The organism is Shewanella gaetbuli (assembly GCF_023284065.1).
Classification (GTDB): Bacteria; Pseudomonadota; Gammaproteobacteria; order Enterobacterales; family Shewanellaceae; genus Shewanella; species Shewanella gaetbuli.
In genome coordinates this window covers 57,672-115,342 of sequence record NZ_JAKIKP010000004.1, presented here as the reverse complement: position 1 = coordinate 115,342, position 57,671 = coordinate 57,672, and the positions used below count along the sequence as shown (strand labels likewise).

The following is a 57,671-nucleotide window of genomic DNA, read 5'->3' as shown; positions in this document are numbered from 1 at the left end:
CATCTGTTGGTGCAATCCAACTACCACCAATACAGTCAACATTACCTAGCGCTAAATATTCTTTATAAGATTTAGGGCCAATGCCACCGGTTGGACAAAAACGAATACCGCTTAACGGACCCGAAAATGATTTAAGTGCGTTAACACCACCAGAGGCTTCAGCAGGAAAGAACTTAAAATGAGTGTAACCTAATTCCATACCCACCATAACTTCAGAAATACTTGCTACGCCTGGGATAAGCGGCACATTGCCCGCTTTAGCCGCTTTAAGTAAATCAACAGTAGCACCTGGAGTGATGATAAATTGCGAGCCCGCCTCAACAGCTTGCTTTAGCTGCTGTTCATTTAAAATTGTACCCGCACCGACTAACGCTTCAGGTACTTCTTTAGCAATTTTAGCTATAGCTTCTAAAGCGCAAGGAGTACGCAATGTCACTTCTAATACACTAATACCACCTGCAACTAATGCTTTGGCTAGTGGTACAGCGTGTTCAATTTTATTAATGACCATCACAGGCACAATCGGACTACGCTTAAACACATCTTGTGGTTGAAGTGACCAGTTATTCTCACTCATTAGTTGCTTTCCCTTTAATTAATAAATTTCGTCAATTGCGTTTGTGCTTCTGGCACCGGTTTCAGGACTACTTAAACTACGGCGTAAAGAACCAAATAACTCACGTCCCATGCCATAGGCAGAATGATGAAGATCAACTTGAGATGCTTCTCTTGCTTGATAAGTTGCTTCCTCAACTAACAAGCTCAGTTCACCTGTTTCAGCATTAACGCGAATCAGATCGCCATCTTGTACTTTGGCTATCAAACCACCGTCTAGTGCCTCTGGTGTTAAGTGAATAGCTGCAGGAACTTTACCTGAAGCGCCCGACATACGACCGTCTGTAACCAATGCAACACTAAAGCCTTTATCCTGTAAGCTACCCAAATAAGGGGTTAACTTATGAAGCTCTGGCATACCATTGGCTTTTGGCCCTTGACCTTTAACCACAACAACGCAATCACGATCTAGTTCACCGGCTTGGAATAGCGCATCAAGTTTATTTTGGTCATCAATGACAATGGCTGGAGCCTCAACAATACGATTTTTCTCAGGTACGGCAGACACTTTAATCACTGCGCGACCTAAATTACCTTTGAGGAGTTTTAAGCCACCGTTATTTTGAAATGGCGTATCTAAATGAGTTAACACTTCTTTGTCTAATGAAGCGCTTGGCCCCTCTACCCAACGTAATTCACCGTCTATTAATCTTGGCTCTTGGGTATATTTGCGTAAGCCAAATCCTGCGACAGTTTGTACATCTTCATGTAATAAACCACCATCCAATAATTCTTTGACTAATAACGCCATGCCGCCTGCTGCATGGAAGTGGTTAATATCCGCATGACCATTAGGATAAACACGCGCTAATAGAGGCACTGCATCAGACAGCTCTGAGAAGTCATCCCAGTTCACAATGATACCTGCAGCACGGGCAGCAGCAACGATATGCATGGTTAAGTTAGTTGAACCGCCAGTAGCTAACAAAGCAACAATGCCATTAACCACTGATTTTTCACATACTACTTCACCAATTGGCGTATATTGAGTCCCCATTTCGGTTAAGCGACATACCTGCTTGGCAGCCATGTTATTGAGTGCTTCACGTAATGGATCATCTGGATTAACAAATGATGAACCCGGCAGTTGTAGCCCCATCACTTCTAGCATCAGTTGATTCGAGTTTGCCGTTCCGTAGAAGGTACACGTACCCGCACTGTGATAAGACGCAGATTCAGCAGCAAGTAACTCATCACGACCAATTAATCCTTGAGCAAACTTTTGACGAACACGCGCTTTTTCTTTATTTGGAATACCAGACTTCATTGGGCCAGCAGGAACAAATAACATCGGTAAATGACCAAAGCTTAAAGCACCAATTAAAAGCCCTGGGACAATTTTGTCACAAATACCCAGCAATAAAGCGCCATCAAACATATTGTGAGAAAGTCCGACAGCGGTAGACATTGCAATGACTTCACGGCTAAGTAAGCTCAATTCCATGCCTGGTTGACCTTGAGTCACACCATCACACATAGCAGGTACACCCGCCGCAACTTGAGCAACACTGCCGACTTCTTCACAGGCAGCCTTTAACAGTTTTGGATAGTCTTCATACGGTTGATGTGCAGACAACATATCGTTGAATGACGTCACGATACCAATGTTGGCTTTAGTAAACTGACGTAATGAATCTTTTTCAGCGGGTTTACATGCTGCAAAGCCATGGGCTAAGTTGCCACAGCTTAATGCACTACGATGTACACCTTTTGCTTTTGCGTCATTAAGTGCTGACAAATAAGCTTTACGTGATTTTTGGCTACGAGCGATTATTCGGTCAGTAACGGTCTGTACTACTGAATGCATGTGACTACTCCTTTATGCGCTGTAGAACACATCAACGGGCGTTTTACGCTGCGCTAATACGGCTCTAATCGGCATTTCAGTTACATCGTCATTCTCAAGAGCTTGACGATAAACGGTTAATTTTGATTCACCCACAAGATGCAAATAAATTTGACGGCTATTCAGAATCGCATCTTTAGACAAAGTGATTCGTGCATGTGGTGCAGTGGTTGGATTAACTGCCACACACACTTCTTTGGTGCTTAACGCATTATTAAGTTCGCTGCTGCATGGGAACCATGAACATGTATGTCCATCTGTACCCATTCCAAGCACAACCACATCAAAAGGACGTGGGAAATTCGCCAAAGACTCACCAGACATTGCCGCTCCAGCTTCTGGAGTCGCAAACATATTTTTTAAGCCTCTGAACTTTGCGCTAGCGGCGCGGTTTTGTAACAGATGCTCTCTTACCAATCTTTCATTTGAATCTTTTTCATCAGACTCAACCCAGCGCTCATCAGCTAAAGTAATATAAACTTCCGCCCACTCAATTGGTTTTTTACTTAATAGCTGAAATAATTTCAATGGTGTTGAGCCACCAGAAACAATCAGACTTGCTTTACCACGACTATCAATAGCATCTTGCAATTGAGTCGCAATTTTATCAGCTAATGTCGATTCTAAATTTGCTGGTGTTTCAAATGATTTAAATACAGATTCTTTAATCATAATGATTTCCTTATTCGTCCCAAGAGCGACCGTCTTTGGTGATCAGCGCAACTGATGCCACCGGCCCCCATGTACCCGCTGGGTAAGATTTTGGACGTTCTCCACTTTGCTCCCATGCTTGAATAATACCGTCAACCCATGTCCATGCTTGCTCTACTTCATCACGGCGCACAAATAATGCTTGGTTACCTAGCATCGCTTCAAGTAGTAAACGTTCGTAAGCATCAGCAATACGTTCGTTGGCAAAGGTATCTGAGAAACTCAAATCCAATTTAGTGGTTTGTAAACGTTGCTTTTGTTCCAGACCAGGAACTTTATTCATCATTTGAATTTCAACCCCTTCATGAGGTTGCAAACGAATGGTCAGTTTATTAGGCGGAAGATTACGGTAGTTAGAGCGATATAGATTATGTGGAGGGTTTTTGAAATAAACCACAATCTCACTGCTCTTGAATGGCATACGCTTACCACTGCGTAAGTAGAAAGGAACACCCGCCCAACGCCAGTTATCAATATCAACTCTTAACGCAACGAAAGTTTCAGTATTTGACTTCTTGTTAGCACCCTCTTCTTCTAAGTAACCCGGAACTGGAGAACCTTTTAAGAAGCCAGCACTATACTGTCCACGTACAGTATTTTCATGCACGTTATCTTGATTAATTGGACGAAGAGACTTAAGTACTTTTACTTTTTCATCACGAATATTGTCTGCATCTAATGTTACCGGCGGGTCCATAGCCACTAAGCTAAGTACCTGTAATAAGTGATTTTGAATCATATCGCGCATTTGGCCTGCGCCATCAAAATAACCCCAACGGCCTTCAATTCCCACTTCTTCTGCGACAGTAATTTGCACATGGTCAATAGTACGGTTGTCCCATTTTGATGCAAATAATGAATTAGCAAAACGAAGTGCAATCAAGTTTTGAACCGTCTCTTTACCTAAGTAATGGTCAATACGGTAAACTTGATTCTCGTTAAAGAACTTAGCCACTTGATCATTAATCACATGAGATGACTCTAAATCTGTTCCAATTGGCTTCTCTAAAACCACACGGGTGTCAGAGTGAATCAATTTTTGCTCATGTAAACAACGACAAATAGCACCAAAAATAGAAGGTGGCGTCGCAAAATAATTAACCATTACACGTTTCTTTGGCTCTAGTAAGTCGTGGAATGCTTTGTACCCTTCTGGCTCAGTGAAGTTGGTACCAATATAATGACAACGTGAAAGGAATCGTTCTAAAGTCGTTTGGCAAATTTCATCCTTAACGAATGTGTTCAATGCCTTTGTAACAATCTCTATAAACTCTTCTTGTGTAAAAGCATCTTTAGCAACACCAATAACTTTAGTGTCTTTATCTAAAAGCTCTGCTTTATCTAATTGGTAGAGTGAAGGTAAAAGTTTACGTCTTGCTAAGTCCCCTTTGGTTCCAAACAACACAAAATCGCACGCTTTTGCACCTGATGATTTACCCATTACTGACAACTCTCCTTTATTATTTCGTGTTTATTTTGTTATCTACTGATGATCAAAAACACACTTTTGTTGTAATATAACAACAGAATTTGAATTATGCATCTAAATTTTGCAAATAATCCCTTGTTTACCCTGTAGTCATTTTGGTACGTTATCTGCTATGATTTTCAACAAACACAGATAATAACAATAGTTATGTAGTTAAACGTCTGCTTGAAAATTTACTACAGTTTACTTACATAGGTAAAAAAAATACCACCACCCTGTGTTTTTTTGAACTTAGATTACAAGAACATTACCTCTTTATTTGCGGATGCATGATTATGAATACATTAGAAAAGGTCCAAAAAAACCTAGCACAATTTAGTAAGTCAGAACGTAAAGTCGCTGAAGTTATTTTGGCCTCACCGCAAACTGCAATTCATTCTAGTATTGCTACCTTAGCAAAAATGGCTGACGTTAGTGAGCCAACCGTTAATCGTTTTTGTCGTCGTTTAGATACTAAGGGTTTTCCTGATTTTAAGTTACATTTAGCCCAAAGTCTTGCTAATGGTACGCCATATGTTAGTCGACATGTAGAAGAAGACGATAGCCCAGACTCTTATACAACAAAAATCTTTGAATCATCAATGGCATCCCTCGATACAGCAAGGCAAAGCCTAGATACCGCGGCCATTAATAAAGCGGTAGATATCTTAACTCAAGCGAAGACTATTTCGTTTTTTGGCCTTGGAGCTTCATCTTCTGTCGCTCACGATGCGCAAAATAAATTCTTTAGATTTAATGTACCCGTCATTTGTTTCGATGATGTATTAATGCAAAGAATGAGCTGCATTAACTGTAATGAAGGCGATGTAGTAGTATTGATATCTCATACTGGCCGCACAAAGTCTCTGATTGAGATTGCCAGAATTGCCCGTGAAAATGGTGCGGCGGTTATTGGTATTACCGCACGTAATTCCCCTCTTTCTTTAGAATGTACTCTCCCAGTTACCATGGAAGTACCTGAAGATACTGACCTATATTTACCAATGGCATCACGTTTAGCTCAACTAGTTACTGTTGACGTTTTAGCTACTGGGTTCACTTTACGACGCGGCCCACGTTTTCGTGACAACCTAAAACGCGTAAAAGAAGTACTAAAAGAATCCCGTGTAAACAAAGACTTGACTATTTAATCTACAAATTTTTTTGTTTTGAATTGTAATTACGACATAGTTACTATTAAGTAATTACTAATTAATAGATTATTTATTCAACTGAGAAGGCTACTGCATCAATGCTTTAGCCTTTTTTTTATGAAAAACGTTTTCTCTGTCACAAAAAATACACATCAAATAAGGCTTTTTTGTTTGTAACTTTACTACATTTTTTGTGAATGTCTGTTACTATACATACATCATTTTTAGTACCAATATTAAAGAGTACTTTTAATAACCATTTTTAATCTTTCATCTTATATTTAACGGAGTATGTTATGTTCCGCAGAACAAAAATTGTTACTACTTTAGGCCCTGCAACTGATCGTGATGATAATTTACGTAAAATTATTGCGGCGGGTGCAAACGTTGTTCGTATGAACTTCTCTCATGGCACACCTGAAGATCACAAAAAGCGTGCTGATGATGTTCGCACCATTGCTAAAGAGCTAGGTAAACATGTTGCTATTTTAGGTGATTTACAAGGCCCTAAAATTCGTGTTTCAACGTTCAAAGACAACAAGAAAATTCAACTTAACCTTGGTGACGAGTTCATCTTAGATGCTGACCTAGCAAAAGGTGAAGGTGATGAGAAGCAAGTTGGTATCGACTATAAAGAATTACCACGTGATGTAGTCATCGGTGATATCTTAATGCTTGATGATGGCCGTGTTCAATTACGCGTTGAGCGTGTTGAAGGTAATAAAGTATTCACTTCAGTAACAGTTGCAGGTCCTTTATCAAATAATAAAGGTATCAACAAACAAGGTGGCGGCTTAACGGCCCCTGCATTAACTGAAAAAGACATGGCAGATATTAAAACTGCTGCGTTAATTGACGTTGACTACTTAGCTGTTTCTTTCCCTCGCACAGGTGCTGATTTAGATTTAGCGCGTAAACTTGCTGAAGAAGCTGGAAGCAAAGCACTTATCGTTGCCAAAGTTGAGCGTGCAGAAGCCGTAGCAACTGATGAGGCAATGGATGATGTTATTAAAGCATGTGATGTTGTTATGGTTGCCCGTGGTGACCTAGGTGTAGAAATTGGTGATGCTGCACTTGTTGCTGTTCAAAAGCGTTTAATTTTACGCTCACGTCAGTTAAACAAAGCTGTAATTACTGCAACGCAAATGATGGAATCTATGATTTCAAGCCCAATGCCAACACGTGCTGAGGTTATGGACGTTGCTAACGCTGTTTTAGATGGAACGGATGCAGTAATGTTATCAGCGGAAACTGCTGCTGGTGATTTCCCTGAAGAAACCGTTAAAGCAATGGCTAACGTTTGTGTTGGTGCTGAATCTCACCCAAGTGTAAAACAGTCAAAGCACCGTTTAACGCAAAACTTTACTTCAGTTGAAGAAACTATCGCGTTATCAACTATGTATGCAGCTAACCACCTAGAAGGTGTTAAAGCCATTATTTCGCTTACAGAGTCTGGAGCAACGGCTAAATTAATGTCTCGTATTAGCTCTGCACTGCCTATCTTTGCGTTATCTCGTCATGCAAAAACATTAGCAACGACAGCGTTATATCGCGGTGTTCAACCAATGTATTTTGATTCAACCGTATTCAGTGCTGATGAGTTAGCAAAAGAAGCATTAAACACTATGGTTAAAGCTGGTTACCTTAAATCTGGTGACATGGTATTAATGACTAAAGGTGACGCAATGGAAACCATCGGCGGCACAAACACTTGTAAGGTTTTAGTTGTTGCCTAATGCATAACTAACTTTTACTACTAAAAACGCCAATCAATTTGATTGGCGTTTTTTTGTGGCTGAAGACATAGACCCTCGATAAAAGATGTCGAGGGTGACGGTGTCTCTATCATTTCAGCGTCGCTTTCCCGCCGTCATTTCAGCAATGCTTTTGGGCTGAAATCTGCTTTTTATATTCTATAACCAATAAAAAGCGCCGAAACTTTTCAGGTTCGGCGCTTTACTCAATATACGCTTTATTAAAACTTATAGCTTTTCAAAGTCATTCACATTAATTGCGGCTAAACGTTTTTCATCCGCTTCAAGTAATTGTTTATACTCAGCTTCAGTAATAATGTTTTTTTCTAAAGCTGCTGCAAATAAATCATGCATTGGAAGTTTCGCTTTTAAATCTCCACTACGCTGCGCTTTCTTAAGTTTCTTATACAGATCCTTTGCAGCATATTTAGCTAAAAATGCTGCTTCAACCTCAGCTATACCACTTTTATCACCGTCAAACTCACCACATAAGAAAGTAATTCTATCGCGTGCCGCGCTGGGCTTAAGCATGCCTTTAACTAACTCGACAGCTGATTTATCTGCAGGAGCATTAAAGTGATTCCCTAATGGGAAAATTAATACTTTAAGTAATACACCAGCCACTTTATTAGGGAAGTTACGTATCGCTTCCTCTAAAGCTTTAGCTGCAAAATGCAGACGTTGAGTCATAACATAATGAACAATCGGTAAATCATCATGTTGACGGCCGTTGTCTTCATAAAATTTCAAGGTTGCAGAGGCAAGGTATAATTGACTTAATACATCCCCCATCCGTGCTGAAATCATTTCTTTGCGCTTTAAATCGCCTCCCATGATCAACATAGATAAGTCAGTCATAATTGCTAATGCTGAAGAAATACGTTTCATATCTTGGTAGTACTTCTTAGTTTCACCGCTTACTGGTGATGCAGCAAACTTGCTTCCTGTTAATGCATTAGCAAAAGCACTTAAAGCATTACCCGTAGCGTAACCGATATGGCCTAATAATAAGGTATCAAAACGGTCAACGGCATCTGATTCATTCTCAATGCCAGCGGCTTCCATTTCTGCCAACACATATGGATGACAACGTGTAGCTCCCTGCCCAAAAATCATTAACGAGCGAGTTAAAATGTTAGCGCCTTCAACGGTAATTGAAATTGGGTTAGCCATAAATGCATGACCTAAATAGTTTTTAGGTCCTAATTGAATACCCTTACCAGATTGAATATCCATTGCATCTTCTAATACATCTCTACCAAGCTCGGTCATATGATATTTAGCAATTGCGGTAACAACTGAAGGCTTAACCTTGGCATCAATACCGGTGGTTGTTAAACGACGGGCAGCTTCAAGCTGGTAGGTATTAGCAATGATTCTGGCCAGCGCTTCTTGGACACCTTCAAAATTACCAATTGGCATACCAAATTGTTGGCGTACATAACTGTAAGCTGTTGTGGTTTTAGTCGTCACATGGCCTGAGGCGGTTGCTAATGCAGGTAATGAAATACCGCGACCAGCAGATAAACACTCAACTAGCATTCTCCAGCCTTTACCCGCATATTGAGGACCACCGATAATCCAATCAAGTGGAATAAATACATCTTCGCCACTTGTTGTACCGTTCATGAACGCCATCATTAATGGGTTATGACGACGGCCAATTTCAACACCTGGGTGGTCAGTTGGGATCAATGCACAAGTAATCCCTAAGTTTTTCTTATCACCAAGTAATTTGTCAGGGTCACGCATTTGGAACGCTAGTCCTAATACTGTAGCAACAGGGGCAAGGGTAATGTAGCGCTTATTCCAAGTTAAACTGATACCTAGAGTTTCTTCACCTTCAAATTCTTGACGGCACACAATCCCCACATCAGGAATTGCACCAGCATCACTGCCTGCCTCTGGCCCTGTTAACGCAAAACATGGGATATCTTTACCCACAGATAATGAAGGTAACCAACGATCTTTTTGTTCTTGAGTTCCATAGTGGGTTAACAATTCCCCTGGGCCTAATGAGTTAGGCACCATTACAGTAACGGCTGCACTTACACTACGCGTGGCAATTTTAGCCACAATAGTTGAATTGGCATAGGCAGAAAATTCTCTACCGCCGTACTTTTTAGGAATAATTAACGCAAAAAAACCTTCTTTTTTAAAGTATTCCCATAACTCAGGCGGAAGATCTTTACGATTATGAACAATATCAAAATCATCAATCATGGTTAATGCAGTTTGAACTTGGTTATCTAAAAACGCTTGTTCTTCTGCTGTTAATGTTGGTTTATCGTAACCGTGTAATTTGTTCCAGTTAGGGTTGCCTTTAAACAACTCTCCTTCCCACCATACATCGCCGGCTTCCATCGCTTCTTTTTCTGTACTTGAAAGCGGTGGTAATACTTTTTTAAAAAATGCAAAAGCAGGTCGCGTGATGACTTGCATCCTGACATTACGTACTCCAAAGAGCACGATGATTGCAATAATTAGCAATATGATGATACTCATGATTAACCTTCTTTGTTTGTCTAGTTAGTGGTAACGGGTACAGCAACACCTGCTGCCATATAAGGAATAACTTTACGTATAATCGCTTCAGTGTCGTTATGTTCGTCATAATCCGCCGCTGCAATTTCGTTTAAAGCATCTGCTGATGCCATGGTGAAAACTATAGTGCCTAAGGTAAAATGTAATCGCCAAAACATTTCAGCGGCAGGAATATGTGGCGCACTTGCTGAAACTGCTTGAACAAAAGTAGAAAGGTACTCTCCGTAATGTGTGGTGATGAACCAGCGAAGATGACCTTGGCTTTCAATATAGCCCCTTCCTAACAGTTGCAAAAAGATAATGGTCCCGCCTTGTCGCACTTTATTCAGCTCTAATAATGGTTTGATTAAAGACGAGAAAATCTCATTTAACGATGCTTGTTCTGGTGCGTTATGTAACCGCTTAATTTCACCAGCCGCACTAGGCATAAATACGTCTAGGTATCTGGCCAATACGGCTCTAATTAATTCTTTTTTCGAGCCAAAGTGATAATTAACTGAGGCTAAATTAACTTCTGCCTTACTGGTAATTAACCGCAATGACGTTTCTGAAAATCCCCGCTCTGCAAACAGCTTTTCTGCTGCATCTAGAATTCTTGTCTTCGTATCAGTACGACCTGCCATTCTTTAATCTACCCTCAATTTAAACACTCGTTTAAATTAATCATTGGGCGAACAGATGTCAATTTAAATTTGGCTTATTTTGTTAACAGGTCCACGTCAAACGGCTTGCTTTATGAATATCTTGTAACTTGTATGCAATATTCAATCGTTTTATGTACAATACTGGCAAAAAATAAACAGGGATATGTAAATGATAAAGCCTTTAAAACACCCGTCTAAAATTGCGCTTTTGGTCGCACTATCATTAGGGGTATCAGCATGCGTTAGTGATGATAAACAAACATCACCAACAACCTCTCAACAAGCGGAATTAGCATCAGATTCAATTGATGTACCAACACCCCAAGCGGCAATCGACTTCATTAATCACGCTGAAGCAGAATTGGCGAGCTTGTCCATTGAAGCGGGTCGAGCAGAATGGATATACTCCAATTTTATTACTGAAGATACTGCTGCATTATCGGCTGCAATGGGCGAGAAAGTGACCGCTACAAGTGTCAAATTTGCTACTGAAGCGGCAAAGTATGCTGATGTTGAATTAGATCCAGTTAACAAACGTAAGTTAAATAGCCTAAGAAGTAGCTTGGTGTTACCTGCGCCACTTGATGCTGCTAAAAACGCTGAACTTGCGCAAATAAGCTCTGAATTAAATGGTATGTATGGCAAAGGCAAATATTGTTTTGCTGACGGCACATGTATGACGCAACCTGAACTGTCTAACGTGATGGCCACATCAAATGATCCCGCATTATTACTAGAAGCTTGGACTGGCTGGCGTGAAATTGCCAAGCCTATGCGTCCTTTATTTGAACGTGAAATTGAATTGGCAAACGAAGGTGCTCGTGATCTAGGTTTTAGTGACTTATCTGAATTATGGCGTAGCCAATATGATATGAAACCAGACGATTTTTCTGCTGAACTGGATCGCTTATGGGGCCAAATAAAGCCTCTATATGATTCCCTGCATTGTTATGTTCGTGGTGAACTTAACCAAAAATACGGTGATGATGTTGCACCAGCACAAGGCGCCATTCCAGCACATCTATTAGGTAATATGTGGGCCCAACAGTGGGGAACTATCTATAATAGTGTAGCCCCAGACAATGCCGATCCAGGATATGATGTCACGGAGTTATTAGCACAAAATAATTACGATGAAATCAAGATGGTTGAACAAGCCGAAAGTTTTTTTACTTCGCTTGGTTTTGATGAATTACCAAGTACCTTTTGGACTCGTTCGTTGTTTGTACAACCAAAAGATCGAGATGTTGTTTGTCATGCTTCAGCATGGGATCTGGATAACCTAGATGATATTCGCATCAAAATGTGTATTCAAAAAACGGCTGAAGACTTTACCGTTATTCATCACGAGCTTGGACATAACTTCTACCAACGCGCATATAAACATCAACCTTTTATCTTCAAAAATTCAGCCAATGATGGGTTTCATGAAGCCATTGGTGATACAGTTGCCCTGTCTATTACCCCTAAATACCTGCAAAAAATTGGCTTACTTGACCAAGTACCCGATGCTTCTAAGGATATTGGCCTATTACTCAAACAAGCTTTAGATAAAGTGGCGTTTATGCCATTTGGATTGATGATCGATCAATGGCGCTGGCAAGTTTTCAACGGTACGATTAAGCCAGAGCAATATAATCAGGCATGGTGGGATTTACGTGAAAAATACCAGGGAGTTAAAGCACCTGTAGCAAGAACAGAAGCAGACTTTGACCCCGGTGCAAAGTATCACGTGCCGGGAAATGTGCCTTATACGCGTTATTTCTTAGCCCATGTTCTGCAATTCCAATTCCATAAGTCTTTATGTGAAATTGCAGGCGATACTGGACCCGTTCATCGCTGTAGTATTTATGGCAGCAAACAGGCTGGCGAAAAACTTAATCAAATGTTAGAAATGGGCGCGTCTATGCCTTGGCCTGAAGCGCTGAATATTGTGACCGGAACGAAAGAAATGGATGCACAAGCAGTTCTGGATTATTTTGCTCCACTACAAGTTTGGTTGAATGAGAAAAACAGCCAAGCTAACCGTCAATGTGGTTGGTAATATGACTAAAATGTTAAGTTAATTATTTACATTAAAAACGCCAACATTATGTTGGCGTTTTTATAAATACTATTTCTACCTAAAGCCACGTCCTTTGCGGTTCAGCTCACTATTTTCGATGCGTTTTTGAGCAGATTTTTTTAACATTACAAAAACCGCACCAGAACCACCCTGCTCTGTTGTTGCACTGTGAAAAGCGGCAACATATTCAATTCGTTTCAGCCAGTCACACACGGCGCTTTTTAATAGCGCAGGATAAGGTTTACTTTTATAGCCTTTACCATGAATAACTAAAATATTTCTTTCGCCACGTTCATAGGCTGCCAAAATACAATTAATTAAGCTTATCCTAGCTTGATCAATTCGGTATTCATGAACATCAAGCACCGTTTTTATTTGGTACTTCCCTAGCCTTAATTGTTTAAATACAGCATCTTGCATACCATCATGACGATGATAAATTGTTTCATCACAACCAACAGGTTCAAAGTCAATTGGGTTAATCGACAAGAGTTCTAGTAACTCATGTTCATTTAATTGTGCTTGCCGTAAGCGTTGCCCCTCTGTTGGGATATTTGGACTAAAGGTAATGACGTTTTGTGTCTTCTGGCAAACTTTTAACGGAGTGACATCTGCCATCTCTTGAAAAAATAACTCGTTTTCATCTAGATGCACACTAACCTCCTACACACTTTGTAAAGATTCTATTCTATTTAGAAACGACAGAATAATTTATAGTACACCCAATCCTAGATAAAAGATCAATCTAATGAGAACACTATCCGCATGAGTTTACAAAAATCAGCCACTTTTTTGATACTGCTTTGGTTATCTCTATTATTGGTAATGACCCCTTGTTTTGCGCAAAATAAGCAAGAGCATCAGCAACTCAATCTTAATTACCAGCGTTTAAAAGCAAGTTTTCAGCACCTTAACATCGATACATTAGAACAAATTTATGTTGACGATGCGGTTTATATTTCAGAGAGCCAAGATAAAGACATTATCATTGGCAAACAAAACGTTATTAATCTTTATCAAACTTTTTTTAAAAAAATTCGCCATAAAAAAGCCCGAATCGATATTGATTTTAGAGTGGTTGCGAGACAAATTTCATCAAATCAAGCAACTGATGTTGGCTATTATTTAATGAGGTTTCATCCTGACGCTGAATCTGGTGATACGGTAAGTGAGTTTGCAGGTAAATTTGTTTCTGTGCTCACTCGCTCATCTGATGGCCATTGGCAAATCAATATTGATTCCAATACTCGCTCAAAACCTGAGTATTATTACAGTGCTAAACCCGTACCTAATTGGTACTATGGCCAACAATTTATGGCGACAACTCAATCAGCTAATCAATGAATCCAATCAGCCCTAATGCCTTATGCCCATGTAACAGTCAACTAAGTTATGCTGACTGTTGTCAAACTTTGCATTCAAGCAGTAACATGGCGACTACTGCCGAACAATTAATGAGGTCACGTTACTGTGCTTTTGTGGTTGAAGATTATCGCTACTTAATCGACACCCATTATAAAGATTTTTTGCACGGTTTAACCCAAGCACAACTGGCACAAAATAATCCTCAATGGTTAAGTTTAGAAGTGATTGAACATCAGCTTTTATCGGCTAACCCTACGGTAAAAAACCGCATTGCATTTAATCATAATTACCCAGATTTACCCCAAGCTATGGTTATCTTTAAGGCCTGGTATAAAACAGATAAAAGTGTTGATGTCATTTATGAGGCATCGCATTTTGTGTTCGAAAGTAACCGCTGGTTTTATACTTATGGTGAACAAATGGATTGTCCACTACCGACCAGAAATGAAGCGTGTATTTGCCTTAGTGGCAAGAAGTTTAAACAATGCTGTGGGCGTTAACATTTATTATCGTTAGTGCTTTGCCATTGAGCTTATCATTAACGTATTGAAGTCATTTACTCTTACCGCAGGGCTATATAAGAAACCTTGCGCATGGTCGCAGATCATGCCAGCCAAGAACTGTTCTTGCTCAACAGTTTCAACGCCCTCAGCAGTGATCGAAATATTCAATGCTTTTGCCATAGCGATAATCGCACTGACAATTTCTTGGCTTTCTTTACTTGAGCCAATATCCATAATGAACGAGCGATCAATTTTTAACTTATTGATTGGAAATTGTTTCAGATATTTCATCGAACTATAACCCGTACCAAAGTCATCAATAGCAATGCCTACACCTAAATCTGCAAGCTCTTGGCATAAATGTGAAGCATAATGAATGTCACCCATTAATTCTGTTTCGGTAATTTCTAAAATTAAACTGCGAGGTTTAATTCTATAACGGTTTAACAGTTGCCAAACTTGCTCGAACAAGGTTCCACTAAAGAACTGCCTTGCTGCGACATTAACATGCATAGTGATATTGACATTTTTATGCTGCCATAAGTGCAACTGCTTACAGGCATTTTCAAGCACCCATTCACCCAACGAATTTATCATGCCACACTGTTCAGCTATTTCGATAAACGCCCCAGGATATAACACTCCCTTTTTGGGGTGATTCCAACGAATTAATGCCTCTGCACCTATAAATTGATGTTGCTGTAGATCCATTAATGGTTGGTAATACAACTCAAACTGACGCCCGTTAATGGCAGATTTTAGATCATTTTCAATATCGGCATTATTTATGAATTGAGCTAATATCTGTTGATTGAAAAATTGGTAATGTTCAAATGACTGTTTTTTGGCATGTTGTAGCGTAATGTCAGCACAAGAAAGTGGTGAGAATTTATCTTTTACCGTCGCAATGTCTACAATCGCAATAGCGGGTTTAGGCTCTACTTTTTGTCTATTAATTAGCGCAAATGCCGATAAGTTAGTCATCAGTTTATTAACGATATTTTCTAATTCATACTCACAATATTGACTGGCAAGTAAAATACAAAATTCATCACTTCCAACTCTGGCAACATCAATTGCATGATGATTTGCAGCAAAATGTTTTAATCGTCTGGCGACTTCAATCAACAATAAATCGCCACTTTCATGACCATTAGTATCATTAAATCTTTTAAAGCCCATTAAATCGATAAGTAATAGCACACCGTCTTTTGCTTGATCTATTTTAGGCGTAAAGAAGGCTCGATTATGTAAACCCGTTAAACGGCAATGCCAAGCCAACTTTTCCAGTTCAGCTTTATGTTCAAACTCTGAAGAAATGTCTTGGCTTGACACCAAGGCGTAATCGTTCCCCTGCTCTGTGGTAAACTTTGTTATATGGTAATGTAGCCAATATTCAGTGCCATCTTTGCGATTAATTTTAATATCCCCAATCACACTCTTTTGTTGTTCTAATTGAGTAGTAAAGACACTGAGCATATCAGGGTGATTTCTCAGTACGTCAAGGTTCATCACACTGTGATGTTCAATTTCAGAGCGTAATAAGCCGGTCACTTTTTGATGAGCATCATTAACGTAGTCAACCTTCAATGTGTCTAAATTCACAATCATAACCACTTGGTCTGAATGTTCTGCAGCATTTCGCAATAGCGTAATCTGCTCTGACTTATCATATGAATATCGGGTCGCTAACGTTAACGCAAGTTGATCAGCACATTGAATAACTAATTGAATTTCTTCATGTGTCCAAGGGGCTGGGCTTGTTGAGTCTAATGCTAACACTCCTTCAATATGGCCATTAATACGAATGGCCACATTCAAGGTATTTTGTACATTATTTTGTACATAAAATTCATGTTCAAGAATTTGGTATTCTGGCTTAACATGAGGGTTTTCAGAAAGATAACGATGCTGTTTTAACTGTTTAAAAAAGTCGAACGTTATTGACCAGTTTTGTTCATTTCTAGACAGATGAGTATGTGTAACATTGGCTGAGAAATATGAGGATATGGGGCGTTTAGAGCAAAAAACAAACTGCTCTTCATTAGGTTCGACGCTATTCTGGTTATCAAATTCTTCATCAAACAACCAAACAGAGACTGCGCAGACATCAAATTGCTGTAACAGTAATTTGCAAACCAATTCAGAGGTTTTAGCAAAATTACCCTGCTGTTTAGCACTAGAGTTTACAATTAACTCTAACAGGTGCCGATATTGTTCTTGAGTCATTCTTTTCCCGAGTAGACATCATGTATTTTTATCTGCAGTTTTTAGAATTGGTACTATGCAGTCTATCAATACAACTTTTGGGAGCTTAAAATAAGCTGTTAATTAACTTCGGCAGATTATACCGTAAGTTAACCAGCAGCCACTATATTTTATAAACCATTTTCGAGTTGAAATAGCATTTTTTCTACGGTAACAGAGAAGGTTAAGTTAAGTTCAACTTTATCTTGTTGCTCATTAATATTCACTTCAACATGAGAAAACCGTTGACGAGCTTTTTCTGCAATCTGTTGTGCTTTCTCGTTCGCATCGTCACCTTCAATCGATAAACTTAATAAAGTATCATGTTCATCAATCACCGCACCTATGTCGACAAAGCTGCCGCAATCTGTACAGGTATCGTTAACATTATCTTGTTGCTCGACAATCTTTTTAATCATAATTTTATTCCAATGGATGAATAACTCATTGCATCTTATTCTAACCAGCCCAGGTTTTCTTTTGCCTTGTTCACATTCAGCCAATTTTTATTAGCCTATATCTGCGGTGTTAAGCGGCAAGAATGGTTTGACACAGTTGCCTTTGCCTTGCTAATTGATCCACAAAATGCATTTCATCAATGTCTGAATATAATTGGGGGATGGGCAGTGTTGATTGTTCAAATTTTGCTTTTGTCACAGGGTCAGTGTTAGCCAGAGCCATTGCAACCCCGTCATCATGTCGCCCTCGTGTGATAAGTGCTTCTGGTGTTAATGCTTGTTGTAATCGAAAACCATCAAATCCATGCTGGTTAAAACATTCGCCATTATTTATCGGGGAATTATTTTCAGATAAATCGGCAACTAAAGTGATGGGTTTTGGCAATTCAAATTGTTTATAGAGTTTCTCATCCAGTGTTAACGCTTTATCAAGTTGAAATTGTGCCATATCAGTCGAGTCTGCTGACAACATTGCTAACAGCAAGCCAAATTCGCCTCGTCTTTGGTTCTCTACAGCGTTATTTAAACGACTGCCCAACTGAAGCTCATTTACTAAAATTGACTCTATTTGCATATAAAAACAGCACCATAACGACTAGATGCTATTTTATCGACCAAACACACCATTTCTTTAGGTTTTTTTTCATTTTATGACTTTACATATTATACGTTTCTGACTACTATGGCGGCCGCAATTGAGGAGGGGTTCCCGAGTGGCCAAAGGGATCAGACTGTAAATCTGACGGCTCAGCCTTCGAAGGTTCGAATCCTTCTCCCTCCACCATTTGCGTAAAAATTTAGTTAGTAAGAAAAGAAATTCGTGGAGGGGTTCCCGAGTGGCCAAAGGGATCAGACTGTAAATCTGACGGCTCAGCCTTCGAAGGTTCGAATCCTTCTCCCTCCACCATCTTTCTTATCTTTATAACTATCACAGTGGAGGGGTTCCCGAGTGGCCAAAGGGATCAGACTGTAAATCTGACGGCTCAGCCTTCGAAGGTTCGAATCCTTCTCCCTCCACCATTTTTACTTCCTGCAAGCTTTTCAATTCTTAGTTTATTCTCAGCACATTTTCATTAAGTTTTAACCATATAAACCGACTTTCATTGCTCATTTTGTTTATTGCTATTAGCATATTAGCCCTAATGACAGTTCAAACGAGAAAATGATTATGTCTAACCATTGGGTTAACCAAGCTATTGCTTTAATTGATGCTGATTTTCAACGTTCTGCTGATACCCATTTAATTAAGCTCGACCTTCCTCAACTCTCAAACATTGATATATATTTAAAAGATGAAAGTACTCACCCAACGGGAAGTTTAAAACATCGTCTTGCGCGCTCTTTATTTCTTTATGCGCTTTGTAATGGTTGGGTAAAGCAAGATACCACTATTATTGAGTCATCTTCTGGTAGCACTGCTGTTTCTGAAGCTTATTTTGCTCGACTTATTGGCTTGCCATTTATTGCAGTTATGCCAAAAAGTACGGCTAAACGAAAAATTCAACAAATTGAATTTTATGGCGGCAAGTGTCATTTTGTTGAACAGAGCAGTGAGATTTATGCCGAGTCGGAACGTTTAGCCACCGAGTTAAACGGTCATTATATGGATCAATTTACCTATGCTGAGCGAGCCACCGACTGGCGAGGTAATAACAATATTGCTGACTCTATTTTTCATCAAATGCAACGCGAGCCATATCCCACTCCCGCTTGGATTGTTATGAGCCCTGGCACAGGAGGAACGTCTGCCACTATTGGTCGTTACATTCGTTATCAACAACTTGCTACACAGCTTTATGTGGTTGACCCCGAAAATTCGGTTTTCTTTGACTATTTCAATACTGGCGATAAAACATTAACAGGTACTCTTGGCAGTAAAATAGAAGGTATTGGCCGCCCACGTGTTGAACCTTCTTTTATTGCTGGCGTGGTTGATGAGATGCAAAAGGTGGCTGATGGAGCTTCTATTGCAACGATTCAATGGTTAGAAAAGTTGATTGGACGGAAAACCGGCGCCTCGACTGGCACTAATTTATATGGTGCTTTAACGCTTGCGACACGCATGCAACAGCAAGGACAAACAGGATCTATTGTGACGTTAATTTGTGATGCTGGTGAGCGTTATTTAGACACCTATTATAATCAGCAATGGATTAACGATAATATTGGTTGTCTAAAACCATTCCAAAATCAGATCAATAATTTTGATCAAACGGGGCGATTATCCCCCATTGCGGAGTAATATCGTCATCAAGTTGACTCGCAAGTGCTAACAATGAATTTTTGGCAGACACTTCCAGTTAGTTGTATATTGAGGCGTTAAATAATGACGTCTCATTGCCCATTTTTGCTCTATTCCTTGAGCAGCCATAAATAATGTACTACGGCCATAGCGCCCATTAATGCTGTCTAGAGCACGCATTAACTCTGGATTAGATGTTTGAGTGTTGAACAAATCTAACTGAGTAAAATGGCAGGAAACTAAATCAATCAGCCCGACTCCTATCTTGTAGTACCTTACACCTTGGCGGAACAATTTAGGTGCAGCTTCACTGATAGCGCGAGTTAACTCTACAGTACAGTGCGTTGGTATAACAAAGTGAAGCACAAGCTTAAAACTACGAGGATTATCATCATAAGGCGAGTTATGCGCAAAAATAAGCATCGATTTACAATAAGATTGCTGCCTTCTGGCCTTTTCAGCGGCAATTGCCACATGTGTACTCAAGGCCTGTAACAATAATTCATAATCGGTAATTCGCTCACCGACACTGCGGGTCGAGAATATTTGTTTTTTATCAGCTCTCGCCTCTCCCCATTCTTTACACTCTTGCCCATTTAACTCTCGTACCGTCCGCTCAACATCAATATTAAATTGTTTGCGGGCCATGCCAGGTGCCATTTGTGATAGATCATAAGCAGTTTGAATATTCAATGAAGTCAATTTTTTAGTTAATTTTCGACCAATTCCCCATACATCACTTACGGCTAATTTTTTTAAAATCGCAATGCGCTCCGCATCATTATCAATAACACATACGCCTTGATAGCCGATGATTTTTTTAGCGGCATGATTGGCCACTTTAGCGAGAGTTAAGGTATTGGCTATTCCTACGCACACCGGCAGCCTTGCTTCTTTCCAAACGGTTTTACGAATAAGTTGGCCTTGATGTACGAATGAGTTAATTGCTTTTTCACTGTGCTTAAATGATAGAAAGCTTTCATCTATTGAATAGATATGTTGTTCTGGCGCAAAACGACCGATAATTTGCATCATTTTGGCTGATAAATCAGCATAAAGCTCATAATTTGAAGAACACACAATAATGCGTTTTTGTTCACATAAGGTTTTTACATGAAAATAAGGAATAAATTTTTGTATACCTGCCGCTTTAGCTTGCTTATTGGCCGCAACAATACAACCATCATTATTACTAAGAACAATGACAGGCTTATTACGCCAGTCAGGCCTAAATACTTGCTCTGCACTACAATAAAACGCATTGGCATCAACTAATGCAAACATGACTAGGTAATCTCAAGTTGAGGCGTTTTCTTGTGACATCTGATAGAACGAATCACCACTCCCTCAATACTAAAGTTATCAAACTCACTTATGGTTACGCCCATGTGTTGGCTATTTGCTGACAACAGTTTACGATGAACTTTATCAATAATTTTACAGACAAAAGTGCCATTAAAATTTGCCACAATGACATCTAAATTACTCACGGTAACGTGCCTATCGACAATGAGGATATCACCATCAAATATGCCAATTCCCTCCATAGAATTTCCTTTAGCTAGACCAATAAAAGTCGCACTAGGATGCTCAATTAATAATTCATCAAGACTAAGTGATAATTGTTGATACTCAGCTGCAGGGCTTTCAAATCCAGTCAGACCGGCACTAGCAGAGATAGGAATAACATTCATATTATAAAAACCAAAAGCACTGTACTTATATACAGTATAATATAATATGCTACACTTTGATCAAGTAATCTGTCATTTTATTTCCCAATAGAAGCTAACCTTGGGTTATGTAAACCAAACATACCAAAAAAAATTTGATTGAGTTTTACTCAAAAGCATAATTACGGTATAAACTTGATAAAATGTAAAGATACAAATGTCATTGAAGATAAAGGAAAATCTTTGAATAACAAACTCAATAGTAAGATTCAAAGCTTTGGCGAGCTACAGCAATCTCGTGTGATCTCACTATTCTCATTAATAGGTATGTCGATTACGGCTGTAATGTCAATTTTTGCATTATTTCAATCCTCATTGACCTTATTTGCCGCTTTATCTATTTCGAGTTGTATATTTTTTGCCGCTTTTTGCATGGTTAAATGGCGTTCACAGACAAAACTTAGCTCATTCATTATTATTTATTTACTATATATATTAATGTTTTACCTTATCTATACTGGGGGTGTTGAACAAACAGGCCCTTTATGGATATTTATTGTCCCTCCAGTGTCGGTTTATGTTCATGGCTTAAAACAAGGCAGCATTAATATTGCCTTATTTGTCTTTATCACCTGGATATTGATGTTCAACCCTGAGTGGGTAACGGGTCAAACAATCTACGCTCATGAGTTCAAACTAAGATTATTTTATTCTTTTATCACCATCAGCTTTTTGTCTGCTTTATACGAATATTCCAGAACCCAGTTGTACCATCATGCAATTGAGCTGAACAGTAAGCTACATAAATTAGCCCATTTTGATGAACTGACTGAGTTACGAAACCGTCGCAGTGCACAAATTATATTAGAGCAGCAAGTCTCTGACTTTAAGGAACATAAAACCCCTTTTTCAGTTCTATTGTGTGATTTAGATTACTTTAAGCAAGTTAATGATAAATATGGTCATAACATGGGAGATAAAGTGTTAACTGAAATCGCTAAGCTGTTTAGACACAATCTCAGAGAGACTGACTATGTTTCCCGTTGGGGAGGTGAAGAGTTTTTGTTTATTCTTACCGATACTGACTTTAACGAGGCTTACGATATTGCAGAAAGAATAAGAACCGCGGTATCGCAACAAGAAATTGCATTAATGGATCAAGATATCAAAGTGACTATGAGTGTTGGGGTTCAAGAATATCAATCAGATATGAGTATTGACCAAATGATCAACCTAGCCGATAAGTATCTATATGAAGCAAAGCGTAATGGTCGAAACCGTGTGCTTCCTCATCAACAATAAACCAGTAACCAATGCTAGTTAGTTATTGATAAAATTAATCTTCAGTTGAATATCGAATACAATTACGCCCTGCTGATTTAGCAATATAAAGCTGTTCATCTGCCCTAGCCAGAAGGGTTTCTGGGTCATCTCCCGCCTTAAATGTCGCTAGCCCCATAGAAACTGTAATATGGCCTAAATTTTGTTTATGCTCTTTACCAATAGACAGTTGTTTTTCAGATATTTTAATCCGTAGCTTTTCGGCTACTTTAGCGGCATCTTCAATATTAGTATTTGGCAGCATGATAATAAACTCTTCACCACCGTAACGAGCAACAAAATCATCTCCTTTAACGCCATTTTTTAATGCCAGTGCCACATAGGCCAACACCTTATCACCAATTAAATGGCCATAAGTATCATTGAACTGTTTAAAATGATCGATATCAATGAATAACACGCTACTGCCAATTTGTGTTTGTTGAAATAATGAAAACTGCTCAGCTGCAAAAGATTCATACGCTCGACGATTATTCAGTGAAGTAAGCTCGTCAGTCATAGCAACTTTACTTAAACTATTCATTTCGTTCTTTAATGTAGATAAGTCATCTTCAAGCGTTTTAAGATCCCCTTTCATGTTGGTATTATCAGCTAAAATTTGTTCAACCTCAGCCCCTAAGTTCCGCACTAACTCATGCAGTAATTCTGGGTTTGGGTTTTGTTGAATTTGATCGCCAAACTCTGTCAAGTTATCACTGAATGAACTTGTACCAAGACTAAACTTATCTAATTGATTGAATAAATTTTTGATTAAAATTTGAGTTTCAATTTGAACATTTTCGATAATATCGGGACTTTGATCTTCAATAAAACGGTTATATAGTCCCGCAGTCACTGCAGGTGTAAACACCACCTCATTGGCAAGTAAACCGTCTATAGCGCGTTTTAGATTGAGGTTACTCTCTGAGAAGTACTCATACCAAATAGCATAGTTTTCTGGCGTAACCGGAATATTTAACGCCGTCATTTTAGGAATGGCCAGCCTTAAAATATCGGCTGTTTGTTCAATAGTTTGGTTGTATTTGTTCATTTACAGCGACCCTAACGACAACAATTGTTACAAAGTTAAGTTAATGTTATGTCATAGTTTGTATAGGAAAACAAATGTTTACCGCTAAATTTACACCAAATACTGCCAACTAAAATATTATCAAGTATAAAAAATTGAAAATATTTAATTCAGTTAACCCTTTTCCATTTTTACAGCGTTTATATCTTTAAATGAAATACATTTGATTCAAAAACAAGCATATTTTGTATAGAGGAAACTATGAATAAATCATCTACATTTTATATCAGCATAATGACACTTTTATTATCAAGTAATGCTATGGCCACCAGCCCTGTACACCATGAAGCGTTAAACTCAAACGCGATCAGCACAAAGGTGTTCACAACACAAAACTATCAATCAGCAACTGAAACAAAAATGTACCCCAAGCCGTCAGAGGGGATGACACAGCATATTATTACCCTCCCCAAACGCGAAAATGAGCAGGATTACTTGTTAGAAGTACAAATAGGAAAAACTCAATTAGTTGATTGCAATCAACATAGACTGATGGGCAAGCTTGAGCAACTAACCGTTGAAGGCTGGGGTTATCCATACTACCAAGTAGAAAAAGTCATCGATGGTCCAAGTACAATGAAAATGTGTATAGAACCTAAACAATCGAAATTTGTGCCATTAGGAGAAGGTATAAAGGTACAATATGATAGTCGATTACCGAAGGTGTTCTATTTACCGCAAGATGTTCAAATTCGCTATCGCTTATGGAAAACCCACAGTGACTATTTGTTTACATCTGAATAAATAGTTTACATCTGAATAAATAGCGCTACTGTAGGTATAACGGTTTGATGTTATACCTACAGATTGCCACCAGCGATGAGAAAATAAAACCTAGATTTAGCTAGTGTCACTGAGCTGATTTATGCTCGTCTTATACGAACGACTTGCATCGTTTCAATTTTAAAGCCTGCCACCGACTCTTCTCGAGGATAGTACGTCAAATTCACTTTATGACCGGTAAGGTTTTTAAATTTCTTATTACGGCGATACTTAAAGGGAACATCATACCCTTTGATCATTAAGGTTTGTAAAAACCATTCACCTTGCTCACGCTGAGTATGGGATTCCACTGTCAAATCTTCACTGTGTATAAGATTAGAGTGCTTTTTCAATAATTCGTCACTATCGGTATTCATTTACTCTCCAAAGCATTAATTATTTGCACAATATCAGCAAATCGCCATTGATTCAGTGCACCAAAACCAGCCAGGTTTTTTACTTTTAAACGCCCCAAAATGGGAACACTAATACCCGCTAAAAACTTAGCTTGTGTCGCGGTTGTTAATGTCAACTGTTTGCTTGAAACAAGCTCTCTAAGCTCAGATAAAAAAAGACTAACCTGACTCAATTCATACTGTTGTGGTTGTGTCGATTGAGTTAGTTTCGCAATATGTCCTAAACACACACTACAACGCTGACAATATTGAGGGCTTTGTAAATCATCAAAATATCGGGCTAAATAAGCAGCCAAACAGCTGTCTAACTCAAAAAAACTGATCAACTGCTCAATACGGTTAATCTCTTTATCTTCTTTGTCTTTAAAATAGTGTGACATACCAGAAACAATCGACGGGTCCCGTAACCGTTCCATATTAACACGAAAAACCTGAGTCATTTTTTTGGTTTCTAAAATGATCAGCTGTTTCTCAGCTAAATACTCAAGAGCTGCAATAACACGCGTTCTAGGCTCGTTGGTGGCACGATGTAATGCTTCGAAGTCTAGTTGGCCCCACACTTTCTTAAATTGGGTATGTTGTAAAATAGTCGATAAAAAAGCCGCTCGTTGAGGATTAAATTGGCCTAATAGCACGTCTTTATCGACACAAAGCTGATATTTGAACTCTGCAAAATAAGCATAACTCGGCTCAATAATGGCAGACATTTCTAACTGTACAAGTAAGGTTTTTAGCGGTAACACCTTAATATTACATGCCTTTGATAACGCCAAGTCTTGCATTTCCCACTTACCTGACTCATCAGTTTCATTTTTAATGAGGTTGATCAGTGTGTCGATATCATCATGTTCAGGGGTATCCGCATACACAAAATTCTCTAAGGTATTTAAACCGTCTAAATTTGCTAGAGTAACGCAATGTGCAAGTTGACCATCACGCCCCGCTCTGCCGATTTCCTGACTATAATTTTCAATTGATTTAGGTAAATCATAATGAAACACATAACGAATATCTGATTTGTCTATGCCCATGCCAAAAGCAATGGTTGCCACAATCACTTGCTGATCACTGTGCATGAATTGCTGTTGAATTGATATACGCTGTTCTGATAGTAACCCCGCGTGATAAGCCACAGCGTTCACACCATTATCCTGCAAATATTCAGCGACTTGTTCAGCAGTTTGTTGCAACGTCACATACACAATGCCACAACCGGTATGTTGATTAATTTGCGCTAATAAAACAGCGTTTTTTTGATGCTGGGTAACAGGCAAAACCGCTAAGGCCAAATTGTCACGATAAAAACCTGTTTGAACAACATGCTGAGGGTGAATATTAAAACGTTGACAGATGTCTTGTTTCACTTTTTGGGTTGCCGTTGCGGTCAACAATAAAGTGGTAGGAATATTAAACGCCTGACATAGCATAGGGATTTTAAGGTAGTCAGGTCTAAAGTTATGTCCCCACTCAGAAATACAATGGGCCTCATCGACCACTAACAATGATATTTCTATCTGAGAAAGGAACTGTCTAAAACGTTCATTCTTAAAACGTTCGACAGACACCATTAAAATGTTGCACTCACCTTGCCTAACCGACTGCATCACGTGTTGCACTTGTTGTTGAGTTAAACTTGAATCGATACTGGCGGCATTTATCCCTTTGGCATGTAAAAACTTCAGCTGGTCTTGTATTAGCGCAATAAGAGGAGAAATAACCAAGGTGAGTTTAGGTAAATTAATCGCGCTAAGTTGATAACATAATGATTTACCAGAACCCGTAGGGAAAATGGCTAAACTAGAGTGCCCGGCAAGCACATGCTGAATTGTTTCTAATTGACCTTCTCGGAAGTCATTAAAACCAAAGTATTGCGAGAGTTGTTGCTGTAAGGTCATCGATTGGATTGCAGGCATTACTCATCCTTGAATGGGCTAAACATGGGGTATTTTTCTGGCAATATAGCGATTGATTAATAATGTCAGCTTATCTTCAAAAAACTCTTCGAGTTGCGTTAAATCTGCTTGGCAGGCTGAAACATAAATAGCGGCTTTATCACGTGTTAATGTTTTACCCGCTAAACTGTATTGTAATTCGGCTAAAGACTTGTCGAAACGAGGAGTAAGCTGCCAATAACAAATATTGGCGTTGAGTGTGGCCAGCGCTCTTTGCGCTATTTGGCAAAACACCTCAATATGGTCAAGGCCATCAGGCCCTAAACAACCAGGCTCGAGTCGATATAAAATAACTAACTTAGGTGGTGTTTGAATGTCATTTTGTTGATATATACCGCTCATATACTCATTCCTTTATTCAACAGCACCAAAGCACCATATTAGGTGCTTTGGTATATAAAAGCGAACAAAACAGTGACTATTCCTATTGTTACAGATAATTAGTTAGCTTGTTTAGCGGCCTTGACGGCGTGTAAATAAGCCTCTTGAAAGTCACTAATCGGTAATAGGGTTTCTTTCGCACGGCGGTTTCTGCCTAACAAAGAGGATTCTACAAACAAATCAAACCATTTATTCAGTGCTACTGCATTTAATGGCTCATTTGCCGCGGTTAATACTAAAGAGGCGACTTCGGCAGTGGCCAACTGAAATTCATGACTTCCTTTACGCAAGGCATAGGTCGCAAGCAGCTCAGGGGAAAATGACAACATGGGTATATTATGTAAGTAACTACTTTTACGGTACATCTTAATCGCTTCACGCCAACTACCATCTAATAAAATAAATAAAGGCGTTTTAGCTGAATCACCATTAGCATTAACTTGGGTAACAACCTCTTGACCAGCCTCTTGATATTGTTCCGGAAAAACAATGTACGGCTGATATTTTTCATCAGCAATAAGCGCTAACATGTTTTCATCAGGCTGGGTTCTATTCCATAAAAAAGCATGAGTATTAGGAATAAGATCGGCAATAAGTCGCCCTGAATTAGTAGGCTTTAATACTTCATCGTCATACATGATCAGCATAAAACTCACATTAGAGTTTAAGTATTGGCGTAAATTACAGGTACAAAACTGTTGCCCTAATAAACATTGTGGACACCTAACCAACTTCTTCCCTCTGGCGGCAAAAGGCTTAGTCGATAGTGACTTTCGATATTGGTAAAGTTTATGAACAGCATGGAGCGGTGCGCTTTTACAGTGTGGCATAGTGACTCTTAAAATAAAAAAATCATCACAACTGAATGTGATGATTTTTTTGTTACGGGAACAACTTATAAAATTCGTTTTAACAAAAAATCTGCTTTAAGTCGTCTGATCCTATTCATAATCTTTTTAACTGATTGCGGATAGACACTTAAAGAGTCTAATTGACTGTAATGAAATAATCTTTCTGTATGAGTCAAAATGAACGATTGCTCATCAATGAAAGATTGTTTCCAACTCCCTGACTCGTCATGTAACAGGAGTCCATTTTCAAGATCTAATGCCCACGCTCTAGGGTTTAAATTCGACCCAGTGATCAAATGCTTTTTATCATCACAACTAATCCCTTTTAAATGGTAAGAGTTGTGCTCATGCTTCCATAAATGAATATTCAGTAAACCGGATTCAATCGCCCATTGCTGGCGTTTGGCAAATTTTCTTAAAGATTGCTCATACATGTATGGCAAAGTACCAATAGTCGAAAAATCTTTCTCAGGTGGGATGTAAAAATCATTAGCTGTTTTGTCACCAACAACAATATCAATTTTTACCCCCTGTTTTAGCTTCGAGTTAATCGCTCTGGCTAGCGCTAAAGGCGGATTAAAATACGGCGTACAAATAAACAAGTGATCTTGCGCACTTTTTACAATCTCTAAAACCGCATTATTAAGCACATTGGCCTTTTTACCTAATCCAACTAATGGCGTCACTCGATTGCCTATTCTCGTTGAGTCAAACTCATATTTTGCATTCGATAAACGCGACTTAAAGCTTCTAACTTCGTGCTTTTCAGCAACCACTTCAGATTCTTCAGGTTGAGTCAGCGAGCTCACGGCTGGATCATTAATAATGTACTGCTGGATCATCAGTCTCATGCTGTGAGCAAGTTCAGCACTTTCTATTTGATGATAGCGATCAAAGCGATACTTATCAGCTTGTTGCAGGTAAATATTATTGATACTTGCACCACTATAAATAACGGTGTCATCAAAAATAAAACCTTTAAGGTGAAGTACGCCCAAAAACTCACGAGATTTAACCGGTACACCAATAATGTCGATGGGATGATCAGCATTGGCGATAGCATTACGGTATAAAATGTAGTTGCCACTATCTCCTTTTTGACCTATCAACCCTCTTCTTGCACGGTGATAATCCACTAAGACCTTCACATCAAGTTGCGGATTTTTAGCTTTTGCTGTGAGCAAGGCTTCTAGCACTTCTCGGCCAGCCTCATCATCTTCTAAATATAAAGCCGCAATGTAAATCGACTTTTGCGCAGATGCTATTTGGTCTATTAACGTATTTTTAAAATTTTCTGGTGTTAATAACCATTTTAACGCATTAGGCGCTAATGAAATTCCACCTAGCTTTTCAAGCAAGGTATCCTCCTTAAAGATTATTTCATTGCAGTGGTAGTAGTGACATAATGAATGTCTTGTACTGGCTGTTTAAAACTACAATGTAAATAGTGTTCTAACAATAGTAATTTAGTGAATGTTTACCCATTATAAAATGCACAAATTAGCGAATTGCAATGAGTGTATAAACCATTCTAACTATTGAGGCTCGCAAGGTTACAGTCTGTAAATTGTAACGACGAATGATAAAGTGGCATAGAAAGTAACGATTAAACACCTATTGGGCAAGATTTTTCTGATTTAATCAGCCCTTAACTAGCCCTTTTTGTTCAACATTTGCACAAATGTATAAATAAAACGTTAAATGATACAAGGTTGTATATTTGTTATGACCATTTCAAATGTCAGCACATCAGCATAAAATAGAAACTCTCGACGGATATTTGATCTTATGGCTTTTGTTCAAAAATGTTTACTCGCAACAGCAGTATTTTGCTTAAGCACCAGTGTTAAATCGGCTATCACAGAGTCACCAAAAACATCAGTTCAACCTAACGCAGATCAACAACATGTTGCCTCTATAGTTAACTTTATCAATCCTGCTCATTCATTAATTGCTCTCAGCATTTGGGATATTGAAGATAAACGCTTAGTTTATCAGCAAAATGCCAATATGCTAATGAACCCAGCAAGTGTGATGAAAATCCTCACCGCATTAGTAAGTGCTGAGGTACTCGGTAAAAACTTCACCTATACCACCCGCCTTTCTACAGACGGGGAAATACAACTGACCAACAGCACATTGACCAATGATATTTACCTACAATTTAGTGGCGATCCAACGTTAACTTATGCTGACTTATCAAAGTTAATTAAACGGTTAAAAAAGCAAGGAGTTAATCAAGTTTCAGGTAATATTTACTTAATTGGAGATACCCTATCGAATGATCAGCCTGCGGGATGGGTATGGGATGATTTAAACATTTGTTATGCGGCTCCTGTCTCCAGCTTTATTATTGATAAAAACTGCGTTAAAGCACGCTTAAGTGCTAGTGGTCACAACAAAAAGACTCAATTAAAAGTGATGGGTAAGCGACCGATTAAAGTGGACAATAACACCCAATTTGCTACTTACTCTGCCTCTAATGCAGAATGTGACCTAAATTTAAAACGTAAAGATAACAACCATTACACTTTAACGGGGTGCTATGACCGTGCTAAATCTCTACCGCTGTCGATAGCGATTAATGACCCTGTCGATTATGCGTTAAAAGTGATCAACAACATTTTTGAACAGCAAAAAATAACCTTGCAAGGCCAAACGATAGCGCTGAATAATCTATTATCGACTAATGATTTGTCTCACGCTCCTCAATTAATCACCCAGGCAACTCACTCTTCAGCGTCACTGAATATCATTATGGAGGAAATGTTATTAGACTCTGACAATTTGATGGCAGAGGCATTACTTAAAACTAGCGCTGAATATTATTATGGTGAAGCGGCAAATTTAAATAAAGCTGCCCAGACCTTACGAACTGTACTGAATCAATTAGGCATTGACTTAGGTGCTGCTAATATTGCCGACGGTTCAGGCTTGTCTCGATATAATATGCTGTCGGCCGCTCATGTTCTTAATACTTTAAAATTTATCGTCGAACATGAAGAATATCATTATATTCTCGACAATTTGCCGTTATCAGGAAGAACGGGAACCTTACAATATAAACGCTACTTTAATCGCGCTCCTTTGAAAAACAAAGTCATCGCCAAAACTGGCAGTATGTTAGGTGTGTCGAATCTTGCAGGACAATTTGAAGCATCAAATGGAAAAAAGTACATATTTGTTGTGTTTGAAAATGGCTTAAGCCCCAAAATTAAGAAAGAGCAAAAAGCGTCTTATTCAGCGTTATTGTTACAAAAGCTAATGGACATGCCGTTAGTCATTGAACCTAATCAATAATTAACTTCCTCTTATTCTAAGCGAAAAAAAGCACCTTAACATGAAGGTGCTTTTTAATGTTTAAAAACTAATATTAAAATAGGTCAGCCGGCATAGACATAATAGACTCATCACCCGCTTTGACTTGTGATAAGTGATAATCAGACTTGCTCAACAACTTAGCCATGTAGAATTGAGCTACATAGTGTTTTTGTGCGGCAAATTCACTGTCTGAATGCCCATGAGCTTTATCCGCCATCAATAACCAGTAAAAACCATATAATGCAAAACCAAAGGCATCTAGATAATCTACTGCTGAAGCATTGATTAGCGCAGGTTGGCTTAGCTTGTTGTCATTAATGTAATCAGCGACTTCAACTAATGACTCTAGACGAATAATGACCGCTTGCTTATCTGCATCAGAGGTATGTTGTAAAGCCTTGAGTTGTTCAACCGACTCTGCAACAAACATTTTTAAGGTGGCAACATTGTCACCAGTCACTTTACGTCCAAGAAAGTCAATCGCCTGTATGCCATTGGTTCCTTCATAAATTTGTGCAATACGTGTATCACGAACTAACTGCTCGATACCGGTTTCACGAATGTAACCATGACCACCAAAAACTTGCTGAGCCATAATAGTGGCATCTAAACCGCGGTCGGTTAAAAATGCTTTCGCCACCGGTGTCAGTAAACCCACATATTGTTTTGCTTTTGCTTGCACATCACCTTCAGCATATTTGGCTAAATCTAGCTGCTTACCGGTATATACTGATAATGCTCTGCCCGCTTCAGTTAATGCTTTAATTGTCAGCAACATGCGTCTGACATCACCATGAACAATAATCGGGTCTGAAGCACCAGAAGGTTTGACGCCAGCCGCAACACCTTGTAAGCGCTCTTTAGCATATTCACTTGCCATTTGATAAGCCGCTTGTGAATTACCTAAGCCTTGAATTCCAATCGCTAAACGTTCGTAGTTCATCATTGTAAACATACAAACTAAACCACGATTAGGCTCTCCAACTAAAAAGCCTTTGGCATTGTCGTAATTCATCACACAAGTTGAAGATGCTTTAAGGCCCATTTTGTGTTCGATAGAACCCACAGAAACCCCATTGGCTTCGCCTAAACTACCGTCTTGATTCACTAATATTTTTGGCACTAAAAACAGTGAAATGCCATTAGAGTCTGGTAACTTAGCTAAAACTAAGTGAATGACATTTTCAGTTAAATCTTGGTCGCCACCAGTAATAAATATTTTATTACCAGAAATAGCATAACTACCATCGTCTTGAGGCACCGCTTTAGTACGAATACCGCGTAAGTCAGACCCCGCATGAGGCTCTGTCATATCCATAGCACCTGACCATTGACCAGAATATAAATGGGGTAAATAGGTTTGTTTTAACTCATCAGTCGCATGAGCATTTATACATAGTGCCGCGCCAGCAGTTAAAGAGCTATAAAGAACAAATGAATTGCAGGCACTGTAGCCCATTTCGTCAACAAGAATACCCAGCATTTTTGGCATTCCCATGCCGCCATACTCAGCATCGCCACATAAACCGACCCAGCCACCTTCAGAGAATTGCTGGTAAACCTCTTTAAAACCGTCTGGAGTAATAATGGTGTCGCTCTGGTGAACAACCCCCTGCTCGTCTCCGGATCTATTTAAAGGATGAACAAGATCACGGCTTATTTTACCGGCTTCATCTAAAATGGCTGTGGCTGTATCCATATCCACCATTTCGGCTAATTCAGGTATTTCTTGCCAGGTATTTTGGGCATCAAAAACATCTTCTAAAAGAAATTGCATATCCTTCAATGGGGCTTGGTACGGGTTCATATCAGTCTCTTAAACAATTAATTAAAACAGTTGTTTAAATTTATAGAATTTACCCGATAAATACAAGCAATAACTCAGCTTAAAATGACTTTTAATCTTACGGTTAATTTAATTAATAAGGCAGGACTTAGTGTCTTAAGCGTAAAGATATTGAAAGATAAGTTGGCAGATACTAAGAGACAATTGATGAAATAAACCCATTATTCTGTTTTTAAAGGTGTTGAAAGCAATAATCATTGTCAAACAATCAACTATTTACGCTAGAATATGGATTCAATCAGTCGAAATAGAAATACAATGTCGCTTGAACAACTTTATGATTCAATAGAATACGTCACCATTATTGGCAACGCAGAGGGTGATTGGGCTTTAGCACCTGCGGGGAAAACTATCACCTTTAATACCACATATCATGAAGACGCAATACATATTCGTGCTGACCATTTATCTGCACCCAATAAGCCACTTTCAGTAGAAAACACCGAGCATAATGGCTTATTTGAAGAAGTGCTCAATACGGTTGCCCAAAGCTTAGAGAAAAGGGTCAATTGTGCTCCCTCTATTGGCTTAGTAACGGCAGTGATGACGGCAATGGTCTCTAAGAGTGTTAAGTTACGAAGAATGACTTTGTTACCCAACTTAGCACAAATAGAGTCAACTGATGAACTCAAGCGTCAACGTTGTCTAAAATATAATTGGCTCGGAGAAAGGCGTATCGCATTGGGCATTGCGCTTACACACCCTCATATGAACTGGCCTGATTTATACCTTAAACCTAAAATCGACTTCACCGTCACGCCACATAAAGATCTTAATCCTTTTGAATTACTCGTGGGCGATATTTTTGGAATTGAGCAAAACGCATTAGATTTAGCCAGAATACAACACCAATCAACAATGCCGACTGATTATCAAAAACAAGTTAACACATTAAAAACCTTGGCTAATCTAGACACCCAGTATTGGCTAGCCACGTCAAATAAAGATTACCTGCTAGAGTGTGAAGGATTTTTTTACAACAAACAAAATGATAACGGCAGTCATTGGTATTTAAAGGATTTTAAAGCATCGCAATATATTGACGATATTCGCCACCATTTAGCCTACTGCCAACAAATTTTAGCATTTAAGGCATTAACCGTTTAACGGATAGCAAAAAAGGCCTCATTTGAGGCCTTTTTTTGATTAACTTAAGCTGTGGTTATCTACCACATTAAGTCATCAGGGATTGCATAATCTGCATACGGGTCATCTTCATCAGCAACTTGCTCAAGTGAATCTTCAGCATGTTTATCCCATAAGTATCCACACCATTCAGGCACTAATAACTGTACACGGGCTGCCAGTTTATGAGGAACAACGTAACTACTGTCCTCATACCTAACGATACCTAAAGCGCCATTTAAAAGACTTTTTTGAATTTTTTCGTCAATATATAACGAATAAATTTTATTGTTTAGCGTGTAGTTAAATTTAACTTCTGCATCTTGCGGCAAAGAAATCGCGAACTTTTTAAATTCGGTGATTAATCCGCGCACTTGACCACGCTCAGTCGCTTCTTTGAAACGTTGCTCATTGAGTTGCTTGTCTTTTAAAGCCTGTTGCTTTTTCTGATCTGCAATTTGTTGTTTTAACGCTTCACTGCCATCGTCAATATTGGCTTTTTTATCACGACGTTTTTGCGTTTTTGCTGTTCTAAGCTTTTGTTTGCTAGCCAACCCTGCTTTGAGTAATTGGTCTTGTAATGCATTTGCCATTTTATACCTTTTATAAACCTTGTTTTGCGGCCATTTGCCCTAATTCAGCCATTGCCATGCTTGCGCCGCCTAAAGACCAACCACCGTCTACCGGTAAAACAACCCCTGTTATATATGAAGCGTAGTCTGACGCAAGAAATAGCGCCGCATTGGCTATATCTTGTGTTTGACCGTTACGCTTTAATGGCACACTATTAGCCACTTTTTGCTGTATTGCTTCATTTGGTGCTAGACGATTAAAACCCTCTGTATCGGCTATCGGCCCAGGAACAATAGAGTTGACCCGAATACCTTCAACACCCCACTCAATCGCTAACGTGCGAGTGAGCATATCTACACCCGCTTTTGCAGCACAAACATGTATCTGCAATGGCATAGCAATGTAAGCTTGTGGCGCCGAGATTTGAATAATAGAAGCATTTTGACGATTTAATAATGGATAAGCCTGTTTGACGACTTGAAAGCTACCCAATAGATCAATATCAATAACCGATTTAAAGCCATTATTAGATAACTTTGCTGCACTGGCAGGAAAATTACCTGCAGCACCACTCACTAATACATCAATCTGACAAAATTGTTCACTAATTTGTTCAAAACCTTGCGCTAAGGCAACTTCATCTCGGACATCAAAACATACGCCCACATGGTTACCCTGTGGGTTGGCTTGGTTTAATAACTCAACAGCATGGTTGACTTTATCAGCGTTACGACTGGCAACGGCAACGTTAGCGCCACATTGTGCAAAATTAATCGCAACCTGTAAGTTAATACCCGATGTGCCACCCACAACAACAATATTCTTATTAGTATAGTTGAACAATTTTGAACTCCTTCTCTAACTCAGTCTGTATTGATTAAGCCTGTAACGACTGGTGAATAGCTGATAATGCCGCTAAAGGATCATCAGCTTGAGTAATAGGCCTGCCAATCACTAAATAATCTGAACCTGCTGCAATAGCTTTAGGCGGTGTCATAATACGATGTTGATCGCCAACATCACTGCCAACAGGTCTAATACCCGGTGTCACTAAATTAAATTGTTTACCAAAGGTCGATTTTAATAGCTGAGCTTCTTGCGCAGAACACACAACCCCATCAAGGTTAGCTTGATGAGTTAATTTTGCCAAGCGAAGCACTTGCGCAGACGCAGGAATGTTAATTCCTAATAAAGTCAGGTCTTCATCTGACATTGAGGTTAATACGGTAACCGCTATCAATAAAGGGGCATCATTACCATAAGCTGCTAGGGCTTTTTTGGCCGCCTGCATCATAGCTAAACCACCACTCGCATGCACATTGGTCATCCACACACCTAAATCAGCAGCGGCACTGACGGCTTTAGCAACGGTATTGGGAATATCATGAAATTTTAAATCTAAAAATAAATCGAAATCTCTGTCATGAATTTCTTTTACCAGTGTTGGCCCAAACAAGGTAAACATTTCTTTGCCTATTTTAAGGCGACATAATGCTGGGTCTAGCTTATCAATAAGCGATAACGCCTGATTTTTATCATTGTAATCTAATGCGACTACGATAGGTTTATCGATCATTTTTACTCCAAGTGTTTCTGTACTATTTTAGTCTAACTCTGTTGTTTACTCGCCATCCAAGCCTTTAATTCGCTTAATACTGCCCCACTGCTTACATGAGGGGCAATGCCAATAAAGTGCGTGCGCAGGAAAGCCACATTCATGGCAACGATAACTAGGACGGTATTTAATTTGTTGCTCAACCAACTTTTCAAGCATTGATAAACTTTCTTTGGCATTACCATCTTCAGCTTGTTCAATGTGCATTTTCATCAAATATTGAAATCCGCGCATGGTTGGTTGCTTGTATAGATTGTCTAGCATCATAGACTCTGCTTTTGGCTTATCGCCCATGATAATTTGATGATCGGCTAATGCAATGGCAACACTGGCACCCGCACCATTTTGTATCGCTGAGGTTAACAGTTGTTGATAACCGGCTAAATCATCAGTTTGACGATAAACTTGTTTAGCAATGTTAATTGCATCAGCAAATAACGCGATATCGGCATTGGTTAATTCTGCTAGCGCTTTTTTACAAGCATCGTGGTCATTCAAATCAAAATAGATATTGGCTAAAGATAACCACGCTCGTCCACATTTGGGGTCTTGTTTAATGGCCGCTAGGAATTGTTTTACTTTTTCAGCTTGCTCAGTAGCTTCGTCGGCTAATTGGCAATAAAAATGCGCCGTTTGAACTTTAAAAGTTTGTTGACGTTTACGGGGAAGTTTCTTGGTAACCTTAATGGCATTTTGCCACTCTTTAGTGACTTGATAGATTGAAATTAGTTGGGTTTCAGCCTCTTCGCTGTGTTCATCTTGATTGACTAATTTAAGAAAAATTTCCTCAGCGCGGTCATAGAAACCCGCCGCCATATAATCTTTACCTAACTCCATCATCGCAATATCTCTTTGCTCTGTGGTTAAGGAAGGTCTGGCAATTAAATTCTGATGAATGCGAATAGAACGGTCGACTTCACCGCGCTTACGAAATAAAGTGCCTAATGACAAATGCGTATCAATCGTTTCGTCATCAACGTCTAACATGGAAATAAATAAATCTACTGCCTTATCTGACTCATTTGAAAGTAAAAAATTTAACCCAGTAAAGTAATCTCGGCTAAGTTTTTTACTTGAATGTCTATCGCGTAAATGAATACTGCGACGACCCATATACCAACCGTATCCGGCTGCTATTGGTAATAATAAGAACAGAATCTCAAGCATTATTAATTAAGACTGCCTGTCGCTGATGAGTGGTCTGATTCGGGCTGTGCTGTGGGAGTTTTACCTAATTTAGCTAATTGCTTATTGGCTTTTCTAAGCGCTAGCTTGGTTTTCATAATGTAGTAACTAGCAAACAACCAGCTGATCATAAAACCGGCTAAAAACACAACAGCTAACACAACGGGTAAACGGTATTCGCCTTGAGCAATAAAATAATTCAATGTCACCAGTTGTTCATTTTTAGCGCCAAACAACAAAGCCAAAAAAAACATTAACACCACGACTATAATCGCTATAAAAGACTTCACGCTACTCTCCAAATTGTTGTCGCTATTAATTGATTATCTAAGATAATTCACTGTCTGACCAGCTTTGACTTTCAATAGATACAAAAAAGCCTCCAATTGGAGGCTTTTTATTCAAGCGTTAATCAATGATTAACAGCATCGACGCGTTCGCGCAGTTCTTTACCCGGCTTAAAGTGCGGTACATATTTGCCATCCAATTCAACTGAAGTACCAGTTTTAGGATTACGGCCAACACGCGGAGCACGATAATGAAGCGAAAAACTACCAAAGCCACGGATCTCAATACGATCACCGCCTTCTAATGTTGTTGCCATTTGCTCTAACATTTCTTTGATTGCTGCTTCCACTTCTTTCGCCGACAGTTGCGACTGCCCAGTGGCGAGTTTTTCGATAAGTTCAGATTTTGTCATCCTAGCTATCCCCTATTTCCAAGCCAAACACAGTCGCCTAATGGGGACGAATCCCCATACAACAGGCGATTTCGATTACTTACGAGCAGCTTTAAACGCTTCAGCCATTGCATTGCTGATTACTGCGTCGTCTTGCTTGTTCAAAGATGCGATCGCTTCTTTCTGCTCAGCTTCATCCTTAGCACGGATTGATAAGCTGATAGAACGATTCTTACGATCTACGCCCATGAACTTAGCTTCGATTGCATCACCAACTGAGTAAACAGTAGATGCATCTTCGATACGCTCTGCAGAAATGTCAGCAACACGGATGTAACCTTCAACAGTTTCAGCTAGTTCAACTGTAACACCTTTAGCGTCAACAGCAGAAACAGTACCGTTAACTACGGTGCCTTTCTTCTTGTCTGCTAAGTATGCATTGAATGGATCATCTTCAGTTTGCTTAACACCTAAGCTGATGCGCTCACGCTCTGGGTCTACTGAAAGAACAACAGCGTGGATTTCGTCGCCTTTCTTGTACTCAGATACTGCATCTTCGCCAGTACCATTCCAAGAAATGTCAGATAAGTGAACAAGACCATCGATACCGCCGTCAAGACCGATAAAGATACCAAAGTCAGTGATAGATTTGATCTTACCAGAAACTTTGTCGCCTTTGTTGTAACGAGTTGCGAAGTCATCCCATGGGTTAGTCTTACATTGCTTAAGACCTAGAGAAATACGACGACGCTCTTCATCGATGTCTAGAACTAATACTTCAACTTCATCACCTAAGTTAACAACTTTAGATGGGTGAATGTTCTTGTTAGTCCAATCCATTTCAGAAACGTGTACTAAACCTTCAACGCCTTCTTCGATTTCCACGAAACAGCCGTAGTCAGTTAAGTTAGTTACGCGACCAGTTAAACGTGTGTTTTCTGGGTAGCGCTTGCTGATTTCTAACCATGGATCTTCGCCAAGTTGCTTAAGACCTAATGATACACGAGTACGCTCGCGGTCATACTTAAGAACTTTAACGTTGATTTCGTCACCTACGTTAACGATTTCAGATGGGTGCTTAACACGCTTCCACGCCATATCAGTGATATGTAATAGACCGTCAACACCACCTAAATCTACGAATGCACCGTAGTCAGTTAAGTTCTTAACGATACCTTTAACTGCTTGGCCTTCTTGTAGGTTTTCAAGTAATGCATCACGCTCAGCACTGCTTTCTGATTCGATAACAGCACGACGAGAAACAACAACGTTGTTGCGCTTCTGGTCAAGCTTGATAACTTTGAATTCTAATTCTTTGTACTCTAGGTGAGCAGTATCGCGAACTGGGCGAACGTCTACTAGAGAACCAGGTAAGAAAGCACGGATACCGTTTAATTCAACAGTGAAACCGCCTTTAACTTTACCATTGATGATACCGATTACAGTTTCAGCATCTTCGTAAGCTTTTTCTAGAACGATCCAAGCTTCATGACGCTTAGCTTTTTCGCGAGAAAGTTGAGTCTCACCAAAGCCGTCTTCAACAGAGTCAAGCGCTACGTCAACTTCATCACCAACTTGAATTTCTAAAACGCCTTGAGCATTTTTGAATTCGTCAGCAGAGATTGGGCTTTCAGACTTAAGACCAGCGTCAACAAGTACCATACCGTTTTCGATGGCAACAACAGTACCACGAACGATAGAACCTGGACGGAACTCAAGTTGTTGAAGGGATTGTTCAAATAGATCAGCAAAAGATTCAGTCATGTTTAATTTACTTAATGTAATAAACCACTATCCGTCCTAGATGTGGAGTCGAGTAATATTATCCGTATCATCCTTAATACGAATACCTACTGTCTAGTCTAGCTTAAATAACTAATAAAGTTAGCTTTAATTTAAATTAGCCAGTAATTTTTTTGTTGACGTGCTCTAGTACAAGAGCCAGTACGTCATCGATACAAACGCCGCTAGTGTCAATCACTAACGCGTCATCGGCTGGGACTAATGGCGACGCCGAACGGTTTATATCTCGTTCGTCTCGCTCAATAATCTCAGCCAAAAGACGGTTGATTTTAACATCGAAGCCTTTGTCCTGCAACTGATTATAGCGCCTTTGCGCTCTTTCCTCTGCAGAGGCTGTTAAGAAAATTTTTGCGGGAGCTTGTGGAAAAACCACTGTCCCCATATCTCGACCATCTGCCACTAAGCCGGGCATGGCATTAAATGCACGTTGGCGACGAAGCAACGCTTCACGAACTCTCGGTAACGCAGCCACTTTTGAAGCCGCATCTGAACATTCTTGACTCCGAATTGTCGTAGTAACGTCTTCGCCTTCAAGCACAACTTTAATGCCATTATCATCACGAGTTAAAAACTGCACATCAAGATGTGCTGCCATGAGCGTTAGCGCTTCTTCATTAGTTAACTCAATATCATGGTGGATTGCGGCTAATGCGAGTACACGATAAATTGCACCACTATCGAGTAAGTGCCAGCCTAAGTGTTTGGATAATAACTGGCATATTGTCCCTTTCCCTGCACCACTGGGACCATCTACGGTCACGATAGGAGCTTGTACAGTCATAAATTCCTCCGAAAAACATCATCCTTGAAGATAAAAACAGTGACCCAAAAATAAGCGGCGATATTGTATATCATTTTAAAATAAAAAACTGTTTAAAAATGAAAATACACTCAGAAGTGTGCGTTGATCAGCATCAACACAATACACACTTCTGAGTGGCTTTATGATTAATATCGAAAAGATTAACGAGCCGCTAAACGCTCAAACTCACTAAAATAGGTTGGGAAAGTTTTAGAGGTACAATCTGGGTCATTTATCGTAATACCACAAGAGTCGAATGCGACTAATGAAAAGCACATTGCCATTCTATGATCGTTATAGGTATCGATATCGGCAGTATTGATTTTCTCGGGTGGCGTAATAGTAATGTAATCATGACCTTCATCAACTATGGCCCCCACTTTACGTAACTCTGTTGCCATGGCAGCTAAGCGATCGGTTTCTTTAATTCTCCAGTTATAAATATTGCGCAATGAAGTTGTTCCCTCAGCAAATAACGCCGCAGTTGCAATAGTCATGGCTGCATCAGGAATATGATTCATATCCATATCAATGGCTTTTAAACAAGATTTGCGTGCAATAATATAATCATCACCCCACTCTATATCCGCGCCCATAGCCGCTAACGCATCCGCAAACTGAACATCCCCTTGAATACTCAATTTACCCACACCAGTGACCTTTACTTCACCACCTTGAATCGCGCCGGCAGCTAAAAAATACGATGCTGACGAGGCATCACCTTCAACTAAAACGGTACCCGGAGAAACATATTTTTGACCCGATTTAATTTCAAACCTTTGGTAATCATGATTCAAAACTTCAACACCAAATTGTTTCATCAGTGCAATAGTAATATCAATGTAAGGCTTAGACACTAATTCACCTTTAATGGTGATATTAACGGTATCTCTTGCCAAAGGCGCAACCATGAGTAATGCGGTAAGAAATTGACTCGACAAATCACCCGCTATTTCAACATTACCGCCATTTAAGCCTGTTGCATTAACGGTCAATGGTGGGAAACCTGGATTTTTCAAATAATCAACTTTAGCCCCTAACTGAGCAAGAGCGTCCACTAAATCACCGATGGGTCTTTCTTCCATTCTAGGTTCACCCGTCAGGGTAAATTGCCCCTGACCTAAGGTTAAAGCAGCACATAATGGACGCATTGCCGTGCCTGCATTGCCTAAGAATAAACTTTGTGCAGAATCAGCATTAATTGCCCCATTGATACCAGTCACTTCGCATACGGTATTGTTGTGACTCAGCTCAAAGCTAACACCTAATTGTTTAAGTGAAGCTAGCATGTAACGAATATCGTCAGAATCGAGTAAGTTAGTTAATGTCGTTTTACCTTCGGCTAATGTCGCCAATAAAAGCGCTCTGTTTGAAATGCTTTTTGAACCTGGGATATTAATAACACCATTCATTTTGCTTATGGGTTCTATACGTAATTGTTTCATTTTCTATCTTCTTATCTAAAAATGGTTTATTAGCCCTAGGCTAAACGGGACTGGAAAAAATTCATTACATTACCGATTAAAACTTGCGTTTATTATTCTGCCCCTAACGTTACCAACCCTTGAGGAGGATTCAAGACAAAATTTACTTAAATAGCGCTAAAAAGCTTATTTTTAACAATAATTCACTTTAAATTGTAATGGCCAGACATTACAGCAGATTTGAAAATTTATTGATAGTTATTTTTGATGTCATTAATAGTTTCCATATGAAAAATTCTAAATAAAAAAAATATCACACTATTAGTACATTTAAGGCTTTATTTGTTGTTTTAAAGCACGCTATTCTTGAAGCAGAAAAATAAATTATTTAACAAGGTTATGTTGATGTTTGAACAACTAAAAGCACTCCCTTCTGACCCTATTTTGGGGCTACTTACGCAATATAGAAATGATCCGCAAGCCAATAAAGTCGACTTAGGGGTGGGTGTATATAAAGACCCACAAGGTCATACGCCAATATTAGATTGCGTCAAAATTGCTGAACAACAAAGAACAGCAACTGAAGATACTAAAGTGTATATTGGCCCCACAGGATCTGCTCAATTTAATCAATTGATCACCGAGTTAGCTTTTGGGACACAACATAGCGCGCTTTTAGCTAATCGAATTCGAACTATATCAACACCTGGTGGCACTGGAGCGTTACGTGTTGCCGCAGATTTTATAAAACGCTGCAAACCCAATGCTGTGATATGGGTAAGTGACCCTACTTGGGCTAACCACACAGGGCTTTTCGAAGCCGCAGGCATTACGGTTAAAACCTACCCTTATTATGACTACGACACTAAATCATTAAAATTTGAACAAATGCTACAAGCACTTAGCCAAGTTTCAAAAGATGATGTGGTGTTACTGCATGCTTGTTGTCATAACCCTAGTGGCATGGATTTAACAACAGAGCAGTGGGATCAGGTTATAGCAATTACCACAAAGCAAGGCTTTACGCCTTTAATTGATATGGCCTATCAAGGGTTTGGCCAAGGAATAGACGAAGACGCTTACGGGGTTAGAAAAATGGCCGAGGCCGTTGAAAACATGATTCTTTGCAGTTCATGTTCTAAAAACTTTGGCTTATATCGTGAGCGAATTGGTGCTTGTTCTATTCTTGGCCTTAATGCAGCTCAAGCTGATATCGCCTTTTCTGTGCTCCTTTATGTGGTGCGTTGTATTTACTCTATGCCACCGGCACATGGTGCCGCGATAGTTGAAACCATTTTAAGTGATCAAAAATTAAAGCAACAATGGTTAGATGAACTCGCGATAATGCGTAATAGGATTAATGGCAATCGCCAAATGTTAGTCAACAAACTCATTGAAAACGGAGTTGAGCAAGACTTCAGCTTTATCGCCAATCAAAAAGGCATGTTTTCATTTTTGGGCATAAGCCCTGAACAGGTTGCGGCTCTTAAACAACAACATAGTATTTATATGGTTGATTCGAGTCGAATTAGTATTGCGGGTATTAGTGAAACTAACGTTGATTATTTGGCAAAATCAATAGCCACTATTTTATAATCAAGCTCTAAAGCCAATTATATTGATAGCAAAAAGGGCTGTAATTCAGCCCTTTATCGCATCCAATTATTTTAGGCGAACCTATGAATCAATATAATTGATGGCTATTTACTGTGCTTATTAGCAAATGCCTGCATAAATTCAACTAATTTCTGCACACCCGCTAAAGGCATTGCATTATAAATACTGGCACGCATCCCGCCTACAATACGGTGACCTTTCAATGCCACTAAACCGGCCGCTTGAGCTTCTGCTAAAAATTGCTCATCTAAATTATTATCGACTAGTTGAAAAGTGACATTCATTCGTGAACGGTTTTGTACTGCTACGCCATTTTTATAAAACGGCAATTCATCAATACATTGATACAATAAATTGGCTTTGTCTGAGTTTAACTTCTCCATTGCACCAACACCACCAACACTTTTCAACCACTCAAACACTTCAGCCGCTAAATACCAGGCAAAAGTTGGCGGTGTATTGAACATTGAATCATTATCTTTAGTGATGGTGTAATCCATAATTGACGACTGCACCAGGCTTGGTAAGTTAAGCATATCGTCACGAACAATCACGATAGATAACCCTGAAGGGCCTATATTCTTTTGCGCACCGGCATAAATTAAGCCAAATTTACTGACATCTATTTCATGAGACATAATGGTTGATGACAGGTCAGCAACAACTGGCCACGGGCTCTCGATGGTATCAAAAATCTCAATACCATCAACGGTTTCATTGGCACAATAATGAACATAACGATAATCGCCATCTACAGAATGAAGGTCAGGTAATTTAACCTGATGTAAGCCCTCTACCGTTTCAACTATATTAATTTCATCAATACTGTCTTCACCTGCAATTCGCTTAGCTTCTTTAATAGCTGAACTAGACCACTGCCCAGAGGTCAAATATAACGCTCTGCCGTTATCACCTAGAAAGTTGGTTACTACATTGGTAAATTGAGCTCGACCACCGCCATGCATAAACAGCACATGATAATTAGCTGGAATATTCATTAACTCACGTAGCGTTTTTTCTGCTTGGGTTGTTAATGCAATAAACTCTTTACTACGGTGACTGATTTCCATTACAGACACCCCTAACCCATTCCAATCAATTAATTCTTTTTGGGCTTTTTGCATAACAGCCTGCGGCAGCATAGCGGGACCTGCACAGAAATTATATTTAGCGCTCACAACTCACTCCTTCACATCATTAAATCAATTATATTAATTTGGTTACGGATTAGCCCGTATCTGCGAACAATGCCAACATAACGTTGCTTAGATGATTTATTTTATTGTGCTAGTCGGCAAAATCATCACTGCAAAAGTTGATCAGAATAATTGAAAAAAAAGCAGAATACTGGAATTCGATATATGTTAATACTAAGGACTTTGACTGCAATTGAATAGCGTTAACTATATCGATTTTGATGAAATATTTTCCTAAAAACAAAACGGGCGCCATATAGGCGCCCGTTTACACAAAAATGATTAATTATTCTTGTTCATCTGCATCAGTTTCATCAACATCCGCTTGTGAGTCAGAGATAATTTCACTTGCTTCAGCACCTTCGCTAACCGGTGCAATTGGATTACCTTGTTCATCCAGTTCTTCGTCTACTTGTATTTCATCAATACGCTGTAAACCAACAACTTTTTCATCATCACCTGTACGGATGATAGTCACACCTTGGGTGTTACGACCAATAATTGATACGCCTTCTGCAGGAGTTCGTACTAATGTACCTTTATCGCTGATCAACATGATTTCATCATTTTGACCCACTTGTACTGCACCAACCACTGAGCCATTACGCTCGCTGACTTTAATTGATACAACACCTTTAGTACCCCGACTCTTCGCAGGGTATTCGGCTAATTCAGTACGTTTACCATAACCATTTTCAGTTACGGTTAACACTGGACCATCACCTTTAGGCACAATCAGTGATACCACTTTTTGACCATCTTCAAGCTTAATGCCACGAACACCAGTTGCTGTACGGCCCATGGCACGTAATGCAATGATTTCTTCACCGGTTTCTGGATCTATTTTTGCTTCACCAGTTTCAGAATCTCGGGCTTTCTCATTGAAGCGAACCACCTTACCTTCGTTAGAGAACAACATAATGTCGTTGCTACCGTCGGTAATGTCTACGCCAATTAGCTGATCGCCATCTTTTAGGTTAACTGCAATAATTCCGTTTGCACGAGGATTACTGTATGCCGTAAGTGCGGTTTTCTTAACAGTACCATCAGCCGTAGCCATAATAATGTACTTGTCTTCAGCGTATTCTCTAACCGGTAAGATAGCCGTAATACGTTCACCATCAGAAAGAGGCAATAAGTTGATAATTGGTCGTCCACGAGCAGTACGACTTGCTAGCGGTAATTGATACACTTTCAACCAGTACATTTTGCCAAAATCAGAGAAACATAAAATGGTATCGTGAGTATTAGCAACCAGTAACTTTTCAACAAAGTCTTCGTCTTTAACTTTAGTTGCCGCCTTACCTTTACCACCACGACGCTGCGCTTGGTAATCAGATAGCGGTTGATACTTGGCATAACCTAGGTGAGACAAGGTTACAACAACATCTTCTTCATTGATTAAGTCTTCAAGACTCATATCAATTTCATTAGCATTAATGACCGTACGACGCTCGTCACCATATTGCTCAAGAATCTCTTCTAATTCTTCTTTGATCACTTCCATCAATCTTGCTGGGCTGCTTAAAATAAGCAATAAACCGGCAATAAGAATCAATAATTCTTCATACTCACCTAAGATTTTTTCATGCTCTAGGCCAGTTAAACGGTGTAAACGTAATTCAAGAATTGCTTGAGCTTGTTGTTCTGTAAGATAGTAAAGACCATCACGGATACCAAACTCTGGTTCTAACCATTCTGGACGAGCCGCATCATCACCCGCTTTTTCAAGCATGCCTTGAACATTACCTAACGCCCAACCTTGTGCAACCAGTTTCGTTTTCGCTTCACCAGGTGTAGGGGAGGCTTTAATTAACGCAATAATTGGGTCAATGTTAGCAAGGGCAATAGCTAAAGCTTCAAGAATGTGTGCTCTTTCGCGAGCTTTGCGCAATTCAAATACGGTACGACGAGTCACCACTTCACGACGATGAAGAATAAAGCACTCTAACATCTCTTTTAGATTAAATAGTTTTGGCTGACCATTGGTTAGCGCCACCATATTAATACCAAAAGAACATTGCATTTGAGTTTGAGCATAAAGATTGTTAAGCACAACCTCACCCACTTCACCGCGTTTGATTTCAATTACAATACGCATACCATCTTTGTCAGACTCGTCACGTAAGCCACTGATACCTTCAATACGCTTGTCTTTAACTAGCTCAGCAATTTTCTCAATCAACTTCGCTTTGTTAACTTGATATGGGATTTCGTGAACAATAATACGCTCACGACCATTATCTTCAGTTTCAATTTCAGCTTTGGCCCGCATGATTGCGCGGCCACGACCTGTGTTGTAAGCATCAATAATACCTTTACGGCCGTTAATAGATGCTGCTGTTGGAAAGTCAGGTCCTGGAATATATTCCATTAACTGTTCAATGGATAAGCTTGGCTCTTCAATTAATGCTAAACAGCCTTTTACCACTTCAGATAAATTATGCGGAGGTATGTTAGTTGCCATACCGACGGCAATACCTGATGAACCGTTGATTAATAAATTAGGTACTCGTGTCGGTAAAACCGCAGGGATGTGCTCAGTGCCGTCATAGTTAGGTACAAAGTCGACAGTTTCTTTTTCTAAGTCAGCCAATAAAGAATGGGCTAACTTTTCCATACGGATTTCGGTATAACGCATTGCAGCGGCTGAGTCACCATCGACAGAACCAAAGTTACCCTGACCGTCTACTAAGGTGTAACGTAACGAGAAAGGCTGCGCCATACGTACAATAGTGTCATATACAGCGGTATCACCATGAGGGTGATATTTACCGATAACATCACCGACAACACGAGCGGATTTTTTATAAGGTTTGTTCCAGTCGTTTTTTAGTTCGCTCATCGCAAATAATACGCGACGGTGTACCGGTTTTAAGCCGTCACGAACGTCAGGCAATGCACGACCTACAATTACACTCATTGCGTAATCTAGGTACGAATTTTTTAGTTCGTCTTCAATATTAATTGGCGAAATAGATGAAGCCAGATCAGTCATAAACTGCGCGTTCCCCTGAAATTTAGCAGACAAATTTTATTCCATAATTTTGTCTAGCTTTAAAACGTGATTTGGCATTCTAACACAGATAATTTTTGTCGCTAGAGCAAACATAAATCAATTTAGATATATCGATAAAAAAAATACTAACTCGTTAATTTTTAACCGACTTAGCGATATTGTGGCTTTTAAATATTAACCTTATCACTCTTTATGACTCATGCTTTAACTTACTGCTATTATAGATTGTGCAAATATCCAGCAAACCTGAAGCGTTTTTATCAATATCCTGATCTGTACAACACAATAGCGCTATTAAAATCATCCACTATGGATATAATGTGCTTAAAAGAAATCATGTAATTAGGTACATCATGTCTGATCAAACAACAACGCACAATAACGTAGACTTGCAAGAGATAGCTAAATTTGAAGCTATGGCGCAAACATGGTGGGATCCCAACGGTGAATTTAAACCGTTACATCAACTCAACCCGCTCCGTTTAAACTATATCGACCAAAAAGCTAACGGCATTTTTGGTAAAAAAGTCCTCGATGTAGGTTGTGGTGGCGGTATTTTGTCTGAAAGCATGGCTAAAATTGGCGCAATTGTTGATGGGTTAGATATGGGGGACGAACCACTAGAAGTGGCAAGACTGCATGCGTTGGAAGCCGGTGTGCAAGTCAATTATTTAAAGAATACCGCAGAACAACATCGCGAAACTCACCGCAATGCTTACGATGTTGTCACCTGCATGGAAATGTTAGAGCATGTTCCTGACCCGCTTTCTGTTATTCAAGCCTGTTGTGACATGGTCAAACCCGGTGGATATGTGTTTATGTCGACCATTAACCGTAACTTAATGTCGTATTTACAGACGATTGTTGGGGCTGAATATTTATTAAAAATGTTACCAGTAGGCACTCATGAACATAAAAAGTTTATCAAACCGTCAGAGCTGTTAGCACTGGTTGATCACACTGACTTACTTTGTATAGATGCATTAGGTATCCGCTACAACCCATTATCTGGCGTATTCAATTACACCCCATCTGTGGATGTAAATTATATGATAGCAACCCAAAAGGTTGATTAGTTAACATGGCACATACACAAGAGTACCGCGAGAATATTCACGGTGTATTATTTGATTTAGACGGTACTCTTGCTGACACCGCACCGGATCTGGTTTGCGCTCTCAATTTAAGCCTTGCAGAATCCGGTCATCCGCAATGTCATTTACATGAGGTTAAACATGCCGCCACCCACGGCAGCTTAGCATTAGTTCAAACCGCCTTGCCGAATGAACCTTTAGAGATTCAGCAAGCGATACAACAGCAACTATTACAGCACTATCATCGTATTAATGGTGACAACAGTGAACTATTCGAGCACTTAGCTGAATTACTAGACTACCTTGACGAAAAACACATTCCTTATGGAATCGTCACCAACAAGCATGCTCGATTCGCCAGACCGTTAATCAACAAACTGTCTCTCACGGGGCGTATGAAAGCCATTATCAGTGGTGATAGTACCCTTCATCCAAAGCCACATGCCGCACCAATGTTGTTAGCTGCCCAGCAATTACATGTTGAACCCAATAATATTTTATATTTAGGTGATGCTGAACGAGACTTAGTTGCCGCACAAAATGCCAATATGATCGGCGGAGCGGCTCATTGGGGCTATTTGTCTGACACAGATCAACCTCATAATTGGCCTGCTCAACTTCACTTTAAATCGAGCCAATGTTTATTGCGGTATTTTGTAAATGAAGCGAAGTAAAAAGGCCTACTTACTCTTAGATAAAAGATCAAACAAAAACTGCCCTAAATAATTTGATCGGCGATAATTTTAGCGATCAAATTTTTTCACCAAAACGAACAATTAATCAACTACAGCCAAAAAACCTATATAAATTTGGGCTCTAGGGTTAGCTTTTACTAACACGTCCCGTTATCCTCAACTTATCCACAAGATGTTAATAAAATTGAGACTTGCAAATCACTTCCAACCTCACTATCTTGTATCTTAGATTTTAAATAACACCATATCTTGTGTGTTAAATGCAATCATCGCCACTAATGAGCCAAAGTTATTTTGCTGATTACTGCGGGCTTTAACCGTAAGTAAACAAACTTTTAACATCAATAATAACGTTGTTTTAGCTCCGAATGATTGTTTTTACAAAGGAACGTAACGTGATAATAACGGTGCAAGATGCACATACATTATTGCCATAACCGATATAATCAAGGCCTCTCTTCAATGAATAGCAATATGACAGTCACTAAACGTAGTGGCGAACGTGAAATTATCGATTTAGACAAAATTCATCGCGTAATCACTTGGGCAGCTAAGGGATTAAAAAACGTTTCAGTATCTGAAGTTGAACTAAGATCGCATTTACAGTTTTTCGATGGTATTCCCACTGAAGCTATTCATGAAACTATTATTAAAGCCGCAGCGGATTTGATCTCGCCAGAATCACCTGATTACCAATTCTTAGCGGCTCGTTTAGCGATATTCCACTTACGTAAAAAAGCCTTTGGTCAATTTGAACCACCAAAGTTATATGATCATGTTACTCGCCTAGTTGAGTTAGGTAAGTACGATATGCATATTTTAGCTGACTATAGTCGCGAAGAGCTCGACACGTTAGACAGCTACATTGATCACTGGCGTGATATGAACTTCTCTTATGCTGCGGTTAAGCAATTAGAAGGCAAGTACTTAGTACAGAATCGTGTAACCCACGAAGTTTATGAGAGCGCTCAGTTTTTATATATTTTAGTGGCTGCGTGTTTATTTTCTAAATATCCAAAAGAAACACGCTTGCAGTACATCAAAGACTTTTATGATGCCACTTCAAGCTTCAAAATTTCATTACCCACACCAATTATGGCCGGTGTTCGTACCCCGACCCGCCAATTCAGTTCATGTGTATTAATCGAATGTGATGACAGCTTAGATTCAATCAACGCGACTGCATCTTCAATCGTTAAATATGTTAGCCAACGTGCTGGTATTGGTATTAATGCGGGTCGCATTCGCGCTTTAGGTAGCCCTATTAGAGGTGGTGAAGCTTTCCATACCGGTTGCTTACCTTTTTATAAGTATTTCCAAACAGCGGTTAAGTCTTGTTCTCAAGGCGGTGTGCGTGGTGGCGCGGCGACCCTATTCTATCCGCTTTGGCATTTAGAAGTTGAGTCATTACTCGTCCTTAAAAACAACCGTGGTGTTGATGACAACCGTGTTCGTCATCTAGATTACGGCGTACAATTAAATAAATTAATGTATCAGCGCTTGATTAAGGGTCAAAACATTAGTTTATTTAGCCCATCAGACGTACCTGGGCTGTATGATGCATTTTTTGAAGACCAAGCCGAGTTTGAGCGTTTATATCTTCAATATGAAGCTGATGCGTCCATTCGCAAGAAGCAAATTAAAGCCGTTGAGTTATTTTCATTAATGATGCAAGAACGTGCATCTACTGGTCGAATTTATATTCAAAATGTCGACCACTGTAATACTCACAGCCCATTTGACTCAAAGGTTGCGCCAATTAAGCAATCTAACCTGTGTCTTGAAATTGCACTACCAACTAAGCCGTTAACTAATATTGATGATCCCAATGGTGAAATTGCACTGTGTACATTGTCGGCTTTAAACCTAGGCGCAATTAAAGATTTATCTGAGCTTGAGCCACTAGCTGATTTAGCCGTGCGTGCCTTAGATAATCTGCTTGATTATCAAGACTACCCTATTGTTTCAGCCAAATTAGGCTCAATGAATCGTCGGACTTTAGGTATCGGCGTGATCAACTTTGCCAACTACTTAGCGAAAAATGGTAAACGTTATTCAGATGGTTCAGCCAACAACCTTACTCATAAGACATTCGAAGCCATTCAGTTCTATTTATTGAAAGCTTCAATGAATTTGGCCAAAGAGCAAGGTGCATGTCCATTATTTAATGAGACCACCTACTCGCAAGGCATTTTACCAATTGATACTTATAAGCGTGATTTAGATAAAATTTGTGATGAGCCGTTACACTTAGATTGGGAAACATTACGTACCGATATCCAACAACACGGATTACGTAACTCGACTCTGTCTGCTTTAATGCCATCAGAAACATCATCGCAAATTTCTAACGCGACCAATGGCATTGAGCCTCCTCGCGGTTTAATTAGCGTTAAAGCCAGTAAAGATGGCCAATTAAAGCAAGTCGTGCCTGACTTTGAAGAATTAAAAGATCAATATGAATTGCTTTGGAACATGCCAAACAACGAAGGTTACTTACAATTAGTCGGCATTATGCAAAAGTTTGTCGACCAAGCAATTTCAGCTAACACTAATTACGACCCAACTAAGTTTGAAAGTCGTAAAGTGCCGATGCAGACCTTATTAAAAGATCTATTGAACGCCTATAAAATGGGGGTGAAAACCCTCTACTATCACAACACTCGTGATGGTGCATCTGACAAGCATGATGATATAACGGCTATCGAAAAAGAAGATGACAGCTGTGCTGGCGGCGCGTGTAAAATATAACTAATTTAAGGACTAAATGTAGGGGCTAGTCCCCTACTTTTTTGGGAATAAAACCATGGCTTATTCAACTTTCTGTCAAACCTCAAATGATGCAACTAAAGAACCAATGTTTTTTGGTCAATCGGTAAACGTGGCACGATACGATCAACAAAAATATGAAATTTTTGAAAAGTTAATCGAAAAACAATTGTCTTTCTTCTGGCGTCCAGAGGAAGTCGATGTCAGTCGTGACAAAATCGATTTTGCAAGTTTGCCAGAACATGAAAAGCATATTTTTCTGTCTAATTTAAAATATCAAACATTGCTTGATTCCATTCAAGGTCGTTCACCAAATGTAGCACTATTACCGTTAGTCTCACTTCCTGAACTAGAAACTTGGATTGAAACTTGGTCGTTCTCTGAAACCATTCATTCAAGATCTTATACTCATATCATCCGTAATATCGTTAATGACCCATCAGTGGTTTTTGATGACATTGTAGAAAACGAAGAAATTTTAAAGCGTGCGACAGATATTGCTAAATATTATGATGATCTGATTTTATTGACTCAAGTGCATAACTTACACGGTGATGGCACACATGTTGTTAATGGACAAGAAGTCACCGTTAGCCAACGTATTTTAAAGAAAAGTCTTTATTTGTGCATGATGTCGGTTAATGCACTAGAAGCGATTCGTTTCTATGTCAGCTTTGCATGTTCGTTTGCCTTTGCTGAGCGACGTTTAATGGAAGGTAACGCGAAAATCATTCGTCTTATCGCACGCGATGAAGCACTGCATTTAAACAGTACCCAACATATCTTAAATCTTATGCAAGGTGGTAAGGACGATCCAGAAATGGAAGAAATTGCTATCGAGTGTTACTCAGAAGCTTATGACCTATTCGTCAAAGCAGCTGAGCAAGAGAAACAATGGGCTAAATATTTGTTCAAAGACGGTTCGATGATCGGCTTGAATGAACAGATTTTATGTCAATATGTTGAATACATTACTAACCAACGCATGAAAGCGGTTAACTTGCCTTTACCATACGAAGAGCAAACTAACCCGCTACCGTGGATGAAAAACTGGTTAGAAAGTGATTCAGTTCAAGTTGCTCCTCAAGAAGTAGAAGTCTCTTCTTATCTTGTTGGTCAAATTGATTCAGCCGTTGACGGCGATGAGTTTGCAGATTTTGACTTATAAACATTTTTTTATCAAAGCGCCCATAGTCAGCTTATCGGGCCAGCCAAGTATATTATTTGACGGCAAGCAAGCTAATTTGCTTGAGGCGCTTGAGTACAAAAAAGTTAAAGTGTTTTCTGAGTGCCGCAATGGTTTTTGCGGCGCTTGTAAAACCAAAATCATTTCCGGTAAAGTGTCTTACTTAACCGAGCCTCTGGTTGAACTTGAGCAAGACGAATGTTTGCCTTGTTGTTGTATACCACAAACCGATGTTGATCTTGAATTAGCCCCCATCAGCAACTCAATTCATCGTGTAAAAAACGACAGTTCATCAACGTCACCAAGCACAACTCACCTTTATCCAGAAAAAGTTTAACCCACAACAGTTTTCCCCTATTCCACTAACAAACGACTGCTAGCGTATTACATCCATTTTATATTGCATGTAACTATGAACAGATACCTAAATTGCTAGCCAAGCACACTCATGCATTTTAGACATAAAAAAAGCAGTGAGTTATCACTGCTTTAATTTAAATAAAAGTCATTTAGCTAGGTACCAATTAACCGTAAGTATAACTCGCGCCTAAACCTAGTGGTAAACCTACAGACCAATATACCAGTAACCAAGTTGTCCAAATGGATAATAACGCTAAGCTAAACGGTAACATCATTGAAATTAAGGTGCCTATACCAATGTTTTTCACATAACGTTGGCAATACACAACAACTAATGGGAAATAAGGCATTAATGGCGTAATGATATTCGAGCTTGAGTCACCAATTCGGTAAGCCGCTTGTGATAAATCAGGACTAATATTCAATTGCATTAACATCGGCACTAACACAGGGCCAATTAGCGCCCATTTCGCCGAAGAAGACCCGACAAACAAATTAACAAAGCCGACCAAGAAAATCATTCCTACTACAGTCACTTCGGCAGATAAGTTCAATGCTTTTAGACCGCCCGCGCCTTCAACGGCAATTAATGCACCAAGGTTAGATGCTGAAAATGCAGCAACAAACTGAGCACAGAAAAAAGCCATTACAATATAATGCGACATACCCGCCATCGACTTAGACATGGCTTGAACCACATCAGCCGATGTTTTAAAGGCACCGGTCATGTAGCCATAAACAATGCCGGGTAACATGAAAAAGATAAAAATTAACGGTACGATTGATTGCATTAATGGCGCACTAAAACTGGTTAACGAGCCATTGGCATCACGTAAAGTTGAAGTTTCAGGGACGGTTAACGAGAAAAAACCAACCACTGCAGCAAGCATCACTAAAGACGCTACTTTGAAAGCTTTCATCTCTTGTGGTGTTGCCTCCTCCATTGCTGGCAGGTCGACTTCATCTTTATTGACTTTATGTGACTTATTCAGCCTTGGCTCTAAAACTTTATCGGTTAAATACCAAATAACCAAAGTAATTGGGATACATGAAGATGCGGCAAAAAACCAGTTATTTAAAGGGTTTACTTGAATATCTGGATCAACAATTTGTGCGGCAGATTGGGTAAAACTTTGCAATAACGGGTCAATACCTGAAGGAATAAAGTTAGCACAAAAACCACCTGAAACACCGGCAAATGCGGCTGCAATACCTGCTAAAGGATGGCGACCTACTGTAAAGAAAATCACCCCAGCAAGCGGAATAACTACAACATAACCGGCATCAGTAGCGGTGTGAGAAATAATACCGACCACCACTACTGCTGGCGTCAGTAGTTTTGCTGGAGTAACTTTAAGCATTTGTTTTAAAGCCGTATTAATAAAGCCAGAATGCTCGGCAATACCAACACCTAGCATGGCCACTAACACCACACCTAATGGTGCAAACATGGTGAATGTTTTCACCATATCGGTTAAGAACTGGGTTAACGCTGTTGCGCTCAATAAGTTATTGACTACGATAGGGCTATCTGTTCTTGGATCGATTGCATCAAAGCTCACACTCGATAGAAAAGCTGAAATAACCCAAACGGCAAACATTAACATTAAAAATAACATTGCTGGATCAGGTAGTTTATTGCCTACTCTTTCAATTTTATCTAACACTCTTCCTAGCAGACCTGATTGTTCTGCTGTTTCATTATTTGTTGTCATATCTTCCTACCAAAAATTGAGCAGATTAATCATCATTAGTCTGCTCATTTTGTTTTATTTAGTTTTTAGTGGTCAATCATAAGTAAAGAATCTTTAGCGAATCTTAAAGCAGTGCTAAAGCTGGTTGAAAAAGCCCCACTTAATAAGTAATTTAACGTGATCACTTTTTAAAATGGGATCTTTATCAAGCTACATTAAAGTTAATATCTTTTAAGATAATTTGAGTCATTTATAACTTAATTGATAATAAACTGCGTTAAACAAACAATAATAAGAAAGTTACCAAGGAAGTTGTTGCCCGTTGGAGTGATAAAACGTCCCCGTATTGTCCATCGAAAGCTGATTAATCAGACCAACTAAGCGCTCTGCACAAATAGTAGTTGAAATATCACCGCCATGATTAACCATATCAGTTTGCACATATCCAGGGTGATAAATTCCAACGGCAATCTGTCTAGGGGCTAAATCAATACTGAGTGACATCGAAGCGGCATTTAACGCGGCTTTAGACATTCTATAGCCAAAACGTCCACCTGAGCCATTATCGGCAATTGAACCCATACGAGAAGTGATCATGGCGACTTTACTGGCGTTGTTAAGATTCGATTCTAACGCATGCACCACTCGTAAAGGGGCTAAGGCATTAACCTCAAATTGATCACGAATAGTATCAATGTTGAATTTTGACAAATTTTCATCGCGCAGAATTCCTGCATTACAGACCAAAATATCAATTTTAACTTGTTGTAAATGTTGCTTAATGGCAGCAATACCTTCATCGGTTGCCACATTTATACCAGTGATAATATTGACCCCTAACTTCGCTAACTCGGTAGACGATTGGCGGCATAATGCATAAACATTAGCCCCTTGCTCGGCAAACTTAGCCGTTAATGCCAATCCAATACCACGATTTGCACCCGTAATTACAACATTTGTAGCCATTTAAAACTCCTGTCAAAAACAATAAGATTAGGCAATAAACTACCAAGATTTTAGTATCTAAGGTAACCTAAAGTAACAGGTCATTACGAGTTAAGGACAAACTAGATGCCAAAAAACACCTTATCTGGTACAGATATTTCTCAAGCCAACTCATCGTTAGCCACAAGTCATCATCAAAATATCTGGCATCAACGTCTATTAGGTGAAGATAAACATCGTCGGAATGATTTAAGAAGCCCCTTTCAAAGAGATAGAGCACGAATTCTTCACTCTGCTGCATTCAGGCGTCTACAAGCTAAAACCCAAGTGTTAGGCATCGGCATGAATGATTTTTATCGCACTAGACTCACACATTCATTAGAAGTATCACAAATAGGTACCGGTATTGCCGCACAATTGCGGCGCAAATATCCAAACCTTAAATATTTACTTAACTCTATGAGTTTAATTGAATCATTGTGCTTAGCTCATGATATCGGTCATCCGCCTTTTGGTCATGGCGGTGAAGTCGCATTACATTATATGATGCGCAACCATGGCGGCTTTGAAGGCAATGGCCAAACATTCAGAATTTTAACCCGCTTAGAGCCCTACACTCCCAATGACGGAATGAACCTAAGTCGGCGTACCTTACTGGGAAT

The 57,671-nt window shown here is 39.3% G+C and carries 49 protein-coding genes and 3 tRNA genes (2 of these 52 cut by a window edge); 20 read left to right on the top strand and 32 right to left on the bottom strand.

From position 1 onward, the window contains the following. The 4 genes in view from L2672_RS07420 to zwf are tightly spaced (at most 18 nt apart) and all read right to left on the bottom strand, a layout consistent with a single transcriptional unit that may run on beyond the window. Positions 1 to 577: the 5' portion of a bifunctional 4-hydroxy-2-oxoglutarate aldolase/2-dehydro-3-deoxy-phosphogluconate aldolase gene (locus tag L2672_RS07420; RefSeq protein ID WP_248995197.1), read on the bottom strand. It extends 65 nt beyond the left edge of the window; the window shows 577 of its 642 coding nt (coding positions 1–577); the start codon lies at positions 575 to 577; its stop codon lies beyond the left edge, outside the window. An 18-nt stretch (positions 578 to 595) separates the two neighbouring features. Beyond that, the gene (gene edd, locus L2672_RS07415) at positions 596 to 2,422 is read right to left on the bottom strand and encodes a phosphogluconate dehydratase (RefSeq protein ID WP_248995196.1); all 1,827 of its coding nucleotides are present in this window, start codon (positions 2,420 to 2,422) and stop codon (positions 596 to 598) included. 12 nt (positions 2,423 to 2,434) lie between these two features. Then, positions 2,435 to 3,133, bottom strand: coding sequence for a 6-phosphogluconolactonase (gene pgl / locus L2672_RS07410; RefSeq protein WP_248995195.1), 699 nt, complete (start codon positions 3,131 to 3,133; stop codon positions 2,435 to 2,437). A 10-nt stretch (positions 3,134 to 3,143) separates the two neighbouring features. Beyond that, positions 3,144 to 4,613 (bottom strand): glucose-6-phosphate dehydrogenase, encoded by a 1,470-nt coding sequence (zwf, locus tag L2672_RS07405; RefSeq protein WP_248995194.1) that lies wholly within the window; start codon positions 4,611 to 4,613, stop codon positions 3,144 to 3,146. 323 nt (positions 4,614 to 4,936) lie between these two features. On the opposite strand from zwf, the gene L2672_RS07400 reads away from it, so the two are divergent. Together L2672_RS07400 and pyk are read left to right on the top strand one after the other, a co-directional pair. Further along, positions 4,937 to 5,791: a MurR/RpiR family transcriptional regulator gene (locus L2672_RS07400; protein WP_248995193.1), complete on the top strand. Its 855-nt coding sequence runs from the start codon at positions 4,937 to 4,939 to the stop codon at positions 5,789 to 5,791. A gap of 299 nt (positions 5,792 to 6,090) precedes the next feature. Next, a complete protein-coding gene (gene pyk, locus L2672_RS07395; RefSeq protein ID WP_248995192.1) occupies positions 6,091 to 7,530 on the top strand; it encodes a pyruvate kinase in 1,440 nt (479 codons plus the stop codon). A 246-nt stretch (positions 7,531 to 7,776) separates the two neighbouring features. On the opposite strand, the gene L2672_RS07390 is transcribed toward pyk, so the two are convergent. Both L2672_RS07390 and psrA read right to left on the bottom strand, forming a co-directional pair. Then, positions 7,777 to 10,056: an acyl-CoA dehydrogenase gene (locus tag L2672_RS07390; RefSeq protein WP_248995355.1), complete on the bottom strand. Its 2,280-nt coding sequence runs from the start codon at positions 10,054 to 10,056 to the stop codon at positions 7,777 to 7,779. Positions 10,057 to 10,073: 17 nt separating this feature from the next. Continuing rightward, a complete protein-coding gene (gene psrA, locus L2672_RS07385; RefSeq protein ID WP_248995191.1) occupies positions 10,074 to 10,715 on the bottom strand; it encodes a TetR family transcriptional repressor PsrA in 642 nt (213 codons plus the stop codon). Between the two features lie 190 nt (positions 10,716 to 10,905). On the opposite strand from psrA, the gene L2672_RS07380 reads away from it, so the two are divergent. Continuing rightward, entirely contained in the window at positions 10,906 to 12,780 is a 1,875-nt protein-coding gene (locus L2672_RS07380; RefSeq protein WP_248995190.1) for a M2 family metallopeptidase, read from the top strand. A gap of 75 nt (positions 12,781 to 12,855) precedes the next feature. Here the strand turns inward: L2672_RS07380 and smrA are convergent, their stop codons facing one another. Then, positions 12,856 to 13,455 (bottom strand): DNA endonuclease SmrA, encoded by a 600-nt coding sequence (gene smrA / locus L2672_RS07375; RefSeq protein ID WP_248995189.1) that lies wholly within the window; start codon positions 13,453 to 13,455, stop codon positions 12,856 to 12,858. A 111-nt stretch (positions 13,456 to 13,566) separates the two neighbouring features. On the opposite strand from smrA, the gene L2672_RS07370 reads away from it, so the two are divergent. Together L2672_RS07370 and L2672_RS07365 are read left to right on the top strand one after the other, a co-directional pair. Then, positions 13,567 to 14,145 carry a YybH family protein gene (locus L2672_RS07370; RefSeq protein ID WP_248995188.1) on the top strand — a complete coding sequence of 193 codons (579 nt, stop codon included), beginning with the start codon at positions 13,567 to 13,569 and terminating at the stop codon, positions 14,143 to 14,145. Next, positions 14,142 to 14,666, top strand: coding sequence for a YchJ family protein (locus tag L2672_RS07365; RefSeq protein WP_275974983.1), 525 nt, complete (start codon positions 14,142 to 14,144; stop codon positions 14,664 to 14,666). Before L2672_RS07370 ends, L2672_RS07365 begins: the two co-directional genes overlap by 4 nt. 12 nt (positions 14,667 to 14,678) lie before the next feature. On the opposite strand, the gene L2672_RS07360 is transcribed toward L2672_RS07365, so the two are convergent. From L2672_RS07360 to L2672_RS07350, 3 genes are all read right to left on the bottom strand, one after another. Further along, positions 14,679 to 16,898, bottom strand: coding sequence for a sensor domain-containing phosphodiesterase (locus L2672_RS07360; protein ID WP_248995187.1), 2,220 nt, complete (start codon positions 16,896 to 16,898; stop codon positions 14,679 to 14,681). Positions 16,899 to 17,047: 149 nt separating this feature from the next. After that, positions 17,048 to 17,332, bottom strand: coding sequence for a DUF406 family protein (locus tag L2672_RS07355; protein ID WP_248995353.1), 285 nt, complete (start codon positions 17,330 to 17,332; stop codon positions 17,048 to 17,050). 112 nt (positions 17,333 to 17,444) lie between these two features. Continuing rightward, positions 17,445 to 17,948, bottom strand: a complete 504-nt coding sequence (locus L2672_RS07350) for a VC2046/SO_2500 family protein (protein ID WP_248995186.1) — start codon at positions 17,946 to 17,948, stop codon at positions 17,445 to 17,447. A 125-nt stretch (positions 17,949 to 18,073) separates the two neighbouring features. Between L2672_RS07350 and L2672_RS07345 the strand changes: the two genes are divergently transcribed. From L2672_RS07345 to L2672_RS07330, 4 genes are all read left to right on the top strand, one after another. After that, positions 18,074 to 18,158 (top strand) — tRNA-Tyr (locus L2672_RS07345). Positions 18,159 to 18,196: 38 nt separating this feature from the next. Then, a tRNA-Tyr gene (locus tag L2672_RS07340) sits at positions 18,197 to 18,281 on the top strand. Positions 18,282 to 18,309: 28 nt separating this feature from the next. Further along, positions 18,310 to 18,394, top strand: a tRNA-Tyr gene (locus tag L2672_RS07335). 148 nt (positions 18,395 to 18,542) lie between these two features. Then, on the top strand, positions 18,543 to 19,616 hold the full coding sequence (locus tag L2672_RS07330; protein ID WP_275974981.1) for a PLP-dependent cysteine synthase family protein: 1,074 nt from the start codon (positions 18,543 to 18,545) through the stop codon (positions 19,614 to 19,616). A gap of 27 nt (positions 19,617 to 19,643) precedes the next feature. Here L2672_RS07330 and L2672_RS07325 read toward each other — a convergent pair whose 3' ends face one another. Together L2672_RS07325 and L2672_RS07320 are read right to left on the bottom strand one after the other, a co-directional pair. Then, on the bottom strand, positions 19,644 to 20,900 hold the full coding sequence (locus tag L2672_RS07325) for a Y-family DNA polymerase (RefSeq protein ID WP_248995185.1): 1,257 nt from the start codon (positions 20,898 to 20,900) through the stop codon (positions 19,644 to 19,646). 2 nt (positions 20,901 to 20,902) lie between these two features. Further along, positions 20,903 to 21,310 carry a LexA family protein gene (locus L2672_RS07320; protein WP_248995184.1) on the bottom strand — a complete coding sequence of 136 codons (408 nt, stop codon included), beginning with the start codon at positions 21,308 to 21,310 and terminating at the stop codon, positions 20,903 to 20,905. A 222-nt stretch (positions 21,311 to 21,532) separates the two neighbouring features. On the opposite strand from L2672_RS07320, the gene L2672_RS07315 reads away from it, so the two are divergent. Continuing rightward, positions 21,533 to 22,591: a GGDEF domain-containing protein gene (locus L2672_RS07315; RefSeq protein ID WP_248995183.1), complete on the top strand. Its 1,059-nt coding sequence runs from the start codon at positions 21,533 to 21,535 to the stop codon at positions 22,589 to 22,591. Between the two features lie 34 nt (positions 22,592 to 22,625). Here the strand turns inward: L2672_RS07315 and L2672_RS07310 are convergent, their stop codons facing one another. Then, a complete protein-coding gene (locus L2672_RS07310; protein WP_248995182.1) occupies positions 22,626 to 23,660 on the bottom strand; it encodes a GGDEF domain-containing protein in 1,035 nt (344 codons plus the stop codon). A 240-nt stretch (positions 23,661 to 23,900) separates the two neighbouring features. Here L2672_RS07310 and eco point away from each other — a divergent pair, with 240 nt between their 5' ends. Continuing rightward, a complete protein-coding gene (eco, locus tag L2672_RS07305) occupies positions 23,901 to 24,443 on the top strand; it encodes a serine protease inhibitor ecotin (RefSeq protein ID WP_248995181.1) in 543 nt (180 codons plus the stop codon). 119 nt (positions 24,444 to 24,562) lie between these two features. Here the strand turns inward: eco and L2672_RS07300 are convergent, their stop codons facing one another. The 5 genes from L2672_RS07300 to pssA all read right to left on the bottom strand — a co-directional run bounded on the left by L2672_RS07300 (position 24,563) and on the right by pssA (position 29,419). Next, positions 24,563 to 24,838, bottom strand: a complete 276-nt coding sequence (locus L2672_RS07300) for a hypothetical protein (RefSeq protein WP_248995180.1) — start codon at positions 24,836 to 24,838, stop codon at positions 24,563 to 24,565. Continuing rightward, positions 24,835 to 26,790 (bottom strand): RecQ family ATP-dependent DNA helicase, encoded by a 1,956-nt coding sequence (locus tag L2672_RS07295; RefSeq protein WP_248995179.1) that lies wholly within the window; start codon positions 26,788 to 26,790, stop codon positions 24,835 to 24,837. Before L2672_RS07295 ends, L2672_RS07300 begins: the two co-directional genes overlap by 4 nt. Positions 26,791 to 26,808: 18 nt before the next feature. Then, complete coding sequence (locus L2672_RS07290; RefSeq protein ID WP_248995178.1) at positions 26,809 to 27,171, bottom strand: hypothetical protein; 363 nt, start codon at positions 27,169 to 27,171, stop codon at positions 26,809 to 26,811. A 98-nt stretch (positions 27,172 to 27,269) separates the two neighbouring features. Next, complete coding sequence (locus L2672_RS07285; RefSeq protein ID WP_248995177.1) at positions 27,270 to 28,040, bottom strand: tRNA-uridine aminocarboxypropyltransferase; 771 nt, start codon at positions 28,038 to 28,040, stop codon at positions 27,270 to 27,272. Between the two features lie 65 nt (positions 28,041 to 28,105). Then, on the bottom strand, positions 28,106 to 29,419 hold the full coding sequence (gene pssA / locus L2672_RS07280; protein ID WP_248995176.1) for a CDP-diacylglycerol--serine O-phosphatidyltransferase: 1,314 nt from the start codon (positions 29,417 to 29,419) through the stop codon (positions 28,106 to 28,108). Positions 29,420 to 29,849: 430 nt separating this feature from the next. Here pssA and dacB point away from each other — a divergent pair, with 430 nt between their 5' ends. Then, positions 29,850 to 31,361: a D-alanyl-D-alanine carboxypeptidase/D-alanyl-D-alanine endopeptidase gene (gene dacB, locus L2672_RS07275; protein WP_248995175.1), complete on the top strand. Its 1,512-nt coding sequence runs from the start codon at positions 29,850 to 29,852 to the stop codon at positions 31,359 to 31,361. 73 nt (positions 31,362 to 31,434) lie between these two features. Here dacB and L2672_RS07270 read toward each other — a convergent pair whose 3' ends face one another. Beyond that, a complete protein-coding gene (locus tag L2672_RS07270) occupies positions 31,435 to 33,189 on the bottom strand; it encodes an acyl-CoA dehydrogenase family protein (RefSeq protein ID WP_248995174.1) in 1,755 nt (584 codons plus the stop codon). A 297-nt stretch (positions 33,190 to 33,486) separates the two neighbouring features. Between L2672_RS07270 and L2672_RS07265 the strand changes: the two genes are divergently transcribed. After that, positions 33,487 to 34,335 (top strand): hypothetical protein, encoded by an 849-nt coding sequence (locus L2672_RS07265; RefSeq protein WP_248995173.1) that lies wholly within the window; start codon positions 33,487 to 33,489, stop codon positions 34,333 to 34,335. A 59-nt stretch (positions 34,336 to 34,394) separates the two neighbouring features. Here the strand turns inward: L2672_RS07265 and L2672_RS07260 are convergent, their stop codons facing one another. From L2672_RS07260 to aroA, 9 genes are all read right to left on the bottom strand, one after another. Beyond that, entirely contained in the window at positions 34,395 to 34,946 is a 552-nt protein-coding gene (locus L2672_RS07260) for a DUF2058 domain-containing protein (protein WP_248995172.1), read from the bottom strand. A gap of 10 nt (positions 34,947 to 34,956) precedes the next feature. Next, positions 34,957 to 35,769, bottom strand: coding sequence for an SDR family oxidoreductase (locus tag L2672_RS07255; protein ID WP_248995171.1), 813 nt, complete (start codon positions 35,767 to 35,769; stop codon positions 34,957 to 34,959). Positions 35,770 to 35,803: 34 nt separating this feature from the next. Further along, positions 35,804 to 36,502, bottom strand: coding sequence for an orotidine-5'-phosphate decarboxylase (gene pyrF, locus L2672_RS07250; RefSeq protein WP_248995170.1), 699 nt, complete (start codon positions 36,500 to 36,502; stop codon positions 35,804 to 35,806). A gap of 45 nt (positions 36,503 to 36,547) precedes the next feature. Then, on the bottom strand, positions 36,548 to 37,708 hold the full coding sequence (lapB, locus tag L2672_RS07245; protein WP_248995169.1) for a lipopolysaccharide assembly protein LapB: 1,161 nt from the start codon (positions 37,706 to 37,708) through the stop codon (positions 36,548 to 36,550). Positions 37,709 to 37,710: 2 nt separating this feature from the next. After that, complete coding sequence (locus tag L2672_RS07240; RefSeq protein WP_248995168.1) at positions 37,711 to 38,016, bottom strand: LapA family protein; 306 nt, start codon at positions 38,014 to 38,016, stop codon at positions 37,711 to 37,713. A 122-nt stretch (positions 38,017 to 38,138) separates the two neighbouring features. Beyond that, a complete protein-coding gene (ihfB, locus tag L2672_RS07235) occupies positions 38,139 to 38,426 on the bottom strand; it encodes an integration host factor subunit beta (RefSeq protein WP_248995167.1) in 288 nt (95 codons plus the stop codon). Between the two features lie 75 nt (positions 38,427 to 38,501). Next, positions 38,502 to 40,169: a 30S ribosomal protein S1 gene (gene rpsA, locus L2672_RS07230; protein WP_248995166.1), complete on the bottom strand. Its 1,668-nt coding sequence runs from the start codon at positions 40,167 to 40,169 to the stop codon at positions 38,502 to 38,504. 136 nt (positions 40,170 to 40,305) lie between these two features. Beyond that, positions 40,306 to 40,989: a (d)CMP kinase gene (gene cmk / locus L2672_RS07225; protein ID WP_248995165.1), complete on the bottom strand. Its 684-nt coding sequence runs from the start codon at positions 40,987 to 40,989 to the stop codon at positions 40,306 to 40,308. 182 nt (positions 40,990 to 41,171) lie between these two features. Next, a complete protein-coding gene (aroA, locus tag L2672_RS07220; protein ID WP_248995164.1) occupies positions 41,172 to 42,455 on the bottom strand; it encodes a 3-phosphoshikimate 1-carboxyvinyltransferase in 1,284 nt (427 codons plus the stop codon). 384 nt (positions 42,456 to 42,839) lie between these two features. On the opposite strand from aroA, the gene L2672_RS07215 reads away from it, so the two are divergent. Beyond that, positions 42,840 to 44,030: an amino acid aminotransferase gene (locus L2672_RS07215; RefSeq protein ID WP_248995163.1), complete on the top strand. Its 1,191-nt coding sequence runs from the start codon at positions 42,840 to 42,842 to the stop codon at positions 44,028 to 44,030. A gap of 104 nt (positions 44,031 to 44,134) precedes the next feature. Here the strand turns inward: L2672_RS07215 and serC are convergent, their stop codons facing one another. Together serC and gyrA are read right to left on the bottom strand one after the other, a co-directional pair. Then, positions 44,135 to 45,229: a 3-phosphoserine/phosphohydroxythreonine transaminase gene (serC, locus tag L2672_RS07210; protein WP_248995162.1), complete on the bottom strand. Its 1,095-nt coding sequence runs from the start codon at positions 45,227 to 45,229 to the stop codon at positions 44,135 to 44,137. Positions 45,230 to 45,533: 304 nt separating this feature from the next. After that, positions 45,534 to 48,245, bottom strand: coding sequence for a DNA gyrase subunit A (gene gyrA / locus L2672_RS07205; protein ID WP_248995161.1), 2,712 nt, complete (start codon positions 48,243 to 48,245; stop codon positions 45,534 to 45,536). Between the two features lie 374 nt (positions 48,246 to 48,619). On the opposite strand from gyrA, the gene ubiG reads away from it, so the two are divergent. From ubiG to yfaE, 5 genes are all read left to right on the top strand, one after another. Next, entirely contained in the window at positions 48,620 to 49,342 is a 723-nt protein-coding gene (ubiG, locus tag L2672_RS07200; RefSeq protein WP_248995160.1) for a bifunctional 2-polyprenyl-6-hydroxyphenol methylase/3-demethylubiquinol 3-O-methyltransferase UbiG, read from the top strand. Positions 49,343 to 49,347: 5 nt separating this feature from the next. Next, positions 49,348 to 50,034: an HAD family hydrolase gene (locus L2672_RS07195; protein WP_248995159.1), complete on the top strand. Its 687-nt coding sequence runs from the start codon at positions 49,348 to 49,350 to the stop codon at positions 50,032 to 50,034. A 483-nt stretch (positions 50,035 to 50,517) separates the two neighbouring features. Then, positions 50,518 to 52,806, top strand: coding sequence for a class 1a ribonucleoside-diphosphate reductase subunit alpha (gene nrdA, locus L2672_RS07190; protein WP_248995158.1), 2,289 nt, complete (start codon positions 50,518 to 50,520; stop codon positions 52,804 to 52,806). A gap of 55 nt (positions 52,807 to 52,861) precedes the next feature. Continuing rightward, positions 52,862 to 53,992 (top strand): class Ia ribonucleoside-diphosphate reductase subunit beta, encoded by a 1,131-nt coding sequence (gene nrdB, locus L2672_RS07185; RefSeq protein WP_248995157.1) that lies wholly within the window; start codon positions 52,862 to 52,864, stop codon positions 53,990 to 53,992. Beyond that, a complete protein-coding gene (gene yfaE / locus L2672_RS07180; protein WP_420833137.1) occupies positions 53,967 to 54,347 on the top strand; it encodes a class I ribonucleotide reductase maintenance protein YfaE in 381 nt (126 codons plus the stop codon). Before nrdB ends, yfaE begins: the two co-directional genes overlap by 26 nt. Before the next feature lie 187 nt (positions 54,348 to 54,534). Here the strand turns inward: yfaE and L2672_RS07175 are convergent, their stop codons facing one another. Both L2672_RS07175 and L2672_RS07170 read right to left on the bottom strand, forming a co-directional pair. Continuing rightward, positions 54,535 to 56,085 carry an AbgT family transporter gene (locus L2672_RS07175; protein ID WP_248995155.1) on the bottom strand — a complete coding sequence of 517 codons (1,551 nt, stop codon included), beginning with the start codon at positions 56,083 to 56,085 and terminating at the stop codon, positions 54,535 to 54,537. A 279-nt stretch (positions 56,086 to 56,364) separates the two neighbouring features. Further along, positions 56,365 to 57,030, bottom strand: coding sequence for an SDR family oxidoreductase (locus L2672_RS07170; RefSeq protein WP_248995154.1), 666 nt, complete (start codon positions 57,028 to 57,030; stop codon positions 56,365 to 56,367). 105 nt (positions 57,031 to 57,135) lie between these two features. On the opposite strand from L2672_RS07170, the gene L2672_RS07165 reads away from it, so the two are divergent. Then, positions 57,136 to 57,671, top strand: partial view of an anti-phage deoxyguanosine triphosphatase gene (locus L2672_RS07165; RefSeq protein ID WP_248995153.1) — the beginning only. It continues 868 nt past the right edge of the window; only the first 536 of its 1,404 coding nucleotides appear in the window; it begins with the start codon at positions 57,136 to 57,138; its stop codon lies beyond the right edge, outside the window.

Coding starts and splice junctions, on each gene's coding strand:
- L2672_RS07310 (WP_248995182.1), bottom strand. CDS start 23,660: ATGAACAAATACAACCAAACTATTGAACAAACAGCCGATATTTTAAGG.
- yfaE (WP_420833137.1), top strand. CDS start 53,967: ATGAGTTTGCAGATTTTGACTTATAAACATTTTTTTATCAAAGCGCCC.
- nrdB (WP_248995157.1), top strand. CDS start 52,862: ATGGCTTATTCAACTTTCTGTCAAACCTCAAATGATGCAACTAAAGAA.
- psrA (WP_248995191.1), bottom strand. CDS start 10,715: ATGGCAGGTCGTACTGATACGAAGACAAGAATTCTAGATGCAGCAGAA.
- L2672_RS07300 (WP_248995180.1), bottom strand. CDS start 24,838: ATGAATACCGATAGTGACGAATTATTGAAAAAGCACTCTAATCTTATA.
- L2672_RS07330 (WP_275974981.1), top strand. CDS start 18,543: ATGTCTAACCATTGGGTTAACCAAGCTATTGCTTTAATTGATGCTGAT.
- L2672_RS07215 (WP_248995163.1), top strand. CDS start 42,840: ATGTTTGAACAACTAAAAGCACTCCCTTCTGACCCTATTTTGGGGCTA.
- L2672_RS07360 (WP_248995187.1), bottom strand. CDS start 16,898: ATGACTCAAGAACAATATCGGCACCTGTTAGAGTTAATTGTAAACTCT.
- cmk (WP_248995165.1), bottom strand. CDS start 40,989: ATGACTGTACAAGCTCCTATCGTGACCGTAGATGGTCCCAGTGGTGCA.
- L2672_RS07270 (WP_248995174.1), bottom strand. CDS start 33,189: ATGAACCCGTACCAAGCCCCATTGAAGGATATGCAATTTCTTTTAGAA.
- L2672_RS07170 (WP_248995154.1), bottom strand. CDS start 57,030: ATGGCTACAAATGTTGTAATTACGGGTGCAAATCGTGGTATTGGATTG.
- ubiG (WP_248995160.1), top strand. CDS start 48,620: ATGTCTGATCAAACAACAACGCACAATAACGTAGACTTGCAAGAGATA.
- lapB (WP_248995169.1), bottom strand. CDS start 37,708: ATGCTTGAGATTCTGTTCTTATTATTACCAATAGCAGCCGGATACGGT.
- aroA (WP_248995164.1), bottom strand. CDS start 42,455: ATGAAACAATTACGTATAGAACCCATAAGCAAAATGAATGGTGTTATT.
- gyrA (WP_248995161.1), bottom strand. CDS start 48,245: ATGACTGATCTGGCTTCATCTATTTCGCCAATTAATATTGAAGACGAA.
- L2672_RS07325 (WP_248995185.1), bottom strand. CDS start 20,900: ATGTTTGCATTAGTTGATGCCAATGCGTTTTATTGTAGTGCAGAGCAA.
- ihfB (WP_248995167.1), bottom strand. CDS start 38,426: ATGACAAAATCTGAACTTATCGAAAAACTCGCCACTGGGCAGTCGCAA.
- L2672_RS07320 (WP_248995184.1), bottom strand. CDS start 21,310: ATGAATGTTATTCCTATCTCTGCTAGTGCCGGTCTGACTGGATTTGAA.
- L2672_RS07195 (WP_248995159.1), top strand. CDS start 49,348: ATGGCACATACACAAGAGTACCGCGAGAATATTCACGGTGTATTATTT.
- L2672_RS07380 (WP_248995190.1), top strand. CDS start 10,906: ATGATAAAGCCTTTAAAACACCCGTCTAAAATTGCGCTTTTGGTCGCA.
- L2672_RS07260 (WP_248995172.1), bottom strand. CDS start 34,946: ATGGCAAATGCATTACAAGACCAATTACTCAAAGCAGGGTTGGCTAGC.
- L2672_RS07350 (WP_248995186.1), bottom strand. CDS start 17,948: ATGCAAATAGAGTCAATTTTAGTAAATGAGCTTCAGTTGGGCAGTCGT.
- dacB (WP_248995175.1), top strand. CDS start 29,850: ATGGCTTTTGTTCAAAAATGTTTACTCGCAACAGCAGTATTTTGCTTA.
- rpsA (WP_248995166.1), bottom strand. CDS start 40,169: ATGACTGAATCTTTTGCTGATCTATTTGAACAATCCCTTCAACAACTT.
- eco (WP_248995181.1), top strand. CDS start 23,901: ATGAATAAATCATCTACATTTTATATCAGCATAATGACACTTTTATTA.
- L2672_RS07285 (WP_248995177.1), bottom strand. CDS start 28,040: ATGCCACACTGTAAAAGCGCACCGCTCCATGCTGTTCATAAACTTTAC.
- L2672_RS07295 (WP_248995179.1), bottom strand. CDS start 26,790: ATGCCTGCAATCCAATCGATGACCTTACAGCAACAACTCTCGCAATAC.
- nrdA (WP_248995158.1), top strand. CDS start 50,518: ATGAATAGCAATATGACAGTCACTAAACGTAGTGGCGAACGTGAAATT.
- edd (WP_248995196.1), bottom strand. CDS start 2,422: ATGCATTCAGTAGTACAGACCGTTACTGACCGAATAATCGCTCGTAGC.
- pyrF (WP_248995170.1), bottom strand. CDS start 36,502: ATGATCGATAAACCTATCGTAGTCGCATTAGATTACAATGATAAAAAT.
- pgl (WP_248995195.1), bottom strand. CDS start 3,133: ATGATTAAAGAATCTGTATTTAAATCATTTGAAACACCAGCAAATTTA.
- L2672_RS07400 (WP_248995193.1), top strand. CDS start 4,937: ATGAATACATTAGAAAAGGTCCAAAAAAACCTAGCACAATTTAGTAAG.
- pyk (WP_248995192.1), top strand. CDS start 6,091: ATGTTCCGCAGAACAAAAATTGTTACTACTTTAGGCCCTGCAACTGAT.
- L2672_RS07265 (WP_248995173.1), top strand. CDS start 33,487: ATGTCGCTTGAACAACTTTATGATTCAATAGAATACGTCACCATTATT.
- zwf (WP_248995194.1), bottom strand. CDS start 4,613: ATGGGTAAATCATCAGGTGCAAAAGCGTGCGATTTTGTGTTGTTTGGA.
- L2672_RS07175 (WP_248995155.1), bottom strand. CDS start 56,085: ATGACAACAAATAATGAAACAGCAGAACAATCAGGTCTGCTAGGAAGA.
- L2672_RS07365 (WP_275974983.1), top strand. CDS start 14,142: ATGAATCCAATCAGCCCTAATGCCTTATGCCCATGTAACAGTCAACTA.
- L2672_RS07370 (WP_248995188.1), top strand. CDS start 13,567: ATGAGTTTACAAAAATCAGCCACTTTTTTGATACTGCTTTGGTTATCT.
- L2672_RS07290 (WP_248995178.1), bottom strand. CDS start 27,171: ATGAGCGGTATATATCAACAAAATGACATTCAAACACCACCTAAGTTA.